Source organism: Pseudomonas sp. BF-B-30 (assembly GCF_019956305.1).
Lineage (GTDB): Bacteria > Pseudomonadota > Gammaproteobacteria > Pseudomonadales > Pseudomonadaceae > Aquipseudomonas > Aquipseudomonas jessenii.
The window spans coordinates 56970-113858 of sequence record NZ_JAHBDG010000009.1; the positions used below are offsets into that span (position 1 = coordinate 56970).

The window sequence follows — 56889 nt, forward strand, 5'->3', positions numbered from 1 at the left end:
GGCATTCGCGAAGCCAGGGATGCAAGCCCGCAGGAGCTGGACATCAACTTCTGCAACGGCGGCGTCATGGGCCTGCGCGCCGATACCTGTCTGTGGCTGCTGGAGCGTATCGGCAACCTGAACGCCCAAGGCGAGTACTACCTCACCGAAGCGGTGGCGGTGGCCAACGAAGCGGGACTGACGGTGACGGCCGTGGAAGTGGATGAAGTCGACGTGCTCGGGGTCAATGACCGCGAGCAATTGCAGGTCGCCGAACAGCTTTACCAGCAGCGTCGGCACCGCAGGATCAAGGAGTGTCCCATGGGTGACTATCAACGGTTGTACATCGGTGGCGAATGGATCGCCCCGGTTCAGCGCGGTGTTTTCGACACGCTCGATCCGAGTGACGAGTCGGTTCTGGCGCGGGTTGCCTCGGCGACCGCAGAGGACATCGATCTGGCCGTGTCGGCGGCGCGCAGGGCGTTTGACGAGGGCGACTGGCCACGCTGGCCCGGTGCCCGACGGGCGCAAGTGTTGAGGAAAATCGCCGAGGGCATCCGCGCTCGCCAGGACGAACTGGCGGCCATCGAAGTGCGTGATAATGGCAAGCCGTTGCCGGAAGCATTGTGGGACATCGCCGATACCGCCGGGTGCTTCGACTTCTATGCGGGACTTGCCGAGCAGTCGGACTCACACAACGAGCAGTCGATTGAGTTGCCGGATGCGCGCTTCACGTCATCGGTGATCAAGGAACCGGTGGGCGTGGTCGCGGCGATCATCCCGTGGAATTTCCCGATGCTGATGGCCGCGTGGAAAGTCGCCCCGGCACTCGCAGCGGGTTGCACCCTGGTGCTCAAGCCTTCCGAACTGACCCCGCTGACTGCCCTCGAACTGGCCGGCATCGCCGACAAGGCCGGGTTGCCGGCCGGGGTGCTGAATGTGGTCACGGGCTTGGGACGCGAGGCGGGCGCGCCGTTGGCCGAACACCCGCAGGTCGACAAGATCGCCTTCACCGGCAGCGTGCCGACCGGACGCAAGATCATGCAGGCCGCCGCCAGCGAGATCAAAAACATCAGCCTGGAACTGGGCGGCAAATCACCCTTCGTGATCTTCGCTGACAGTGACCTCGAAGCGGCGGTGGAGTGGATTCTGTTCGGGATCTTCTGGAACCAGGGGCAGGTCTGTTCAGCCACCTCGCGGGTGCTGGTGGAACGCCGGTTGTACCCGGCGCTGTTGGAGCGCTTGATTGCCGCCACCGAGCAGATTCAGATTGGCCAGGGCTTCGAGGAAGGGGTGAAGCTCGGGCCGCTGGTCAGCCAGGGGCAGCTGGACAAGGTGCTGGCGGCCATTGCGGCCGGCCAGGCCGAGGGCGCCCGACTGGTTTCGGGCGGTGTGCGGCCGGTTAATCTGCAAAAGGGTTATTACCTGACGCCAGCGATTTTCGCCGATGTCCCCGAGGACAGCGCCGTTTGGCGCGAGGAGATTTTCGGCCCGGTGGTGTGCCTGCGCGCCTTCGACACGGAAGCCGAAGCGATCCGTTTGGCCAATGACTCGCCGTTCGGCTTGGCGGCGGCCGTCATGTCCCGGGATATCCCGCGTTGCGAACGGGTCGCTCGCGGTTTTCGCGCGGGCATCGTGTGGGTCAACTGCTCGCAGCCGACCTTCGTCGAGGCACCCTGGGGCGGCTACAAGCAAAGCGGCATCGGTCGCGAACTGGGCGAGTGGGGGTACAACAACTACCTGGAAACCAAGCAGATCACCCGCTACAACGGCGAACCCTGGGGGTGGTATCTGAAGTGACGTGAGCGCCAGAGCGGCCTGCCTCAGAACAGGGGCAGGTGATTTTTTCCGATCTGTGTGCCTATGTGTGTAATCCCGATGACACGCCACTCAACTCAGAGCCAGTACTCCCAAAGGCGCGCCATCTGCTCCTTGGCTTTCACACCGAGCGAGCGGCTCTGCCACTTTTCCATCTTGATTTCGTTCGACTTGGCCAGATCGGCCAGGAATGCCTCCTGCATTTTTTTTCCAAACCCGGCGCCCAGCACAACAACGTTGACTTCATCGTTGTGCAGGAAACTACGCCAGTCGAGGTTGGTGGAGCCGACAGTCGACCACACGCCATCGATTACTGCTGTCTTGACGTGGAGTAGCGCGTCTTTGCGTTCGTAAAGCTTGACGTTGGCTTTCAACAGCTCGCTGTAGTAGGCGCGTCCAGCATGGAACACCAGCCACGAATCGGTGCTGCCGGGCAGCACCAGCTTGACGTCGACGCCACGTGCTGCAGCCTCCTTGAGGGCCGCCAGCAACTGCGGGTCGGGAATAAAGTAGGCGTTAGTCAGCCATATCTCGGATTGCGCGCTACGCAGCGCCGAAATCAGCGTGGCATAGATCAGGCTGAACGGCTCATTTGGCGAGCTTCCGATGGCCCGCACCACCTCGGTGCCTTTGCGCTCAGGCGGCGGAAAGTAGTGGCGAGCCGCGAGTGGTTCGCCTTTCTGGGTAGCCCAGGTTCCGATGAACAGCTTCTGGAGTTCCGCAACCACAGGCCCCTCGATGCGCAAGTCGGTATCGCGCCAGGGCAAATCACCATTTGGGCGAGTCTTCGAGTAAGAATTGAACGAGCTCCCCGAATAGACGCTGCTGATGTTGATCCCGCCGAGAAAGGCAATACGACCGTCCACTATCAGCAGCTTTCGGTGGTCGCGCTGGTTCACGTCCCAGCCCGCTTTGGCCGTCACCGGATTGACTGGGTTGTACTCCAGCACCTTGACGCCCGCGTCGGTCAATTGAGAGAAAAACGCTGATGATGTTTTAAGGGTTCCGACGCTGTCACGGATCAGATTGACCTGTACGCCTTGCCGTTGCCGAGCGATCAGCGCGGTGGCGAAGCGCTGGCCGACTTCATCATCGTCGAGGATGTAGGTCTCCATGTTGATGTGGTCGCGCGCTGCTTCCACGGCTTTGATCATCGACTGGTAGGTGGTGGGGCCGTCCTGCAGCAAGTCGACCTTGTTTCCTTCCGTCAGCGGGCTGCCGACGATGGACTCTTCGATTGCGAGGTGCACGTCGAAGATGTCGGTCTCTGCGCCGGTGGACTCGAGTCGCTCGAGAATGGCCTTGCTGCGCTCGGCTGACAGAGGCCCGTGTACCCCGTCGAGCTGCACAGGCGCAGAGGGCGCGCGAGCCATATCGGGCACTATCCTGGGCAATGTACTGCAGGAAACCACAAATGCCAGGAGCACAGCCATGCACAGAGCCAGAGGAACACACACACCCTTACATGTGGCAAGAAGATTCATCAGGCCCCCTCTTTGTGAGGACGGTGATAGCGAGTGGCGATGCCGTCACTTGCTTTGACTACTGCGTAAGGGCAGGGTTCGTCGTCAGAGAGTGCTTTTGGCCGATTGTCACTCTTCGGGAATGGGCCGATTGCTGCCGAGCAAACAAGACCGCCGGTGCGATCTTGCCAGTTCCTTACATCTCCACCTGTGTGCCCAGTTCTATCACCCGATTCAACGGCAACTTGAAGTACTTAAGGTTGCTGTTGGCGTTCTTGAGCAAAAAGGCGAAAAGGCTTTCTCGCCAACGGGCCATACCGATGCGCTTGGTCGGGATCACCGTTTCCCGGCTCAGGAAATAGGTGGTGCGCATCGGGCTGAAGTCCAGCTCGGCCAAGTGACAGAGACTCAACGCCAAGGGGACATCGGGCTCCTCGATAAAGCCAAAGTGCAGACTGACCCGGAAGAACCCTTCGCCATACGCTTCAACCTCAAACCGTCGATCAGCACTCACACGAGGGCTGTCTTCAGACACCACCGTAAGCAATACCACTTGCTCATGCAAAACCTGGTTATGCAGCAGGTTGTGCAGCAACGCATGCGGAACGGCATCGGACCTGGCTGTCAGAAATACCGCCGTACCTTGTACCCGATGAGGGGGCTGCGTGCGGATGCTACCGATAAACAGTGGTAGCGGCAGCGCGGTTTCGTCCAGCCGTTCAACAATAATCTTGCGCCCACGTTTCCAGGTGGTCATCAAAATGAACAGGCCAATGCCAGCAATCACCGGGAACGCACCGCCCTGGAAGATCTTCGGAGCATTGGCCGCGAAGTACAGGCTGTCTACCAGCAGAAAACCGAGCAGCATGGGAACGGCCAGCCAGCGCGGGGTTTTCCATAGCAGCAGGACGACGGCCGAGGACAGGATGGTGGTGATCAGCATGGTGCCCGTAACAGCGACCCCATAAGCGGCGGCCAAAGCACTGGACGACTCGAAACCAAGTACCAGCAGCACAACACCGACCATCAACGCCCAGTTAACGGTACCGATGTAGATCTGTCCCTGCTCCTGGCTGGAGGTATGCTGGATAAACATGCGAGGGACATACCCAAGCTGGATGGCCTGGTGTGTCAGGGAAAATGCGCCGGAGATCACGGCTTGAGAAGCGATGATGGTTGCCAGTGTAGAGAGTGCGACCATCGGCAGCAGTGCCCAGCCCGGCGCGAGCAAATAAAATGGATTGCGCACCGCCTCAGGGTTTTCCAGGATCAAGGCACCTTGGCCAAAATAATTGAGTACCAGTCCTGGCAATACCAAAATGAACCAGGCGCGGGCAATGGGTTTGCGACCGAAGTGCCCCATGTCTGCATACAGTGCTTCGGCGCCCGTCAGCGCGAGCACCACTGCCCCGAGGATGGCCACACCGATTCCCGGATGAGCGATGAAAAAATGCGCTCCCCAGTATGGATTGAGCGCTTGCAACACTTCCGGCCGCTGTAAAATGCCATAGACCCCCAGCGCACCCAGCACGACAAACCACAGCACCATCACTGGGCCGAACAGAATGCCGATGCGAGCCGTGCCGTGTTTCTGTATCAAGAACAGCGCCACCAGCACGATCACTGACAAAGGCACGACCCAGTGTTCAATTCCGTCAAACGCCAGCTGTAGCCCTTCAACCGCAGAGAGCACCGAAATAGCTGGGGTGATCATGCTGTCCCCGTAAAACAGTGCCGCACCAAACAGGCCAAGCAGAACGAGTATTTTACTCATGCGCGGATAAGGGGCGGCTGCGCGGCGAGCCAAAGCCGTCAATGCCATGATGCCGCCTTCACCCTGGTTGTCGGCACGCAGGATGAACAGCACATATTTGATCGAGACGACCCAGATCAGTGACCAGAAGACCAACGACAGAATACCCAGCACGCCGTCGTGGTTGGCCTGAACTCCGTAGTGGCCAGAAAATACTTCTTTGAGCGTGTAGAGGGGGCTGGTGCCAATGTCCCCGTAAACCACTCCGACCGCGGCGACGAGCAAGCCCACTCCTGACGCTTTGGATTGCGAGTTTTCATGTACTCCGATTGCTGTTTCACTCAAGGGTCGCTTCTCTCGAATTACGGGGAGGAAATGCATGCCATCCTTGGGCAAAACGATGTGCCTGGGCCACTGAAGCCTCAAGGCGCATGGACGATCTAAAAAGTCGCGGCCAGTATCTTTGAGGGCGCAAACAGCAGTCGTAAAGAAAGCGTAAAAAATTTACGGCAGATACTCGAAACATCAGATCCAGTGGCTTGGGCCTGTCCCGCCCCAGCCCTGGCAAGCCGGGACGACGCGTCGTGCGAGCAATCAGACCTGCGCCTCGCCCGGGAACGTCGGCAGCCCGTACGTCAACGCAAGTTCCAAGGCCGGTTACAAGGGGTATAACTATCAGAACAAAAGGCGGGTCACCCAGAATCGGCCCTCCAAAGGCAGCGCCCGGGACGGGCGCCCCAGGCCTGATCGGCGCCAGCGGCGCGGAGCGATGTGATGAGTTCCAGAGCATGGCGATGGGCTCGCAAGAGCTTTCTTGGCTGCATCGAGCTGGCCGTGCTGGTCACTCCACTGTGCGCCAGCGCCATGTTCAAGTGCCAAGCCAGGGACGGAGCCATCAGCTACACCAGCCAAGCCATCGCCAGCGCCCGCTGCACTCGCCTCAATGGCATGGCGGGCGCCGGTGTCGGCGCCAAGGCAATGGCGCTGCCACGGGTTGTGCGGGACGACACCCCAGGCGCGGTGCGGATCCGGGTATGGACTTTCATCCACAAGGGTAATCGTCAATATGTGAGCCGGCGCCCCGTCGGGATCTCCGCACGGGTCGATGTCCTTGAGCTCTATTACATCAAGGGCTGCTATCTGTGCATGGCGCCGAAGGATTTCAAGGTCGCCTCACTGCGCCTGGACACCCATTCCTATCGACGGGAGATCGAAGCCGCTTCGGGTCATTATGGTGTCGACAGGGCGCTGGTCCGCGCAGTGATACATGCCGAATCGGCGTTTCGCCCCAACGTCATTTCCGAAGCCGGCGCCCAGGGGCTGATGCAGTTGATGCCCGCCACCGCCGAGCGCTTCGCCGTGGACGATCCGTTCGACGCACGACAGAACATTCGTGGCGGCGTGCGCTACCTGGCCTGGCTGCTCAAGCGCTTCAACGGCAACCAGATGCTGGCGTTGGCAGGTTACAACGCCGGCGAAGCGTCCGTGGTCCAGTACAACGGGGTGCCTCCCTACGCCGAGACGCAATCCTACGTCACCCTCGTGCAGTCCTTGACCGAACGCTATCGCAACCATAGCGGCCGTCCGTGAGGGGCAGAAACCGGCCAGGAGCGGACCTCGAACACATCACCTGATCGGCTGTTTTTTTAGGACGAAGCGGTCACCCGTGTTCCGCTGCCAACATTGACCTGAACTGCGAAATGATCTCTGAAGATAACCCGGCAGCTTCGAACACTGCGCAGGTAAAGCTAACGGGTGCAGGACCTGGCGCAGTTATGATGCGGTCGGCAACCACCGCTACTTGACTGCTTCGATAAAGCATGGCCCCGTCATAACCTGCGGCATTCTGTTGTAAAAAGTCAGCGCTGTTCGAAGTATGAGGGACCGTGTCGAGAAGCCCGGCCCTCGCAAGTGCCAGCGTCCCCCCACAGATACCGGCAATTGTCGCTCCACTTGAACGACTAGCATGAAGAAAGTCCCGAATGTCCGGTGCATCTGCACGCTCCCAGATCATTCCACCGATGACGACAACAACGTCCGGCTTCCAGTCCAGGCATTGTTGCAAGCTGCTATCCACAGTTACAGCCAATCCACCCTGCGAGCGGAACTGCCCCGTAGTAGAGGTGAAAAACCTGACGTCGATCCCGTAAAACGGAGATGCGGTTCCTGCAATGAAAGCGTATTCCCAGTCCGCAAAACCGGGTGTCAGTATCAAGCCCAAGCGTGCCATCAGTCCGAATCCTCCATGAAAACGAACAACATAAAGCGACAACAAACAGATCTCAACGTCCGCTCAGGTCCATTGTGTTGAAAAAAATCCCAACGCCATCCTGACTATTACTGGACTTGAGAAAAAAACAATGAAGTCGCCGTTGCCTCTGTAGTTCCCTCTTCAACCAGGTACTTGCCGGTTCTTCGCCTGCCCTCAATCCACATCCGCATGATTGATCCTCGTCTGAAGGTGAAATGAGTGGAGCTACCTCCAACAGATACCATAGAGGACAACCACTGACACGCCTCTGGGCGCTTGATACAGGGCAATGGGATGACAGGAAAAACGGTGGGCAAGTCTGTGCAATTGCTCAGCCGGTGGAACTGCAAACCATTCTGGCAATCGAAACCTTAAAGGGCGAGACGGGCGTAGTATGGGTTACGCATTCGCATTGAACGCCCTGTAGGGCTGTAAAGCCGGGAGGGTTGCATGGAAAGGGACGCGATGTTCAGGTTCCTTGCTGGCTACCTGTTGATGTGTGTCCTGCTGGCATGGGGGGTGATCCAGGCGTCGCACTGGATTGCTTCTCGCTTGCTGCTGTATTGGATTATTTAGCGCCGACCCTCGCTGCTTCGCTTCTCCTTGTCGATTCTTCCAGTACCACAATGGTGCGATCCACTGTCTGGCCTTCTCCCTCTGACCCTCAGCCTGCTCGATCAGTCGCTGCAATCACGCGATCAGGCCGGTTCGCTGAACCGGCAACTGGCCCCATTCAAGGATTGAGCCAGTTGCCGGTGCTGCCAGGTTAGTGGAACGGAAAGATGTAATTCATCCATGCCGCCATGCGCAGAAGGATTTTGCGCATCATCGCGATGTGATGGAAATGCTGGCTGTACAACGCCGCCTGGCCGTAGGCGCCGCCGGGCATCTGGTCGGCGTACTGGGCATAGTCGGGATCGGTGATCTCAATGATCACCGGAACCCGGCCGGCCGGTGGTGAACCGGTGAAGCTGATCAGTGTGCCTGACGGTTGGATCTGGCCTTCGGCGATGACCGAAACGACGGTCTTGACCTTGCCTTCGAAAACCTTGCCTGGAATGCCGTCGAAAGCGACCTCGGCCTCGTCGCCCTCGGTCAGGCGCAACAGGCTGTTCTGGCGCATCCACGCAGAGAAGTAATGCCCTTCGGCGGGAATGAAGACCATCGAAGGGCGCAGCGGCAACTTGGTCGCCATCATGCCCGGACGCAGTGAAACATGGGTGACGAAGCCTTTGCTCGGCGCACGGACGGTGGTGTTGTCGAGTTCGTACTGCGCGTTGTCCAGTTGTGCCTTCAGGTCATCACTGCGAGCGACCACCATATCCAGTTCCCGTTGGGTACTGAAGTTACGCTTGATCAGCTCGGTGATCCGGGCGCGATCGGCCTGGGCGGCAATCAGCTGTGCCTTGAGGGATTTCACCCGGTATTCGAAAGGCGCAGGGTCGATGCGAAACAGCACATCGCCTTTTTCCAGGGGCTGGTTGGTCTTCACCGATACATCGATCACCTGGCCGCTGACCACGGGTATCACCGGAACCGATACAAAATAGGAACGCGCCACCTCGGAGTAGGGGTGGTTGTAGTTCATCGTGAAAATCAGCGTGCCGATAATCACGATCCCGCCCAGCACCGCCGTGGGCACCGTCCATTTGTTCAGGGGGATGCGGAAGATCTTGAAGATGGCTACGCAGAGAGCGGCATACGTCAGAATGAGTAAGAGATCCATGGCTCAAATGCCCTCGCCGAGATTGTCCGTTGGCACACGGTTCTGTGCCGTACCCATCGCTGACTCCAGGCGCTCGATCCGGCCTTGCAGCTCGGCGACCTGTTGTTCGAGGTGAACCACATGACTTTTGGGTGAGTGTCCGTCACTGAAACCCCAGCCCCGGTCCTCCCGATAGGCCATCGCCCAGATCCACAGGAACGGCCAGAGTGCGTGCAAGGTGAAGAGGCTGACCCAGCCGGTGGCGTGGATCGCATCCTGGTGAGGGTGGTTGCGGTGGACGGCAATTTCATAGGGGATGTCGTGGAGCAGGATGATCCCGTAGAACAAGAAGAGTCCTACAAATATCAGTACGCCCAGGGCGAAGTATTCAAGCATGAACCAGTCCTCTTGAAGCAGATAGCGTGTGCGCCTGAGTGTAGCCGTTCAATCTACACTTGACGGGGATGCGGATATCCAGCCGGAACAACCGGTGCCTAACCGACGAGGTGAGTTCATGCCAACCAATGCTCAATTCGAGAGGGCGCCTGTACTTGACCCTGTCGAGCGCATTACCGAGGTGATCTTCGGCCTGCTGATGGCCATGACGTTCACCGGCACCATCAGCGTGGCCACGGCAGACCAGGCCGCCGAACGCACGATGATGATTGCCGCGCTCGGCTGCAATCTCGCCTGGGGACTGGCCGATGCGGTCATGTACCTGTTGCGCGCACTGGTCGAGCGCACGCGCAGGATCAAGCTGTACATGGCCTTGCGTAATGGCACGGACGCCGCGGCCGGTCAGGCGCTCGTTGCGCAAGTGTTGCCGTTGCAGTTCGCGACGGCGGCCGGCAGTGAGGGCCTGGAGTTGTTGCGCCGTCGGCTGCTCGAGCAGCCCCCCTTGCCGATCAGGGCCGGCCTCGGCTGGAGCGACTTCAGGGGCGCCCTCGGTGTTTTCCTGTTGGTCGTGTGCTCGACATTTCCGTTGGTGGTGCCGTTCATGCTGCTCGATCAGACGGCGCTCGCCATCCGCCTGTCCAACCTGATCGGACTCGTGGTGCTGTTCATCGCAGGCTGGCTGCTCGCCAGATACGCTGGCGCCACGCAATGGCAGGGTGGGGTGATCATGGCCGCCACGGGGGGCGTGCTGATCCTTGCAATCATTGCGCTGGGTGGATAAAAACCGGGCATCATTCAACACACTAAAGACTCGTTCTCATTTACAATTGCCCTTCCATTTACGTCGGGCAGCCTGGCATGGATGTTTTCGCCGCAATCCATCTTCATTTATCCCAGTGGGTGATCGAGCCGGTCACCCGGCAGTTCCTGGGCATTTTCGACTTCAACGGCAGACTCGGTCTAGCCTTTCTCTGCATGTCTTACAGCGTCGCCTATTGCCTGTTCCGCTACCGCAAATCCCGGGGCTTGACCGACGCGCGCTCATTCGGGCAGTTCATCGGCGGCTGCCGGGTGTACCTGCATCGCTCGGCGCTGCTCGACTACCGCTACTACTTCGTACTCGCCATCCTCAAGGTTGCCCTGGTGCTGCCCATCGTCGGTCTGGTCGATCCGTACGTCTTGCGTTCAGCGGACTACATCGCGTTCTTCACCCAGCTGTGGGGCGCGCGTACGCAAGTGGAAGAGAACCTGGCGCTGACCCTGCTCTATGGGCTGGGCGTATTTCTGGTCAAGGATTTCAGCCATTACTGGGGCCATCGCGCCTTCCATTCGCGGTATCTGTGGGCCTTCCACAAAGTCCATCATTCGGCGCCCGTGCTGGTGCCGGCGACGGCCAGCCGCGTGCACTTTCTGGAAGAGGTGGTCGAAAAGCTCACGGATATCATCTGCGTCGGCGCATTTGCCGGGGTCTTCTGGTACGCCTGCGGCGGGGAGATCAGCCGCTATACCTTGTTTGGCGTGACCTACATGGTGTTCATCTTCAATGGCCTGGCGGCCAACCTGCGTCACAGCCATGTCTGGTTTTCCTTCGGGCCGGTGCTGGAACGGGTGCTGAGCAGCCCGGCGCAACACCAGATTCATCACAGCGATGCACCGCGACACTTCAACAAGAACTTCGGCATCAATCTGTCACTGTGGGACTGGATGTTCGGCACGCTCTACGTAACACAATCCAAACCCGAAACCATCCACTTCGGCACCGGCGAGCACGATCACGAGCGTTACTTGACGCTGCAGGGTTTGATCGTCACGCCGTTTGTGGACATCGCGCGCAAATTCCTTCCTGCAAAACGCCCGAAAGCACAGCCTGAAAGCGGATCTGATCCGTATTTTTCAGCGCAATCTGCCTCTGTAACGGATACAGCCGCCAGCCCACAATAAATCTCCGGTACGGCAGCCCCCGACGCTGCTGTACCGCCAATTCATAGTGTGGGAGGCCCTATGGCCAAGATGACGATTTTTCTCGGCGGTTTTCTGCTGTTGACCATCCTGATCGGTATGCTGGCGACGATTCCGCCGACTTGATTACACCCGTTGCCAATCAGGAACTCTGCCGATCAATATCGCGCCGCAGAACGACAGCGGTGGTGATGTCTTCAACGATTTCGTGACTGGCTACTGCATCTCTGACCCGATTCAGATCATCAATAGTTCGCGATTCGACCTCAATGACCAGATCGAGCTGGCCACTGACCGAGGAGACTCGTCGTACCTGCGAGTTTTGGGCAAGCAGGTCCAGCAAGCTGATTGCGGGTGTGCGTTTCAGGCATACAAGAAGGATTGCGCGAATCACGTTGGCATCGATTTCGCCGATATCAGCTCGGTAGCCTCTGATCACACCATTGCGTTCAAGGTTGATGACTCGCTCGCTGGTAGCACTTCTTGAAAGCCCGATTCTCGCTGCCAGGGCCTTCAGGGCAATTCGAGCCTCTTTGGAAAGAATTTCGAGTATTTCGCGATCTTTCGTGTCCAGGTCGCGCATCAGAACTCCCTAATTTTGCTACCGAAATTGTGCCGGTCGATTCCGACAATATGCAGGCTGAAGCCGACCGTATACCTACTGCCGTCCAAGGCTTTGCGTGCCAAGCTATCTGAAAAAAATGGCTTGGAAAACAATTACCATGACAAATCTTTCCCATCCTGCCCCCCAGTTCTCGACAGGGGATGCCGAAAAATTGAGTGAGCAGCTTTTCAACGTTATCGGTACGGCCACGCCTCTGGATGGCGAGCGCGACCGCAACTACCGGTTGAATACAGGAACCGATGCCGGATGGATTCTGAAAGTTGTCAACTCGACTGAACCTCGAGTTGAAAGCGAGTTTCAGACAGCCATTCTCAGTCACCTCGCCACTCACAGTCCCGAGCTTACCGTGCCTTTTCTCAAGAAAAGCCTTGCCGGTGAATACCTGGCCTCTGCGGTAGCGCCCTCCGGCGAAACCCATGCGGTCCGCCTGGTCAGCTGGTTGCACGGAACGCCGCTTGCCGAGGTCGAGCGCACGTTCGAATTGATGCGCAGCCTTGGCCAATCGTTCGGTGAGATAGATCGTGCACTTCAGGGCTTCATGCATCCAGGCGCGGTACGCGATCTCGACTGGGATTTGCGTCACGCCGCACGTTCGAGTTCACGCCTGCACTTCGTGAAAGATCCTGGCAGAAGGGCCATTCTGGAACGCTTCATAGAACGTTTCGAAAAAACCGTTCAACCGAAGCTTTCGCGACTGCGTGCACAAGTCATTCACAATGACGGCAATGACTGGAATATCCTCGTCGATTCCCGCAATCATCAGAAAGTCTCGGGCATCATCGATTTTGGCGATGCGGTCCATACGATTCTGATTGCCGAAGTCGCCATTACCTGCGCCTATTCCATACTCGACATGGAAGATCCAATCGGCGCGGCCGCCGCCCTCACGGCCGGTTTCCATGAGAAGTACCCTCTGCAGCCGGAGGAGCTTGACGTCCTCTTCAATCTCATTGCGATGCGCCTGGTCACGAGCGTCACCTTGTCGGCATCGCGATCCGACCGAACGCAAGACAATCCCTACCTTGGCATCAGCGAAGCGCCGGCCTGGCGCCTTCTGGAAAGGATGGATCGCATGAACCCTCGTCTTGCGACTGCGATCTTGCGTAAAGCCTGTGGTTTTGACGCGATCGAAGGCGCTGGTGCGGTTCGCCGCTGGGTGGCCGAAAACAGCAAGTCCTTCGCGGATATCGTGCGTCCATCCGCTGCGACGATGAACAAGGTCATTGCTCCGTTCGGAGACGCTTCGCATGTGATGACTATCGCTTCAGCCGAGCAACGTCCAGCGCAGGCAACGAAGTGGTGGAATGATTTTTCTGCCGAACACAAGGTGCCGCTAGGTATCGGGCCATGGGGCGAGGAAAGGACCATCTACACCGACACGGCGTTTGAATCACGATTCATTGAAGGGCAGCGTCGGATCCTTCACGTCGGTGTCGACTTGATCATGCCCGCTGGAACGCCTCTCTATACGCCCGTTGCCGGTGTGGTGCAGAGCGTAGAGGTCGAGCATGAGCCGCTTGGTTATGGTGGTTTGATCATGCTCGAGCACTCGCCAGAAGGTTGCCCGCCATTCCTGACGCTGTGGGGGCATATGGCTCATGAAGCCTTGGCGCGGCTCAAGCCCGGTGACCGCCTGGAGGCTGGCGCGCTTGTGGGATACATGGGAGCGGATACGGAAAATGGCGGATGGATTCCCCATGTGCATTTTCAAATGTCCACGGACACAGCGTTGAAAGCGAGCGAATTCATCGGCGTAGGTGAACGGGCTTATCTTGAGGTATGGGCCGACATTTTTCCCGATGCATCGACTCTCGCGGGGATTCCTCCGGAAACCTACAGCCAGGACGGACGCACCAAGGCAGAGATTGTTGCGAAGCGAAAGGAGTTGTTGCTTCCAAACCTGTCGATTTCCTATTCAGATCCGATCAAGTTCGTTCGCGGTGATGGGGTCTGGTTGATCGATAACTTTGGTAGGGCGTATCTGGACTGCTTCAATAACGTGTGCCATCTCGGCCACTCCCATCCAGATGTGGTGCAAGCGCTTTCGCGGCAGGCATCACGCCTGAACACGAACACGCGTTATCTGCACGATAATATCGTTGAGTATGCAGAGCGGCTCACGGCTACCTTGCCTGAAGGTCTGGCGGTCGCTTCCTTCGGGTGTTCGGGAAGTGAAGCAAACAGCCTCATGCTGCGTATGGCGCGCAATCACACGGGGCGTAACGATGCAATTGTGCTGGATTGGGCTTACCACGGCACTACGCAGGAACTGATCGACCTCAGCCCTTACAAGTACAAGCGTAAAGCCGGTAAAGGGCGTGCAGATCATGTGTTTGAGGCGGCCGTCCCGGATGCCTACCGTGGTGTGGATCACTGGTCGTTCGAGGAACTTGGCAAGCGTTTCGCTGAAAGCGTGGCGGATCAGATTGAACTCATGCGCAAGCAGGGCAGATCCCCGGCGTTCTTTTTGGCTGAGTCCATTCCAAGTGTGGCCGGGCAACTTTTCTTCCCGGAAAACTACTTGAAAGAAGTCTATGCAATGGTTCGTGCAGAGGGCGGTCTTTGCCTGGCTGACGAAGTCCAGGTCGGCTTTGGTCGCGTAGGTAGCCATTGGTGGGCTTTTGAAACCCAGGGTGTCGTTCCCGATGCAGTGTCCATGGGCAAACCCATTGGCAATGGGCATCCCATGTCGGCGGTTGTGACCACGCGAGAAATTGCAGACAGCTTCAACAATGGCATGGAGTACTTCAATACTTTCGCCGGCAGTCCGGTTTCATGTGCTGTAGGGCTCTCGGTGCTCGATGTAATTGAGCGCGATAACCTGAAACTCAACGCACTGACCGTTGGCAACTATCTGCTCGACGGCTTCCGTAAGTTGCAGCAGCGATACGATGCAATAGGCGATGTGCGCGGGTTGGGTCTTTTTCTCGGGATAGAACTTGTCACGGACCGCAAAACGAAAGTTCCAGCCACGGAGCTGGCCAGGAAAGTAGCCGATGGTGCCAGGGAGCGAGGTATTTTGATCGGTACTGAAGGCCCCCATGACAATGTTCTGAAAATGCGCCCATCGATGATTTTCAGTCAGACAAACGCTGATTTTCTGCTTGAGGTCCTGGACGAAAGCTTTAAGGCCGCACTCCGGTAGATCGCAGAGGGCGGGGCGTGCGACAAGAAACCTGATTGGAGGATGTGACTACCCGACATAGTGTCGGCCAACTCCGGCAATGTGTCAGGTTGGCTGACACCTTGCCGGGTGCTTTCCAGAAGTGCCTATGCAAGACTTTTCATGAAGGCCGGGTGAATAACCCCAAGAAAATAATAAACAATTCTTCCAAGGTGCCATCCAATGCTAACTAAAAAGCTCAAGGGTTTGATTGTCGCTTCTACCGTGGCGGCAGCGGCGCTACTTTCCACTTCAGCTGTTCATGCTGATGATTTGAAGTCGATCCAGGATTCCAAAGAGATCCGTATCGCGATGAGCGGTCAATACTCTCCCTTCAGCTTTGCAAACGAGCAGAACCAGATCGTCGGATTCGACGCCTCCATCAGCGAGGCGCTGGCTGAGCGGATGGGGGTAAAGGTGACGATCATCACGACGCCATTCGACGGGATAATTGCAGGACTTCTCGCGAAGAAATATGACGCCATCATCGCTTCGATGACCATTACCCCGGAACGCCAGAAAGCAGTGGATTTTGTTGGGCCTTATTACCACGCTGGCCGAACGATCGTAGTGAAGGACAACTCTTCGATCAAAAGTCTTGATGATCTTAAAGATGTTGTTGTCGGCGTTACCCTTGGGGATGCACACGATAAATGGGCCAGGGCCCGCGGCAACCTGAAGGTGAGAACGTACAAAGGTCTTCCCGAAATGCTTGTCGACCTGGAGGCCGGGCGCATCGATGCGATAGTGATGGACAGTGTCCCGGTGTTGGTCGCCGTCAAAGAAACAGGGCAGAAGGTTCGCATCATTACTCCACCGGATAGAGATGGCGGCATTGAAGGCATGGGCATTGCCCTGCGCAAGAATAACCCTGAGCTCAAGGCGACCATGCAGAAGGCGCTTGAAGACATGCTCGCCGATGGCACCTACGAAAAGATCTCGATGAAGTGGATTGGCAACGATATCCGCTGATTCATGTTCAGCATGGCCCGACTTGTCGTCGGGCCAGCCAATCCGACTTTTCCGAGCGTTCCCATGGATCTGACTCTCATACAACGCACATTCCCGTTTTTCCTGGAGGCGGCCTGGATTACGGTGCAAATCTCTGTACTTGCTCTTCTGCTTGGTTTTCTGGTCGCAATCGTGCTGGTTGCTGCCCGGTTGTCCACTGTTCTCGCATTTCGATACCTTGCAAGACTCTACATAAGCGTTTTTCGCGGCACTCCCTGCCTGGTTCAGCTGTTCATCATTTACTTTGGTGGGCCGCAGATCGGAATTGAACTGGAGCCGTTTGCCGCAGGGGTAATCGGCTTGGGCCTGAACATCGCTGCCTACATGGCGGAATCCATTCGTGGCGCTATCACCAACGTTGACCCAGGCCAGGAAGAAGCTGCACGTTCGATTGGTTTCGGGCGTGGCCAGACCTTATGGTTTATCACGCTGCCACAAGCTGCAAAGTTGATGATCAGGCCGCTGGGAGTGAACGCTGTCGCTCTTATCAAAGGTTCTGCACTGGTGTCGACGATCTCTGTTGTTGAGCTTTCATATACAGCGCAACGCTTTATCAGTTCAACGTACAAACCTTTTGAGATTTTCATGGTGTCGGCACTGCTTTACATCGTGATGGTCTACTCGGTCAGATTTGTTGTTGACTATCTCGATAATCGCTTCGCGGCAAGGTGAGAGCATTCAGATGCAAAGCCTGGATCTTAGTATAGTTACACCCTATTCCGAGCTACTTGCGACCGGTCTTTGGTGGACGGTTGTGATGTTTGTAAGTTCCAGCATATTGAGTTTGATGACAGGGGTAGCCTTTGCACTCATCGTTCTTTATGCGCCCAGGATCCTGGCGCTGCCCGTGCGTTTTATGACGTGGTTGCTCATGGGCACTCCACTGCTTCTTCAGTTGTACTTGATTTATTATGGTCTTGTACAAGTGGGGATTGATATTCCTGCCCTGGTGGCAGGCATCATAGGCCTCAGTTTGCACTTTGCCGTCTACAATGCCGACGTTATTCGTGCCGGTGTGGTATCGGTGGACCCTGGTCAGATTGAAGGTGCCCGCTCCATTGGTCTCAGTCGCGGACAGACTCAGCGTTACATCATCGTACCGCAGGCGCTTCGCAGGACTATTGCGCCGCTGGGAAACAATCTGATTGTCCTGTTGAAGGACACCTCTCTGGTTTCCATAATCGGTATTGCCGAGTTGGTGTACAGCGCACAACTTGCCGTGAGCGAGACCTATAGCCCGTTTGAGTTTTATCTGACTGTCGCGGTTATTTATTATGCAGCCAATCTAGTTCTCGAAGCCGGTCTGCATCTTCTCGAAAACAAGGTAGAGATGTCACGATGATCAGCAAGGCATTCATGGTTGAGGTGAAGGGCGCTCGCAAGGCTTACGGAGCACTTGAAGTACTCAAGGGAATCGATCTTTCCATATCTCGCGGACAAATTGTCGCCATCATCGGCCCAAGTGGATCTGGCAAAAGCACGCTTCTGCGGTCAATCAACCACCTGGAGGTGCTTGACGATGGCGAGATATGGTTAGAGGGTGAGCAAGTCAATCGGCCATTGAAAGGTCGTGCGTTTGAACAGCATATAAATGCTGTGCGTCAGCAGATGGGTATGGTATTTCAACACTTCAATCTATTTCCGCATTTGACCGTGTATGAAAACATCGCTCTTGGTCCGATAAAACTCAAGGGCCTTACAAAAAAAGCATCTCGCGAGTTGGCAATGGAATACTTGTCAAAAGTTGGCTTGGCCAACAAGTTCGATGAGTATCCTTCTCGCCTGTCGGGCGGACAGAAGCAGCGCGTTGCCATAGCAAGGGCACTGGCGATGCAACCAAAAGTCATGCTGTTCGATGAGGCTACATCGGCACTGGACCCCGAGCTTGTCGAAGAGGTCAACCTGGTCATGAAGCAACTCGCTGCGGAGCACATGACGATGTTGATCGTCACTCATGAAATGCGCTTTGCCGGCGAAGTGGCAGACCGGATTGTCTTTATGGACGGCGGGGTTGTAGTAGAGGAGGGGGCGCCGCAAGAGATCCTGCAAAACCCCGTCCACGAACGAACCCGGTCATTCTTGAAAAAGCATCTGCACGACAGATAAGTTGCGCTTTCGCTTCTGAACGCCGAGGGCAGGCGAGATCAAACGCCATGGCGCAGTAGTGAATATCTCAGGCGACTGCGCCGACATCGGCGATACGTTGAGTCAGCGCGGAAAAAAACATAATGGTCACCTTCCGACAAGAGAATGCGACCTCTCTCCTGTCGGTCCCTGCCATACATTTGAGCTTTTCCGCGCTTGGCAAAACGGTGCACGAATGAGCGGGCCCGGTAATTTACGATGGTGGTGGGATTACTTCTCGACCAGTATTTTCGGGTTGGCACTGCCCCAGACGGTGTAGAGGTCGGCCAGAAGCGCACCGTTGATCTCTTCGACTTCAGCCTGGCTGACTTCGTTTGCGCCTTGCTTGCCGAACAGCACTACTTCATCACCTGCCTTGACGTCGGGTGCATCCGAGACATCGACCATCACGGTGTTCATCGAAACCTTGCCCACCACCGGCACGCGATGTCCATTGATCAATACCACACCTTTATTGGTGAACACGCGGCGATACCCATCGGAGTAACCGACCGTGATGTTGGCGAGTTTCGAATCACGTGTCAGGGTGAAGGTGCGGTCGTAACCCACTGTGTTTCCAGCGGGATAGTTATTGACCGAGGCCACATGCGACTTGAATTGCATCACGCGCCGATATTCAGTGCGCGAAATGACGGTATCGCCAAACAACGCGCCGCCCGTGCGCACCATGTCCAGGCGCGATTCGGGTACTTCCAGGGTGGCGAAGGAGTTGGCCGCGTGCAGGGTGATTTTCTTGCGATCGAGCTGGGCCACGTCCATCAGCCAAGCCGCTTGTTCGTTGAAGGTTGCCAGGCCCTTGCGTACGTCGTCCTTATCCTCCACCGCGAAGTGGGTCATGATTGCGACCACTTCCAGATTCGGTACCTTTGTGATTGCCACGGCGTCTTTCTTGCCCTGTTCGGTGGCCATTTCCACGCCGTTACGGCTCATGCCGCTTGAGTTGAGGCCGATGTGCACCTGCAGTTTGCGACCGTGTTTATGTGCAAGATCGGCCGCCTGGCGGGCGAAATCGAGGTTGCCAACCAGTTCCTCGATGTTGTACTGCAGAGCATTTTCCAGCTCCCCTAAGGAAGCGGTGCGAACACGGATTAACTGACCTTTAAAGCCGCTTTCGCGAACCACTCGCGCCTCTTCGTTACTGGCGACCGCCACACACGGTACACCGAGCGCGATCACCGAAGGCATCACCAACCCGATACCATGACCATAAGCGTCGGCTTTTAGTACCGCACAGAGTTTCGACTTGCCGGCCAGCTCCACTTGCAGGGCTCGGATATTGTGCTCTAACGCGGTCTTGTTGATTTCAATCCAGGCATTACTGATTTGCGCAGTCAGCTCGGAGTTGCCGTTAGTAAGCGAAAGCGGCGGCGCCGCCTGGGCCTGGCTCTGCAAAAAAAACAGGCCGAGGGACAACGCTAGAACAGTACGAGTAAAGGGCATTTGAAACTCTCCATGTAATCGGTCTTTTTATTATTCCGATGCCGATTATTGGAAGGCGATGTAAGTTGACGTTGTACGCCGCGTTCGAAGATGTAAAAACATGTAAGGAATTTGTTCGCGCTCACCTTGGCGCTAAGCGATGGCATCAGGAATGAGTGTTACCTGGATGGCTACCCACTAAGCTTATGTCGAGTTACGACGCAGGCAATGGACCGAATCGCTTTTGGAGCTGCTGATCTTCATCGGCGCAAGGCGAGGTTTGGCTCGAGCAAAAAGCTATTGGTGTCAACTTCCTCGACGTTACCCAACGTAAGGGAGCGGTGCCCATTGCGTTACCATCCGGGCTTGGGCTGGAAGGCGCTGGGCGTGTCGCCGTTGTGGATGCCGGTGTCTGCTATGTGCAAGCCGGGGATCGCGTCGCCTATCTGCGTACGCAAGTAGGGGGTTTGTTTGTCCTCGAAGAAAACATCCGGAGACTGGTACGGAGTACCCGCCGGGTTTGCGCCAGCTGTTGATTGCTCCTTGTCTGTCTTCCCATCGAAAATTACGGGCCCTTAACAACGCAAGGTCAGTTGGGCAGACGTTTACGCTGAAGCTAGCGCGACCTGTCGTTTTCCTTTCGCCTGTAGCTACATTAGTCAGATTAGGCGACCCAGCGCATCACCTTCTCAAGGTGGCCAGTGTGCGCGTCCAGTTGTTCATTGAGAACTACAAAGCCCTGGTTCTCATAGAAATGGATGCTAGGCGCATTCGCTGAATACACAGTCAGCTGTAGAGTTGACCTGGATGCCATGGCGTCCGCGAGAAGCTGCGTACCTATACCGTCCCCCTGACGCTCAGGCGATACGAATAGCGCCGCAAGTGTGTCTCCATATACAGAGCAGAATCCTACTACCGTCCCGTCTGCCTCAAACACTCGGGACATGGCGCCGGGTAGGTAGACCTCACGCATAGCAGCAAGCTGGCTACGCCAGAATTCGGCGGCTATGAAGTGATGCGCCTGGATTGACGCTCGTAGCCAAATGTCCAATACGGGCTCTAGGTCAACGTTTCGAAAGTCGCGGATCATGAGGCCTCAGCGATTGAGTTAGGAAGGAAACTTTGTGCCATATACGTTCTCCGCGCAACGGTGCTCCATTTGCAGATCTGCCTGGCACTGATTCTGATCGATCAACAATATTTGGGGCGGGATCTGTGACCGCCAACGCCAGCACCGGTTTGCTCTGGACGCTGACAGTCTATTTGGGCCGCTGGCATGAGTATCGCCCCGTACGGCCTGCCGATTCCGTTGATGGTCATGGTCGCACTGATCGTTTTTTTGCCCAGCACGCCACTATCGACTGATTAAGCCTGGGCCAGGCGTCCTACGCGTAACCAGCCAACGACCACTGCGCCAATCAGCAAAAAGCCCAGGTAGCCAAAGAGTGGATAGACCTGGCCCACCAGGTTGACAAACCCGACCAGACTGCCGACGAAAGCCAGTGCGCCAGCGGCCGCTGAGCCGACGCAGACCAAGCTCGTGCTAATGGACAAACTGGCGGACGTTTTCATCGGCGGTCAGCGACACCGCGGGCGCTCACCTGTACTCATCATGCCGACGCCACCAAGGCCCCGTTTCATTGCGTCCCTTGGGCGCGCGGTCGAGCCATTGGTACATGCTCCACAATCCGTCCAGGCCCCGCGCGTAGGTGGAGTAGGTGTGATAAATCTCGCCGTCCTCCAGCACAAACGTACTCAACCCCGGCCTGTCGCGGGTATAGGTCGGCGCATCGGTGCCACAGGTCGCGGCGAACTGTTTCACCGGTTCCGGGATCTGGCTGGCGTCCATGGCATGGCCGCCGCGCTGGTAGTTGTATTCGACCAAGCCTTCGCGCTGCTGCGCTTCGGTGAAGTAGACATTGAAGTCGGCGGTGAAGTCGCTATCGGCGGCCGAGGCCCACGGGAAGGTCCAGCCCATTCGGCGCTTGTAGGCCTGCAGTTTCGCCAAGGGTGCGCGGGATATCGCCATCAGGGTCACGTCGTGGTTCGCCAGGTGGACGACGACGGGGTCGAAGCCATCGGCGATGGCTGAGCAGGAAGGGCAGCCGGCCGTGTAGTCGGGGCCGAACATGAAGTGGTAGACCAGCAGTTGCGAGCGCCCTTGAAAGAGTTCGGCCAGGGTGGCGCTGCCGTTGTCGGTATCGAAGCGGTACGTCTTGTCGAGGCGAAACCATGGCAATGCCTGGCGTTGCCTGGCCACATCATCGCTGCGTCGGGTCAGTGCCTTTTCCGCTTCAAGCAGTTGCAAACGTGCCGCCAGTCATTGTTCCCGGGTCGCGGTTTTGTGGGTGTTCATCGTTGTACGCTCCTGGTGAAAGCTCGTGATTTAGACTAAACCCGGGTATCGAATGATGGGAGTGACAAGCGTGGCGGGATTTCGATGGACTCGATGATCGCGGCAGCTGCACAGGCGCTGGCGGCGGGCAATCCGCTGGGCGCACTGGACCGCGTGGCCTTGCGCGACGATGCGCCGGCCTTGGCCCTGCGCGGTATCGCCATGGCGCAACTGGGCGATCTGGTGCGGGCCAGGGCGCTGGTCAAGCGGGCGCAACGGGCCTTTGCGCCCAAGGAAGTGCTGGCCCGGGCGCGATGTGTGGTGGCTGAGGCCGAAATCGCCCTGGCTTCGCGGGAGCTTGGGTGGCCGGTCAAGGCGCTCGAAACGGCGCGGGTCACCCTTGAACACCACGGTGACCGGGTCAATGCCGCCCATGCGCGTTATCTGCAAATCCGCCGTCTGCTGTTGATCGGCCAGCTCGACGAGGCGCAGCAGTTATTGGCCGGACTCGACCCCGGCCCATTGCCACCGGCCTTGCGGGCAACCCATGAACTGGTGCTGGCGGGGATTGCCATTCGGCGCCTGCAATCGCACGCGGCGCGGGAGGCGTTGAACAGGGCCGGGCAGGCTGCCGGTCAAGCCGGGATTGCCGCCCTGATGGCTGAGGTCCAACACGCTGTGTATCTGCTCGATGCCCCCGCGGCACGCCTGATTGCCCAGGGTGAAGTACGGCCGCTGTTGCTCGATGATGTTGATGCGTTGTTCTGTTCAACGTCACTGGTGGTGGATGCCTGCCGGTACGTTGTGCGCGGTTGTGGCATGTCGGTGTCGCTCGCGACGCGGCCGATCCTGTTCGTGCTCGCCCGTGCGTTGGCCGAGGCGTGGCCTGCCGACGTTGAGCGGGAAGTGTTGATCGCCCGGGCGTTCCGTCTGAAGCTTTCGGATGAATCCCATCGCGCCCGGCTTCGCGTGGAAATCGGCAGGCTGCGTAAAGCACTCAAGCCGTTGGCCGGCGTTATCGCGACAGCGCGCGGTTATGCCCTGCAATCGCCGGTGTGTACGCAGGTGGTGACGCTGGCGCAACCGGTCGAGGAAAAGTTTGCCGCGGTGTTTGCCTGCCTCGCCGATGGCGAGTCGTGGTCCAGTTCCGCCCTGGCACTGGCGCTGGGTACCAGCCAGCGCACGGTGCAACGGGCGCTCGATAAGCTGGCGGAGCAGGGCAAGGTGCAGTGGTTTGGCCGTGGTCGCGCGCGGCGCTGGATGACGCCGCCCGTGCCGGGATTCGCGACGACCTTGTTACTCCCGGCACCGCTGCCCGGTGGCTAGGATGAACGGCACCAACCCCATCGAGGAATGCCAGATGAAACACGCAACTGCTGAAATCATTCGTGAATATGGCCCGTTTGCCGATGTCGACCACGTGTGCGGCGTCACCTGGGACGGCGAAAAGGTCTGGTTCGCATGCAACAGCAAAATCAACGCCCTGGACCCGGAAAGCGGCAAGGTTCTGAGCTCGATCGATGTCGCTGCCCATGCCGGCACCGCGTTTGACGGGGAGCACCTGTTCCAGATCGCCGAAGACCGCATCCACAAGATCGACCCCCGCACCGGTCGCATCCTTTCGACGATTCCTGCTCCCGGCGCAGGCGCCGATTCGGGGCTGACCTGGGCCGAAGGGACGTTGTGGGTGGGCCAGTACCGCGAACGCAAGATCCACCAGATCGACCCCGAGAACGGCAAGATCCTGCGCACCATCGAATCCAACCGTTTCGTCACCGGCGTGACCTGGGTGGACGGCGCACTGTGGCACGGTACGTGGGAAGGCGATGAAAGCGAGCTGCGCCGGATCGATCCACAAACGGGCGAAGTGCTGCAGAGCCTGAAAATGCCCGAAGGCGTGGGCGTGTCGGGGCTGGAGTCCGATGGTGGCGAGCGGTTGTTCTGCGGTGGCGGCGATAGCGGCAAGGTGAGGGTGGTGCGCCGGCCTGCCTGAGTGTGGCCGGCTTGCCAAGTGCAACCTGTGTGGGAGCGAGCCTGCTCGCGAATGCAGAGTGTCAGGCAACATCAATGTTGACTGATTTGACGCCATCGCGAGCAAGCTCGCTCCCACAGGGTTAGTGGATGTACGCAAAATCTGCGAGCAACCGAAATCACTGTGGGAGCGAGCCTGCTCGCGAATGCAGAGTGTCAGGCAACATCAATGTTGACTGATTTGACGCCATCGCGAGCAAGCTTGCTCCCACAGGGTTAGTGGATGTACGCAAAATCTGCGAGCAACCGAAATTACTGTGGGAGCGAGCCTGCTCGCGAATGCAGAGTGTCAGGCAACATCAATGTTGACTGATTTGACGCCATCGCGAGCAAGCTTGCTCCCACAGAGTTAGTGGATGTACGCAAAATCTGCGAGCAACCGAAATCACTGTGGGAGCGAGCTTGCTCGCGATAGCGGTGGGTCAGTCGATATCAATGTTGAATGTGCTGACCTCATCGCGAGCAAGCTCGCTCCAGCCACTCAGTCCGTTCGTGGATGCTGATCGTTGATGTCGTACCAATCCGCTTTCGAGCTGACAAAAACATGTTTTTGCTTGTTTGGTCGTAACGCCGTATCCAGCGTACCGAGGGCAATCGAAATCCACTCGGAAAACGCTCCTGTCGAGTCAGTCCAGAACAGTGAAGATCCGCAGTGAGAACAGAACTGCCGTGTGACACCCTTGGACGATTCATACGTCTTCAGCGAATCTGCGCCGGTCATGATGCCAAGCGCCGAGGCGGGTGCGCTGGCATAGGTTGCAAATGCAGCCCCATGGCCCTTTCGGCATTGGCTGCAATGGCAATGGGTGACGGCTTTCAGCTCGGTCGACAAGCGATATTTGACGGCGCCGCAGAGGCAACTGCCGTGGTGAAACTCATCCATGTAAAGTCATCCGTGGATCGATAGTATTTTTCCGTCCTGCCATGTTTTCTGCTGGTCGAAATCGGTCTAAAAGCCCGGTTGGCAAATGTGTCTGTTTTGCTATCCTCAAACCTGTAGGTGAAGACGCAGACTGATGCGCAAAAGGATAGCAAGGAGACGTGGGGCGCGTTCCGAAGGGTACACGGTTAGAAAGATCCCCGCGCTGGGATCCAGCCCTTATGCCGTGTGAAGCAGAAGAGTTCCATTACAGTTTCACGACTCTTTTGTGGGAGGCCTGATAAACCTTGTAAGCCGGAGACCAGCACCGGCCACCTACTTGTTACATTCACCCACAAAGCCCGCTCAGTGCGGGCTTTCTAATGCCCGCAAGGTGGGTCCGGTCAGCGGCTCAAGGCGCGCCAAACAGCATCGTCCAGTAAACACCGTTGTCGCTGCGCGCGTTGGCGGCGTAAGCGGCACCGACCTGGGTGAACATCGGGTTCATCAGGTTGGCGCAGTGCCCGGGGCTGGCGAGCCAGCCGGCCATGGCCTTGCTGGGTGAACCTTGCCCGGCGGCGATGTTTTCACCGATCTGCCGGCCACGGTAGCCAGCGGCCCTGGCGCGGTCGGAGGGCATGTCACCGTCGGCGTCCTGGTGGGCGAAATAGTTGCCGTAGGCCATATCCTTGCTGTGGCTTTGCGCTGCGGAGCCCAAGGCAGCACTCCAGGACAGCGGCCGTGCGGCGGCGAAACGCTGGCGACCACACAGTCGCGGTTTGGCCCGGGCTGCGTTGACCTGCGCCAGCAACGCCTGAGCGGCGCTGCGTGGATCGCCGGTTTTCCCGTCGAGCACCGGCCGTGCCAGCACCACTTGCCACTCACTCCCAGCGCGGCTGACGCCGATGTCGGCGTATTGATTGTCGAGCAGTGCAGCGCAGTGCTCGTCCTGGAACATATCGAAGGCTTCTTCGGCATCCCGTGCACCCACCACGCGGATGGACCTCACCATGGTGGCCTGATAGCCGGAAGCCTTTAACCGGTCCCGCAACCCACCGCCATAGCCAACGGGCAGGGCCAGGTTCGACTTGAGCGTCAGGGGTGATAAGCGTTGCGTCGGCCGCCGGTCGCAGCGTTGCGGATGGGCGCGATAGTCATTGATGGCGTCTACCAGTTGCCGTTGCCCATCGGCGTGGGCGGGGCTTGCAAAAACAGGGAGCAGGGAAAACAGGCACAGCGAAGAAAAGCGCAAGGCAACGACAGTTTGGCGCATGGACGGACAACTCGGATGAGATGACGACGATAGGAGAGGGAAAAACGCTGGGGTAGGACCGGCGTCTGGAGACAAGGTTCACGGCGGGAGCGAACCTGTTTATTGCCGGAACCAAATGTCCGACGAAGGGTAGGACTTCTGTGGGAGCGGGCTTGCTCGCGAAGATGGCCTTTCAGGCAACAGAGATGTTGACTGATCTACCGCCATCGCGAGCAAGCTCGCTCCCACAGGTTTTGTGTACACCAATGACCCGCAAGCGGTCCTGAATCGATCAATCCATGCAGGCGTAAACCACCAGTTCCACCAGCATTTCTTCCCGAGCCAGGCCCGCCACGACCATGGCGGCGCGGTTAGGGTAGGGCGCCTGGAAGTACTCGGGGTAGACGGTATTCACGGTTGCCAGGTAGCTGCGGTCAGTGACGTAGACCAGCACCTGGGTGACCGCGTCCAGCGAGCTGCCGGCGGCTTGCAGCGTATGGCGCAGGTTGTCCAGGGTCTGCCGGGTTTGCGCTTCGATGCCGCCGCTCACCACCTGGCCCTGGCGGTCGATGGGGATTTGCGCGGTGTACAGCGTGCCGTTGCCGACAACCGCCCATTCCAATGGCGCGCGCGAGGCAAAGAGGTCGGTCTTGATCGCCTGTTTCATTGATGATTCCTGATGCGGGTTTGAGGGGTGTACCGGGCGTCGCTGCCTTCACCGGCTCCACGGCGACGGGATTCTTCAGTGCTTTCCACCAGCACCCGTTCACCCAGTTTTTTCAATTGGGCCCAGACTTCATCATTGACCTGCAGCCCGCCCGCGGGTGTTGACTGACTGAATTCAAACGTCGGGACCGCGTCTTCGGCACTCAGGCGTGGCAGCAGCGCGAAGTGTCTGGAAATCAGCACGTTGATGCTTTGCTCATCGCCCTGCGCCGGTTGCGGCAGGTCATACACCCGCAAGGCCGGGCTGGTGTTCCCGGCGCTGAAAGTGGCCACCAGTTCCTGCCGGGCATCGCGCCAGTACACACAAAAATTCAGGCCTTGTCCGGCACAGCGCGCCAGGTAACCCAGCAGCAGAATGCGGTTGTGACAATGGCGGACGCGGATCAGCGCACTGCCGCTGCGCAAGGCCTTGCCCACGCCCAGTTCGATTGCCTGGGCGGCGCAGCGCAACACGCTCTGGCCATAGGCATCAAGGGTCAGTTGCGTGGCGTCTTCGTAGCAGGTTTCGATAGGGCGATCGACTTCATCGTGAAGGAAATCCAACGCCTTTTTCAGCGCGCCGATACCGTCGAGGCCTTGTTGTTGCAACCTGGCGATCATCTCGGCGGCGTCGTCGCAATCACCGGGTGCAAAACCGATGCCTTCGAAGGCCTTGCGGCAGATCACCTGGATTTCATTGAGCGATACACGCATTTCAGAGTGCTCCGGCAGCGTTGGTCAGTTCAGGCATGACGGCAAAATTCCAGTCGTCGGGGAACGGCTGGCCGATCTCGCTGACCAGCGGTGCTCCCTGAAACAAGGTGATGCGCACCCAGCGGCTGGACTTGGGGTCGAACTTGCCGGCGCCGAAGAACGCCAGCTTGCAGCGCAGCAAGTGGATCGGCAGCATGCTGCGGTCCATCAGGTTTGCGCGGATCTCCCCGAAGGCGCAGCGGGCCATGCCTTGCAGGCGGCAGACCGTGCCTTTGAATTGCGGCAGCGCTAGCAGAAAGTGCGCGGTCAATTGCCGTGGGTGTTGCTCACGGTAGGCAAGCAGTGCGCGATGACAACGTTGAATGTTGTGCGCGATCCCCAACTGCATTTCTTTCTCGGCACCTGGCTCCATGGCCCGTTCGCCCAGGCGTGGTTCTTCCTTTTCCGCCGAGCGATACCAGAAAAAGTGGTTGGCCTCGGTGCCGCTCAAGTTGTAATCGAGTGCCCAGCGGTACTCGCTCTCGATGAGATCGCACAGCTCACTCAATGGCATCTCGGCGTTCAGGCGAAACCCCTCGTTGACCGACATCTGCTCGGCCAGCGGATCGACCTGTTCGGGGTACAACTCCAGCAGCAGGCTGACCAGCAGTTCCTGGCACCCGGCGCCGACGTTCACTTCGGCCCAGGCTTGCAGGCGCGACCACAACCCCGCGTTGACCGACTGGCCCGTGAACCACTCGGCCAGTTGTTCGAGATCGGCCAGCGTCTGCTGGTCGATGCCGCTTTGCCGTTGGTCCTCGGTGCTGGTTTGCTGCAAGTGCCGACGGGCCCGTAGCAGCAACGACTGAAAGCGTTGGGCATGAGGCAAGTCAGCCGCTTGCGCCACAACCTGTGCCAGTGCGGTTTCCCTGGCCCACAGCCATTGGTTGACCAGTTGCGGGTGATTGATCAGGAACGGCGCCATGCCCAGCCCAGTGGAGTTGCCGACCCCAAGGTAGCGCTGCAGGGCAGGGTCCAGACCTACTGCCCGCTGCGGGTTGCGCGCCCGGGCCATGTGTTCGATCTGCTCGATGCTGAAATGCCGCAGCAGGTACACGGTAAACATCTGGGCGCTGAAGGGTTGCGTAAAGTCCGCAGTGTCTTGCAGGCAACTGAAGTCGGCGATGCCGAACTTGCCGTTGCCGTACACCGCGGTGGTGCGGTACAGGTAGCCGACCTCGGCCAGTTGCCGTGGGTCTGGTTGACAACCTTCGGCCAGCGCTTCGAGGAAGCGTTCGAAGTTGCGCAGGCTGCGGTTGGCCCGTGACAGCACCAGCACTCGGGAATCAAAACGCCCGGCTTCCTGCAACGGCACATTGCGCCGCAGGTCAGCCAATTGCTGCTCATCGACATCACCGGCGAGCAGGACAAAACTGACATCCCACTGATCGGCGATGACCCGGTCGCTACGCTTTTCCGGCGGCAGGTACAGGGAGAAAATCACGCAGTGATAGTGGGCACTGGTGGTGTCGATGCGGTAGATCGCCGTACCGAAGCCCTCGGCATCCAGGTCGAAGCAGGTGCGCTGGATTCGCCACTTTTCGTTCATCATCCGCCGCATGCTGCTGCGCACGAAACTCAAGCGGCTTTGAAAGTGACTGCCCAGCCGCTCCAGGTCCATGACCCGAGCGGCGGGCCGCAAGGCCGAAGAGGTGTCTGTGTCGGTGTGCGACATCGTTGCGATTCCTGAACTGTTCATCATCAGACTGCCTGTTCGCGAGCCATCTGCCGGGCGATGCGCAGTGCATCCCAGAGCGACGGCAGGATCAGCAGTGAAACCGGTACGGCAGTAATTACGATAAAGGACTGCAGCGCCGTGACCCCGCCCGAACCAATGGTGATCAACACCACCGCGGCCAGACCCATGCCGATGGCCCAGAATGCACGCAGCCATGGTTTCGGCTTGTCATTGCTGGACATGGCCATCGCCACGGTGAACGCCATCGCATCGCCGTTGGTGGCCACGGAAATGAAACTCAGGAACAGAAACAGCGCTGAGATCAGTCCACCCAGGGGCAAGTTTTGGGTGACGCCCAACAACAGGTCTTCGGGCCGCGCTCCGTGGGCAGTGACTATGCCTGGCGTCTGCAATTCCATGCCGATGCCAGCGCCACCGACCACGGTGAACCAGAACATGGTCACCAGCGGCGCGATGATCGACAGCGTCATGATCACTTCACGGATGGTCCGGCCACGGGAAATCTTCGCCACATACAGGGCGACCATCGGCGCGTAGCCAATGAACCAGCCCCAGTAGAACACCGTCCACCAGTCAAGCCATTTCGGATCGGCGCGGAACAGGGTCATCGGAATGAACTGCTCCAGGTGCAAGGCGAACGCGGTAGGAAAGCCGCCGAGAATGAAAGCGGTGGGCCCCAGCAGCACCATGAATACCGCCAGACCGATCATCAGCCAGACGTTGATTTCACTGACGAAACGGATGCCCTTGAGTCCGACCAGGCAGGAGGTGGTGTACATCACCGTGACCAGCACGATGGTGATGGACTGCACCACCAGGTCATTGGGAATGCCCCAGACCGAGTGCAATGCACTGCTGATTTGCAGGCCGAGGAAACCGATCGGGCCGATGGTGCCGGCGACCACTGCGATGATTGAGGTGGCGTCTGCCAGTGTGCCGATCGGCCCCTTGAGTGCACGCTCACCGAACAACGGATAGAGCAGGGTGCGTGGTGCCAGTGGCAAGCCTTTGTCGTAGTGCAAATGCATCAGCACGATGGCCAGCAGACTGCCCAACACTGCCCAGGCCAGGAAGCCCCAGTGCACGAAGGATTGCGCCAGTGCCACGTGTGCGGCGGCTTCTGTGTGCGCTTGCATCCCGGCAAACAGCGGCGGCGGGCTGGCGAAGTGCATCATCGGTTCCGCTGCCGCCCAGAAGGCACCGCCGCCGGCGAGCAGGGCGCACATGATCACGGCGATCCAGTTAAAGGTGCTGGAATCGGGCCGCTGATCGACGCCGCCCAACCTGACGCGCCCGCATTTGCTGAAGCAGATGATCAGGCTCATGGCAAAGGTCGCCAGCATAAGGATCTGCCAGTACAACCCGAAGAGCTTCGTCGACCAGGCGAACAGCATGTTCACCAACCGAGATACGCCATCGATGTCGATCAGTGCCGCGATCAGGAAGGCGCCGAGGAAGCCGCCACTGATTAAAAACAGCGGCCAGTCGATGTCTTTTTTCGGCGGTGCAAGGTCCAGTGGCTGGACGTCGGCTTGCAGGGAGTCGGATGTTTTCATGATGCCTCCAAAATACGCGCCTGGAGCTGTGCATCGCCGGTCGGGGAGATGAACGGGAGGCTATTGTTGTTATTTTTCATGCTGTCCTCACGGTGTCGATCAAGAATCAGTTTTGCGCCGTCGTAGCGTTTTCCAGCAGGCGCAACCAGTTGAGTCCCATGATGTTGCGTACCTCGTCCTCGGCGAAGCCACGGTCGCGCAAGCCCTGGGCGATGACCGGGAAATCCCGGCTGTCGCGGAACCATTGCAGCGGTGCCGGCCAGTTAGCGTTGTCCTTTGATCCTTCGCCGTAATCCTTGTCTTTGCTCCAGCGCCCATTGCGCATCCATTCGAGCACTTGCAGGGGTTGTTGCTGGCACAGGTCGGTGCCGATGCCGATGTGTTCGACGCCCATCAGCTCCGCCGTACTGGCGACCATGTCGCAGAACGATTCCAGGGTGCAGCCCGACGCGCCCTTGAGGTGGAACGGGTAAGTGCTGAAACCCAGCAGGCCGCCGGACTCGGCGATACCGCGCAATACCGCGTTGGACTTGTTGCGTTTGGCTGCGTGGAAACTCGACGGATTGGCGTGGGACACGATCACCGGCCGGCTCGACAACTCGATGGCTTCCAGGGTGCTGCGCTCGGCGCTGTGGGACATGTCGATCAGCATGCCGACGCGGTTCATCTCGCGGATCACCTGGCGGCCGAAACGGCTGATGCCGTTGTCTTCGGTCTCGTAGCAACCGCTGGCCAGCAGGCTTTGGTTGTTGTAGGTGAGCTGCATGATCAGCACGCCGAGCTGGCGGAAAACCTCCACCAGGCTGATGTCATCTTCAATCGGCGAGCAGTTCTGGAAACCGAAGAAAATCCCGACGCGGCCTTCCTGATGCGCCAGACGAATGTCCGAAGCCTCGCGCACCGGACGAATCAGCTCCGGGCAGGTTTCGAAGCGGCGGTTCCATTCGCCGATGCGCGACAGGGTTTCCCGGGCGTTCTCGTGGTAGGCGATGGTGGCGTGCACCGCGCTCAGGCCGCCTTCCTGCATCTGGCGAAAGATCTCTTCGTTCCAGTGGGAATATTGCAGGCCGTCGATCATTAATAAATCATGCATGGTGATCTCCCGTTCAAGGACGCACGTAGGTGGTCTTGACCACGGTGTAGAACTCACGGGCGTACTGCCCTTGCTCGCGCGGCCCGAAACTGGAGGCTTTGCGGCCGCCGAACGGCACGTGGTAATCGGTGCCGGCGGTGGGCAGGTTGACCATGACGCAACCGGTGCGGGCACGGCGCTTGAAGTCGCTGGCATAACGCAGGGACTGGGTGATGATCCCGGCGGTGAGGCCGTATTCGGTGTCGTTGAGCACCGACAGGGCTTGTTCGTAATCGTTGACCCGGATCACGCAGGCAATCGGCCCGAAAACCTCTTCGCGATTGATGCGCATCGTGTTGTGGGTGTTGGTGAACAGGGCGGGGCGCATATAGTGCCCGGCCGGTTCCAGATTCAACAATTGACCGCCCTCGACCAGGGTCGCGCCTTCGTCTTCGGCCAGTTGCAGGTAATGAAGATTCTGTTCCAGCTGCCGGGCTTCAGCCACCGGGCCGATCTGCACCCCTTGTCCGAGGGCATGGCCGACTTTCAGTTGACGCATGCGCGTCACCAGTGCCTCGACAAACCGGTCATGGATGCCATTGCAGACGATCAATCGCGAAGAGGCCGTACACTTTTGCCCGGTACCGAAGAAGGCGCCGTTCAATGCGCATTCCACGGCGATTTCGAGGTCGGCGTCATCGAGCACCACCAAGGCGTTCTTGCTGCCCATTTCCAGTTGGCAACGCACCAGATTGCCTGCGGTGGCGACCGCGACACGGCGACCGGTCTGCAGGGAGCCGGTGAAGGTCACCGCATCGATGTCGGCGGACTGGATCAGGCTTTCGCCGACCACAGCGCCGCTGCCCATGACCAGGTTGAAGGTGCCGGCGGGCAAGGCCTGACGGCTGATGATTTCAGTCAGGGCCCAAGCGCTGGCCGGCACCAGGTTTGCCGGTTTGAACACTACGGCGTTGCCAAAGGCCAAGGCCGGGGCAATCTTCCACGCGGCGGTGGCCATGGGGAAATTCCACGGCGTGATGATGCCGATCACGCCGACCGGTTCACGCTGAACTTCGATCTCGATGCCGGGGCGTACCGAGGCGGCCGTCTCGCCCATCTGACGCAGCACTTCGGCCGCGTAGTAGTGGAAGAACTGCGCGCAGCGATTGACTTCGCCTATGCCCTCGGCCAGCGGTTTTCCTTCTTCCCGGGAGAGCAGTTCGCCGAGTTCTTCCTTGCGCGCCATCAACTCGTTGCCGATGGCCATCAATACTTGCTGGCGCTGTTCCAGGCCACTGGCGGCCCATTGCGGCTGGGCTTCGCGGGCGGCGGCGATGGCATCCAGTGTCTGTTCTGCGCTGGCCTGATGGTAATGGCCAATGAGGTCTTGAACATCCGAAGGGCTGTGGTTGGCGATGACGCCCTGACCTTCGCACCAGTTGCCGCCGATGTAGTTTTTGTAGGGTTGCAGTGCCATGGGAACCTCCGATTGCGTTGGCCCCATCTTGAGAGTATTACTCTGCAAATAAAAATTAATAATAAATATGAAACGATAAGGAAAACTTACCGTGCTTCCCGAGCTGAAGATTACCCAACTGCGCTATTTCGTCCTGGTTGCCCAACTGAAAAGCTTCCACGGCGCGGCAAGGCAGGCCTATCGCACGCAACCGGCGTTGTCGCTGGCTGTGCGCGAACTGGAGCAGAAGCTGGGGCAGCCATTGTTCGAAAAGGGCGGCAAAACCGAACTGACACCATTCGGCGAGCACTGCTTGCCGCTGTTCCAGGATTTGCTGGCGCATCACGATCGTATCGCCCGCGAAGTCAGTCTGCTGGCGCGGCATGAAATCGGTCAGGTGAGCATCGCTACGGTGCCGTCGGTGGCCAGTCGGTTGTTGCCGCATCTGCTCGCACGGTTTGTCGGCGAGCATCCGAAAATGCAGATCAGCATGCAGGACGGCAATGCCGACAGCGTGCAGCAGTTGTTGGTCCAGGGGCAGGTGGATTTTGCGATCAGCAGCGTGTGGATGGCGGACGAGAACATTGAGTTCGTGCCGATCCTGAGTGATCGGGTGGGGGTAGTCTGCCGCCACGATCATCCGCTGGTGGCCAAAGGCGAGGCCTTGCATTGGTCGAGCCTGCAAGCCTATCCGTTTGTGCGCAATGGCACCTCGCGCTTACTCGCGGGCACGGAAGCGGCGGGGTTGCTGGACAGCAGTCTGCTATTCGTCTCCAACATGATTTCGCTGATCGCGATGCTTGAAGAGGGCATTGGCATCACGACGCTGCCGTCCCTGGCGTTCCCGCAGGGCAATGAGAAACTGACATTCCTGCCGCTTTCAGAACCGCGGCTGGAACGCCAGATCGGCATTCTGTGTCGCAAGGGGCACAGCCTGTCGCCAGCGGCAGCCGAGTTAATGGGCTTTCTCAAAGCCAACATGCAGATGATCGAACTGTAAGGTCAGTGTTCGAGTGGTGGCTCCGGGGTTTCGCTCGGACGCAGCCTGAAGCGACAGACATGCCCGCCGCGCACCATGCACTCGCTGTGCTCGACTTCACCGCCGCCCAACGCGCCAATCAAGGCCAGGTCCAGTTCGCAGACCACCGGGTGGGCAGCGGCCAGGCGATGGAACACGCAGTTATGCGCGACGATTTCCGGGGTGCCGCCTGAGCGAAAAAACACCTCGGCTTCGTAGCCCGCCTGGTTCATGTGCTGGACGATCCTGGCTTCCTCCACGACCTGCTGTTCACGGTCCGAAGCCAGTTTGCGGCCCATGCTGCGCATCAGCGAGGCCAGGGCTTCAGGGCCGATGATGGCGGCGACTTCATCAATCAATACGCTGGCCAGTAGCTGATAATGGCGAGGGAACTGCTCCCGCGCGTGGTCGGTGAGCTGATACAACTGCTCGGGGCGACGACCCGTCGGCCGGGTGTCGCCGCGCAGCACCAGAGCGTCACGCTCCAGCGCCGCCAGGTGTTGGCGGATCGCCGTGCGCGTGACTGCCAGGTGCTCAGCCAACTCGTCAATGCTCATGCCGCCCCCATGGTGCAGCAGTGCGTTGAGCAGGTCCTGCTGTGTTCGGCCCAGTCCTTCCAGCATGGTGTGCCCTCGCGCGATATCAGAACTTGTCCGGGAATTGCTTGACCAGCGCGCCGGTCAAGGCGTCGGCCAGGGCCAGGATGTGCGTGCGCATCATCGCCCAGGTGCGGGCTTCGCCGGTGTAATCGTGTGCCGAGAATTCATCGATCTGGGCGACGTGGTGACCGCCATGGGCCGACAACATGTTGACCAGCGTGGCTTCAGGCAGATTGGGGTTGGCGGTGGCCAGGAAAGCCGCAATCGCCTTGGCATTGCCGGTCAACTCGGTGACGGCAGCCTGCTTGCCTTTCGCGTCTTTCGCGACGGTGGCATCGCTGTAGTGTTTCACCGCGCCCCAATGACCGGCAAGCAGCTTGAGCAACTGATCGGCTGCCGGTTGGCCGTAGAGCGGGGCGATGCTGTTGGCGATTTTGGTGGCGTTGTCGACCACCTGGTCCGCCGCCACTTTGGCTTGCTTCTGGTCGGCGGATTGATTGGCCAGCGCGTAGTTTCTGATCCAGAAAATGTGTTCGACCCAAAGGTCGCGAAGGGCCAGGCGCGTGGTCAGCGCGGGGCTGTCGGCAGCGGCAGGTGAGGCGGCAGGCGTCTGGCTCCAGACCGGTTGCGCGCAGAAAGCCAGCAGGAGCAAAGCCAGGATCTTGATATTCATGACGGCACCCTCTGAGAGTGGGAATGTTCGACAATATCAATATAGGCATAAAAATATGTTTTTAATCGGCGTGGGTGAACTCTCGGATTAACGGTCGTATTTCGTCATGGGAAAAGGCACCTCGCACTCAGGTTTTACAACCCTTCACGCAGACGTTTGAGGTAGTCGGGGCTGTCACTGATCGAGTTATGGCCCGTCCCCGCAATGACCTGCAATGACGCCACACCACGGGTGAAGTGACTCAACAGGCGCTCGGTGCTTGAGCGCGCAATCACCTCGTCATGCTCGGCCGCGATCAACAATGTCGGCACGGTGATGCGGGCGGCGTACCGCCAGGACTGAAACTTGTCCTTCAACAACCAGCGCACCGGAAACCAGCGGAACTGACGGGCGGCGAGCCCTTCGAGGCTGTTGTAGGGCGTGATCAGCACCAGTCGCGCCGCCGGGCGCTCGCTGGCCAGGCGCACGGCCACCCCGGAACCCAGGCTGCGTCCGACCACTGCCACATGCGGATGGCTGGCATGTACCTGGTCGAACAAGGTGATGGCATCGCGGGCAATGGCCTCTTCGGAAGGTGAGCCGGAACTCCCGCCATAACCACGGTAATGCAGCAGATACAGGGCGTAGTCAGGGAACGCTTGGGAGAACCCGGGCAGGTTGCGCGAGACGTCTTCGGCATTGCCGCCAAAATAAATCAGCGCGTTGGGCCCCTCGTGCGGCCGGATGGACACCAGCACCTGTGCGTCGGTAGTCGGCAGGGTGAGCAGCGTCGCGGCAGTCCCGACGGCGCGCGGTTGCGGGTAGTAAATCAGCGCTCGCTGGAAAACGAACAGCGCCACGCACAGCGCCAGGTACAACGCAGCGACGATGACGACGAGTAACAACAGGGTGCGCGACATTCGACTAACGTTAGTGGGCGGCATTGGCTGCTCGGGGTTTGAAAATGGCTGGCGCCACAAGGCTTTCTGAGTGTAGTCAATCGACCCTTGGCGCGGGTTATCCGTATTGTCGGCGCAACAGGCCGGACCCTGGCGACTGGTGAGAAGCGTTTTATGAGCCATCCTGTGGGGTACACCCGTAGAGCAATACTCACGCTGGCTGCCGGTGCTTCGGCGGTCTTCACGTTCGGTCAGGCGGTGGCACAACCCGTGCCGTCGACGGGAACAGGAGGCAAGACCATGCAGACCCGCGCCATTCCTTCCAGCAACGAGTCCTTGCCGATCGTAGGGTTGGGCACTTATCGCGGATTCGATGTCGAGCCTTCGCAACCGGCCTACAAGGACTTGCCCGCGGTGCTGGACGCGTTGTTCGAGAAGGGTGGCAAGCTGATCGACAGCTCGCCGATGTACGGTCGCGCCGAACAGACCACCGGCGAACTGCTGTCGATCCATGAGCCGCGCTCGCCGGCCTTTCTGGCCACCAAGGTGTGGACCCGGGGCCGCGAAGAAGGCATCGCGCAGATGGAACAATCCTTCGCCCTGTTGCAGACCGACCGGATCGACCTGATGCAGATCCACAACCTGTTGGACTGGCGGACGCACCTGCCGACCCTGCGCCACTGGAAGGAAGCTGGGCGCATCCGCTACATCGGCATCACCCATTACACGGCGTCGGCCTATGAAGAAGTGGAAGCGGTACTCAAGGCCGAGCCAGTGGATTTCTTGCAGATCAACTACGCCCTGGATGATCGCGGCGTAGAGAAACGCTTGCTGCCGTTGTGCCGCGAGCGGGGAGTGGCGGTGATCTGCAACCGGCCGTTTGGCGGTGGCGGCTTGCTGGCCAAACTGAAAGATAAGCCGCTGCCAGGCTGGGCGGCGCAAGTCGGAGTCAAGAGCTGGCCGCAACTGGCACTGAAGTACCTGCTGTCACATTCGGCGGTGACCTGCGTGATTCCCGGCACCGGCAACCCGCGCTACATGGCGGAAAATGTCCGGGCCGGTTTCGGCCCGATGCTCACCGATGCCCAGCGTCAGCAACTGATTGCGCTGGTGGGCTAGCGACGTGTTCAACCCGTTGCGGCGAGTCGCCGAACCTCTCCTATACTGAGTCGCGTCCATGCCGTTGAAAGCGCATTCGCTGCCCTGACGGCGTCCCTGTCCATCACTGCAAGGAGATCGAACATGGCTATCCGCATTGGCGACGAAGCACCGGATTTCACCGCCGACACCACCGAAGGCACCCTCAACTTTCACCAATGGATCGGCGATGGCTGGGCCATCCTGTTTTCCCATCCCAAGGATTTCACCCCGGTGTGCACCACCGAACTGGGTTACCTGGCCAAACTCAAACCGGAATTCGACAAGCGCAACACCAAGGTCCTGGGCCTCAGCGTCGACCCTGTCAGTGACCACAACCGTTGGGTCGGTGACATCGCCGAGACCCAGGGCACGGCGGTGAACTACCCGCTGATCGGCGACGAAAATCTGGTGGTGGCCAAGCTCTACGACATGATCCACCCCAATGCCAGCGGCGGCGCGCGCACGGCAGTGGACAACGCCACGGTGCGTTCGGTGTTCATCGTCGGCCCGGACAAGAAGGTCAAGGCCATGCTGATCTACCCAATGAGCGCAGGGCGCAATTTCGATGAAGTGTTGCGTCTGCTTGATTCCCTGCAACTCAATGCCAAACACACCGTCGCCACGCCAGTGAACTGGCGGCCGGGTGAAGACGTCATCATCCCGACCTCGGTGTCCGATGAAGACGCGAAGAAGAAATACCCGGATGGCTTCAAGACCCTGAAGCCGTATCTGCGGACCGTGGCTCAACCGAAGTAGTCACCAACAGTCATACCGCCATCGCGAGCAAGCTCGCTCCCACACTGGATCTCCAGTGAACACAAGATCTGTGTGCGACAGAGATCCATGTGGGAGCGGGCTTGCTCGCGAAGGGGCCAGCCCCGGACTTCCAGTCAAACCAGATACTTGCGAAACCACCCCAACGTCCGCTCCCACGCCAGCTTGGCCGCCGCCTCGTCAAAGCGCGGCGTCGAATCATTGTGAAAGCCATGATTGCAGCCCGGATAAATGTAGGCCTCATAGGTCTTGCCCCCGGCCTTCAACGCTTGCTCATAGGCGGGCCAGCCTTCGTTGATCCGCGTGTCCAGTTCGCCGTAGTGCAACATCACCGGGGCCTTGATCCGGGGCACTTCCTCGGCCGTTGGCTGACGGCCATAAAACGACACGGCGGCCCCCAGTTCCTGATAGGCCACGGCAGCGGCGTTGGTCACGCCACCGCCGTAGCAGAATCCGGTGATGCCGACTTTTCCGCTGGCGGCAGGGTTTTTCATCATCCATTCGACGGCGGCGAAAAAGTCGTTCATCAGCTTTTCCGGGTCGACCTTGGCCTGAAGCTCGCGGCCCTTGTCGTCATTGCCCGGATAACCGCCGACCGAACTCAGGCCGTCCGGGGCGAGGGCGATGAAGCCGGACTTGGCCAGCCGCCGGGCCACATCTTCGATGTACGGGTTGAGCCCGCGGTTTTCGTGCACGACCACCACTGCTGGTACTTTGCCGGTGGCTTTGGCCGGACGCACCAGATAACCGCGAACCTGGCCGTGGCCCTTGGGCGACGGGTAGGTGATGTACTCGGCAATAATCTCCGGATCGGTGAAGGAAACCTGCTCGGCCAGCGCATAGTTGGGGCTTAGCGCTGCGAGCAGGGCTCCAGCGGTCAAACCGCCGAAGGTAAACAGCGCCGCACGGTCGAGAAACTCCCGGCGGTTGATCTTGCCGTGGGCGTAGTAGTCGTACAGTTCCAGCAGTTCGGGGGCGAAGTCTTTTGCGGTTAGACGGGTCATGGATTCAGCTCCTCTCGTCTGGTTTAACGCGGCCCCTGTGGGAGCGGGCTTGCTCGCGAAAGCGGTCTGTCAGACAGCAATGTCTTCGACTGACACTCTCTCTTCGCGAGCAAGCCCGCTCCCACAGGGGAAAAGGGTGAAGCCAACATCTCATTTCAGGCTCTGCGCCCCGGCCTTAGCTACCTGCGCATCCTGTTCGGGCTTGACGCCCGACACCCCGACAGCACCAATCACCTGTCCATCAAAAACAATCGGCACGCCACCCTCAAGCGAAGTCAGCAAGGGTGCCGAGAGGAAAGCGTAGCGCCCAGCGTTGACCATGTCCTCATAGCTTTTCGATTCGCGCCGCCCGAGGGCTGAGGTGCGTGCCTTTTCGGTAGCGATATACACGCTGGCAGGTGCACAGCCGTCGAGGCGTTCGAGGGCCAGCGGGTGGCCGCCGTCATCGACCACCACTATGGTCACGGCCCATTGATTGGCCTGTGCTTCGGCGCGGGCGGCGGTGAGGATCTGGCCGACTTCGGCCTGGCTCAGGACAGCTTTGCGGTTCATGGGCATCTCCAGGGTTCGGTTAAGGCAAGTTGGCTTCGACCAGTTCGATCCAGTGCCGCACCGGGGTTCGCCCTGCGCCGTCGAGGTGCGACTGGCAGCCGATGTTGGCCGTGACAATGACTTCGGGATGGCCGCTTTCCAGGGCGTCGAGCTTGTTGTCGCGCAGTTGTCGCGACAGTTCGGGCTGGGTGAGCGAATAGGTGCCCGCCGAACCGCAGCACAGGTGCCCGTCGGGGACGGAGGTCAGGTTGAAACCGAGGCCGGTCAGCAGCGCTTCCACGGCACCGCCGAGTTTCTGCCCGTGCTGCAAGGTGCAGGGGCAATGGAAGGCCAGACGTTGCGAGGCGTGAATGCCGAGTTGCTCCAGCGGTTCGTCGCGCAACACTTCCACCAGATCCCGGGCCAGCGCACTGACCTTTTTTGCCTTGTCGGCATAGGCCGGGTCGCTGGCGAGCAGGTGGCCGTAATCCTTGATGAAGGCGCCGCAACCGCTGGCGGTCTGCACAATCGCCTCGGCGCCTTTTTCCAGGCTCGGCCACCACGCGTCGATGTTGCGCCGGGCACGATCGAGGCCGGCAGCCTGGGCGTCCAGGTGGTAGTCCACGGCGCCGCAGCAACCGGCTTCGCGGCTCGCGATGACGCTGATCCCCAACCGGTCCAGCACCCGCGCCGCCGCGGCATTGGTGTTGGGGGACAGGCTGGGCTGCACGCAACCTTCGAGCATCAGCACCTGACGCTCGCGCAGGGTCATGGGTCGCGGCTTGGCCGGGTAGACATTGCGCGGCAACTTGCTTTGCAGGTTGCCGGGCAGCAGCGCGCGGAACACCTGACCGCTATTGACCAGGCTCTTGAACAGCTCTGGATGCGGCACAGTCTGCCGCAAACCCTCGCGCAACAGGCGCTGACCGAGGGGGCGTGGCACCGCCGCATCGACCACAGCCCGCCCGATGTCCAGCAGGTTGTGGTAGTCGACGCCCGACGGACAGGTGGTTTCGCAGTTGCGGCACGACAGGCAGCGGTCCAGGTGCTGCTGGGTCTTTTGCGTGACGTCGTTGCCTTCCAGCACCTGCTTGATCAGGTAAATGCGACCCCGTGGTCCGTCCAGTTCATCGCCGAGCAATTGATAGGTCGGGCACGTGGCATTGCAGAACCCGCAGTGCACGCAGGTGCGCAGGATGCTTTCGGCTTCTGCGGCGCGGGGCAATTGGCTGGCGCGTTCACTCAAGGTCGTCTGCATGGTTCAAAGCTCCGCGTACAGGCGTCCGGGGTTGAAGATACCCCGTGGATCGAGCTGTTGTTTCAGGTTGCGGTGATAGCGCATCAGGGCCGGGGGCAGAGGCTGGAATGGAGTGTCGGTCAGGCCGTGGCTGAAGCAGGTGGCATGGCCACCGACCTCGTCGACGACCTGGCGGATGTACGCCGCTTCGGCATCGGATTTCAGCCAGCGCTGGGCGCCCCCCCAGTCGATCAACTGGCGCCCCGGCAACGACAGAAGTGGCGTGTTGTGCGGCAGTGACAGGCGCCAAAGCGGTTGGTCTTCATCGAAGAAACTCAAGCGCTGTTCGTTGAGATCGTCCCACCAGCAAGACTCCAGCCGTTCGCCTCCGAGGCGCTCATGGGCCGCCGATACCGAACCTTCACCGCCCTCAAGCCGCAGGTGCAGGCGTGAACCGTCGTGACAAGCCGCGCTGATCGGCAACGGCTGCTGGCCCCATTCCGCCAGGCGCAACAAGGCCCGTTCGGCGTCCATTTCCAGGCTGATACTGAGGCACTGCCGGGGTTTGGGCAGCACTTTGAGGGAAACTTCGGTAATCAGCCCGAGGCTGCCGTAACTGCCGGCCATCAGGCGCGACAGGTCGTAGCCGGCGACGTTTTTCATCACCTCGCCACCGAAGCGCAACAGCTTGCCTTGCCCTGTGATGACCCGCGTGCCGAGCACGAAATCGCGCACCGAACCGGACCACGGGCGCCGTGGCCCGGACAGCCCGCAGGCGATCATGCCGCCGACGGTGGCGCCGTCGCCGAAGGATGGTGGCTCGCAGGGCAGCATCTGTTGCGCGGCGTCCAGTACCTGCGTCAGTTGCGACAACGGTGTGCCGCAACGGGCGGTGATCACCAGTTCAGTCGGGTCGTAACTGACGATACCCCGGTGCGAGCGGGTGTCGAGAATCTCCCCGGCCGTGGTGCGGCCGAGAAAGGCTTTGCTGTTGGAACCCTGGATGCGCAAGGGCGTGGCGTTTTCCAGCGCCTGATTGACCTGTTCCAGCAGTGACTGGCTGTCATCGAAATCTTCAGGGCCGTGCATCAGAAGCGCTCCAGCTCGGGGAAGGGCAATTGACCGCCATGTATGTGCATGGCACCGAATTCGGCGCAGCGGTGCAGGGTCGGAATGTTCTTGCCGGGGTTGAGCAGGCCGCTGGGGTCGAAGGCGGCCTTGATGGCATGGAACAGGGTCAGCTCATCGCTGTTGAACTGCGCGCACATCTGGTTGATCTTCTCGCGGCCCACGCCGTGTTCACCGGTGATGCTGCCGCCGACCTTCACGCACAACTCCAGAATCTTGCCACCCAGGGCTTCGGCTCGATCAAGTTCACCGGGTTGATTGGCATCGAACAGGATCAGCGGGTGCATGTTGCCGTCGCCGGCATGGAACACGTTGGCCACCCGCAGGCCGTATTCGTTCGAAAGCTCGGCGATGGCGTGCAGTACGCCGGGCAGTTCGCGACGGGGAATGGTGCCGTCCATGCAGTAGTAGTCCGGCGAGAGGCGACCCACCGCCGGGAAGGCATTCTTGCGCCCGGCCCAGAACAGCACGCGCTCGGCTTCGTCCTTGGCCTGGCGTAACTCGGTGGCGCCGGCCTGTTGCAGTACCTGGCGCACCCGGTCGCAGTCATCTGAGACATCGGCTTCGACACCATCGAGCTCGCACAGCAGAATGGCCTGGGCATCCACCGGATAACCGGCGTGGATGAAGTCCTCGGCGGCGCGGATGGCCAGGTTGTCCATCATTTCCAGGCCACCGGGGATGATGCCGGCGGCAATGATGTCGCCGACGGCGCGCCCGGCTTTTTCCACGGAATCGAACGCCGCCAGCAGCACTTTGGCGGTCTGCGGTTTGGGCAGCAGCTTGACCGTGACCTCGGTGATCACCCCGAGCAGGCCTTCGGATCCGGTGAACAGCGCCAGCAGGTCGAAACCGGGGGCGTCGAGGGCGTTGGAGCCCAGGCTCAGGTGCTCGCCATCGACAGTGAGGATGTCGACCTTGAGCACGTTGTGCACGGTCAGGCCGTACTTCAGGCAGTGCACGCCACCGGCATTTTCCGCGACGTTGCCGCCGATGGAACAGGCGATTTGCGAGGAAGGATCCGGCGCGTAATACAGGCCGAAGGGTGCCGCTGCCTGGGAAATCGCCAGATTGCGTACGCCGGGCTGAACCCGAGCGGTACGGGCGGCTGGATCGATGTGCAGGATGTTGTTGAAGCGCGCCATCACCAGCAGCACGCCTTTCTCCAGGGGCAGCGCGCCGCCGGACAACCCGGTGCCCGCGCCACGGGCCACGACGGGGACGCGCAGTTCATGGCAGACCCGCAGCACCCCCTGGACTTCGTCGATGGATCGGGGCAGCACCACCAGCATCGGCGTGGTGCGATAGGCCGACAGCCCGTCGCATTCGTAGGGCTTGGTTTCCTCGCGCTGATGCAGGATCTCAAGAGCTGGCAAGCGGGTTTGCAGGGCGTGCAACAGCGCCTGTTTGTCGACGTCGGGCAAGGCGCCGTCAACGCGTTCATCGTAGAGAATGTTCATCGGCGCTCGACACTCGTTTTGTTGATGCGTGAGGTCTGTTTTCGCGGTCCACTGTCTTAATCATTGGCCCGTCAGGCTCAGCTGTCCATGGGATCGTTGTCTGCTCGACAGACGATTCATTCAATAAAAAAGCACCATCCACTGTGGGAGCGAGCTTGCTCGCGATAGCGGCAGACCATTCGACATCTATGTTGAATGACACTCCGCCATCGCGAGCAAGCTCGCTCCCACAGGGATCAGGTTTCCCACAAGGATCAGGCTCAAGCAGAATTACGCTTGTATTCGACTCAATGCCCGCCCACCACCATATGGCTGAACGGCGCGACGTAGGCCTGCAGCGTCACCAGGCCACCGACCAGGATCGCCAGCACAATCGAGTGGAAGAATACGTAGCGCAGGATTTCCCCTTCATGGCCGTACCAGCGGGTGGCGGTGGAGGCAACCACGATCGACTGGGCGTCGACCATCTTGCCCATGACCCCCCCGGAACTGTTGGCGGCAGCCATCAACACCGGGCTGATGCCCAACTGCTCGGATGTCACCCGTTGCAGGCCACCGAACAGCACGTTTGACGCGGTGTCTGAACCTGTCAACGCCACGCCGAGCCAGCCGAGCAGGGTGCCGAACATCGGGTAGAAAATGCCCGTCGCGGCGAAAGCCAGGCCCATGGTCGCATCCAGGCCCGAGTAGCGCGTGAGGAAGCCCAGCGCGAGCATCGCCGCAATGGTGATCAGCGAATAACGCACCACCCACAAAGTGCGCAGGTACTGGTGAATCAGTTGCGGGATCGAGTACCCCATCAGCAAACCGCCGACAATCGCCGCCAGCAGAATGCCGCTGCCGGTAGCGGTGAACCAGGTGAACTTGTACACCGCTTCTTCGGTTTTCGGCGCGGCCACCACGGGCGGGACTTTCTCGACCTGCAAGTGCAGGGTGGTGAAGGTCACGACCGGCGCAAACAGCGGGTTCGCCTCGCGCATCGGCTTGCCCTGGGGATCGAGCTTGGCGGCACTGGTTTGCGGGTCGATGGCGGGGCGGGTGTCGAAGGTGTTCTTGAAGCCCTGGGTGCCCCAGATGAACACGAAGACCGTGAGGATGAGCCACGGCATCCACGCCCGCATCACTGCCGGTTTTGCTTCATTGGCAAAGGTTGCAGTGGGTACAGGCTTTTCGTCGTGCTCGGCGTCGATCTTCGAGTTGTCGACCCGGCCGGACAGGGCGGCGGAGGTATGCACGGTGGCCGGTTTCCACACCTTGAGGAAACCGGTCAGGCAGGCCATGGAAATCAGTGCGGCGATCACGTCCACCAGCATCGGCCCGTGATAGTTGGACACCAGGAACTGCGGCACGGCAAAACTGACCCCGGCCACCAGGATCGCCGGCCAGATTTCCACCATCTTGCGCCAGCCGGCAAAGGCCCAGATCAACCAGAACGGCACCAGCACCGAGAAGAACGGCAACTGTCGGCCGACCATCATCGACAGCTCCATTTCATCCAGTCCGGTGACCTTGGCCAGGGTGATGATCGGTGTGCCGAGGGCGCCGAACGCCACGGGGGCGGTGTTGGCGATCAGCGCCAGCCCTGAAGCGGCGAGCGGCGAAAACCCCAGCCCGATCAGAATCGCCCCGGTCACCGCCACCGGCGTACCGAAACCGGCCGCGCCCTCGAAAAACGCCCCGAAGCAGAAGGCGATCAGCAGCAATTGCAGGCGCCGGTCATCGGTGATGCGCGCCAGGGAGTCTTGCAGCACCTTGAACGAACCGTTCTCGGTGGTCAGGCGATGCAGGAAGATGATGTTCAACACGATCCAGCCAATCGGCAGCAGGCCGTTGGCCGCACCGAACAGCGCCGCGGAACCGGCCATGTTCGCCGGCATGCCGAAGGCGAAGATCGAGATCAGCAAGGCCGAGGCCAGGGCGAGCAACGCCGCCAGGTGCGCCTTGATATGAAAAAACGCGAGGGACGCCAGCATCACCACCACCGGCACAGCCGCCATGAGCGTTGAAAGCACCGGGTTACCGAACGGATCGTAGACTTGCTGCCAGACCATGTTCCACCTCTGCTTTTTATTGTTGGACGTGCAGATCCCCAGGGGGGAGGTGGCCTTGAGTATAGGTGGCATTGCGCCGCTGTCAGGGCCGGCCTCCGGTCCTGCCAATCGGCGCATTCCGGAGGGCTGAGCTAGCATGGCCAGTAGGGTTTGAATTCAGTCAGGGGAGCGATGCAGTCATGACCGAGCGCCATATGGAGCACAAGGAAACGCTATCGAACGGATGCAACATCAAAGTCAAGGCAGAGATATTGAAGGACGGTTCGTTGGGTATGTTCATCGGTGTCTATCGGCCGGACGGCTCGGCCATCGATGAGAACCACGACCCGCGGCCGCACATGCTGGACATGGAAGCGGCGATGGATTGGGGGATTGATATTGCCAAGGGGATCGGCAATAGCCAGCGAACGTTGTGAGCGGTTGCCGTCCGTGCCCGGGCGACCGGCGGTCGCTGTCAGAACCCGAACGAACGGGCCGAGCTTTTTGCCAGTTCGACATCCAGCAGATGCTCGACCAGCACATCATTCAAAAAACGGAACTGATCATTGAGCCCGACCACTTCGTTGCTGAAGTGATGATCGGCTGCCGGGATCAGCAACGCCTCGAACTTCTCGTCGAATAGAAGAGTCAACTCTTTACGTGACTCGAATTCCTGCGCGTAGAAATTGTTGCCGAACACCGGAAAACGTACGGCGAGGGTGACAGTGTGAATCATGATGTTTGTTCCTCGCTCAGGACGTACCAGGCAAACACACTCAATGTGAACGCCGTCAGGGCCAGGCAGGTCAGCAGATGGATCAGCATGAGGTTCCCCTCCGATTCGGGGTTTCGTGTTGGCTTGGAATTGATCCTACGCTGACGGCGTTCAAGCGGAAGGCAATCGCGGCGATGGTGAATATCGACGCCAGTGATGGTGGTTTTTGTGTTGTTGATGCGGACCCCTTCGCGAGCAAGCCCGCTCCCACAGGTTCACCGCCAACCAAGGTGGGAGCGGGCTTGCTCGCGAAGGCGGCCTCAAGGGCACAGCCACCTATACTTAAACCGATGGTTTCGAGTATCGGGCATTTCGTCCGGTGCACACTGCGGGAAGTCGCAATCTTGAGCCTGCGTTCGCTGATCGTCGCCGTGCTGGTGGTGTTGGCGGGGTGCGCCACACCGCCGCGTGCGCCGGTGGAAGTGGCGCCAGTCATCGTTCCCGCCAGCACCTGGCAGCAAGTGGACCGGGAGATCGTCGCTGCGTCGCAGTCAGCCACCGAGCAGACCAGAATCTATGCCCGCGGCGCCATGGAGTACTGGCGTACACGGGTCTATGAGTTGACCGAACAGAATTTCATTCCGTGGTTCAGCAGCTACTGGACCCAGGAATGGCTGTCGGTGAAGGTCAGCTGGTACACCCTCAGCGCCAGGGGTGAGCAGGACGCATCGGAAAAACGCCTGGCGGCGTACCTGCTCGAAGCCTATCAGGAAAAGGTCCTGGCCCCGGCGGCATTGGAAGTCGATCCCGATGCGATTCTCGGTCTGGCAGCGGCGTTCTACGTCGACATCCTCAAGGAAGAGCTGCAGAAAATCTCCACCCGCCACGGCGTGCCGATGGCCCAGCTCAACGGGCGCATCCAGAAAATCCCGGCCATCGCCCTCGGGCCGCCGCCGGCGCGGGACGCTTCGTTGTACCAGATCGTGCACACCGAATCGCTGAACACCTTGCCGGCCTTCGCCGCGCTGGTCGACAAAATCCACAAGGCCGGTGGCGACAAGGGGGTGGGCTCGACCGACACCGCGATGGCGCCGGTGGCCAGGCGCGCCAGCCGGCGGATGGAAGCCGAGATGGCCCCGCGCGGGGCCGCCAGCGCCGTGGCCGCGGCAGCCGGGAGACTCGCCGGTGGCTTGATCACGATAGGGGTGGCGGGCATTCGCGCACTGATTCAGGCCAATGACCGGCCCGACAGCGAGGCGCTGATCCGCAGCAGCCTGGGCAATACCTTCGACAAGGCCTGGCTCAAACTGGTGCAGAACCCGACCACCGGCGTCATGGCTGGCACGCTTTACATGGCGGGGCAGATCGAAGGCAGCCTGGCGGTGAGTACTGAACCACCGGTCGGTTTGAGTACCGGCGCTGTCGATTGGACGCCAGCGCAATCGACTACCCAGCAGAACACCCCATGACCCAAGGAGAGATACTCATGTCATATGTCGATGGTTTTATTGCTGCCGTACCTACCGCCAACCGTGAGCAATACATCAAACACGCCGAAATCGCCGCCTCGATTTTCAAGGAAAACGGTGCCTTGAGCGTGGTCGAATGCTGGGGCGAGGATGTCCCGGAAGGCAAGGTCACCTCGTTTCCAATGTCGGTGAAGCTCAAGGAAGGCGAAACCGTTGCCTTTGGCTGGATCGTCTGGCCGGACAAGGCCAGGCGCAATGCCGGAATGGACAAGATGATGCAGGACCCGCGCATGAAGCCGGACGTCAATCCGATGCCCTTCGATGGCCAGCGCATGGTGTACGGCGGGTTCGAATTGCTCTTCCAGGCCTGACGCCGCACGCGGGATCACTCCGGCGTCGGGGTGATCCTGCAACTCTTTCGATGGCGGATCTCGTCGTCCGTCGGCCGCTCGCGGATGAACTCGAAGCGCGGCTCGCCTTCGCTGTAGTGCACCAGCCAGCCCCATTCCAGCTTGAGTTCATCCTGGCCGGGCTCGGGCGGTCTGGCCCACCATGGTTCCTTGCTGATGATCTGTCGCATGGCCCCCTCCGGTTTTTCGGGATGCTAAAACTATAACGCGCCTGCCCCACGATGCCAGAAATGCGCTGGTCGGTACGCGAGTGTTGGGTACACTCAGGCAGTCTTCCCACGAGGTGCCCGGCATGAACGACGAATCCCGCGAGCCGTTCAAGCGTCTGTTCTTTGCGCTGAACTGCGCCCCGGCCCAGCGCCGGGAGATAGCGCAGTGGCGCAGTGCGCTGCAACTGCGCAACGGACGGCCGGTGCCGGCGGAAAACTTTCACCTGACGCTGAAGTTTTTGGGGGCGGTGGGCGCGGCGCAGATTGCCGATATCTGTACCGCTGCGGCGGCGATCCGTACACCGGGCGAGCGTTTGACGGTGGTGCTGGATCGGCTGGACGTGTGGCGCAGGGCAGGGGCGCTGGTGCTCGCACCGGAGCAGGCGCCCCCGGCATTGTTACGCCTGGTGTACGCCCTGGAACAGGCGATGTTGCCGTTCGGGCTGGAGGAAGCGCCAAGGGAATACCGTCCGCATCTGACCCTGGCACGGCAGTATCGGGCACCGGTGCCGGAGTCCGCAACGGCGCCGGAATTCCTCCTGCGTGCCGACCGGTTCACCCTGTTCGAATCCCACAAGGGCCGCTATCGGGCGCTGGCCGAATGGCCTTTGATCGATCCCCAATAAAAAAGGCGCCCGAGGGCGCCAAAATTCACCTGAACCGAGGGAGCCAGGTGAGGCCGTTCTACTTGCAGGAGAGGCAGCGGTGGTAAGGCGCTGCGTGAACGGAAAATGTTGAACCCCACCGATCAACTGTGGGAGCGGGCTTGCTCGCGAAGAGGCCGGCACATTCAAGAGAGATGTCGACTGACCTGACGCCTTCGCGAGCAAGCCCGCTCCCACATTAGGTAGGTGGTGTTCTGGATTACTGGCCCAACTTCACCTTGGTCCAGCCACGGGTCATGATCCGCTGGACGGCAATCGGCTGGTCCGGCACGGCATAGAGCGTGGCCATCACCGCTTCCGGCGGGTAGGAGCCCGGATCGTTGCGGATCGCTTCATCGACCAGTGGCGTGGCCGCAGCGTTCGCGTTGCTGTAGCCGATGTTGTTGGTGATGTCGGCAATCACGTCGGGGCGCATCAGGAAGTTCATGAACAGGTACGCGTTCTCGACGTTGGCGGCATCGCGCGGGATGGCGAGCATGTCGTAGAAACTGGCGGCGCCTTCTTTCGGGATGCTGTAGTCGATCTTCACCTTGTCCCCGGCTTCCTGGGCGCGGGCCTTGGCCTGCAGCACGTCGCCGGAGTAACCGACGGCCACGCAGATGTTGCCGTTGGCCAGGTCCGAGATGTATTTCGACGAATGGAAGTACGCCACGTTCGGGCGAATCTTCATGAACAGCGCCTCGGCTTCGGCGATGTGCTGTTTGTCCTGATCGTTCACCGGGTAGCCCAGGTAGTGCAGGGCGGTCGGGATCATTTCAGTCGGCGAGTCGAGGAAACTGATGCCGCAGGCTTTCAGCTTCTCGGCGTTTTCCGGTTTGAACAGCAGGTCCCAGGAGTTGGTCGGGGCGTTGGCGCCGAGCACTTCCTTGACCTTCTGCGGGTTGAAGCCGATGCCGATCGAGCCCCACATGTACGGGATGGCGTGGGCGTTGTCGGGATCGCTCGCGGAGGCGTTTTTCAGCAGCACCGGGTTGAGGTTTTTCCAGTTCGACAGCTTCGACTTGTCCAGTTCCTGATAGACACCGGCCTTGATCTGCTTGGCCAGGAAGCTGTTGGACGGCACGACGATGTCGTAGCCGGATTTGCCCGCCAGCAGGCGTGCCTCAAGGGTTTCGTTGCTGTCGAAGACATCGTAGGTCACCTGGATGCCAGTCTCGTCCTCGAACTTCTTGACGGTATCCGGGCCAATGTAATCCGACCAGTTATAGACGCGCAGAACCTTGTCATTGGCCTGGGCGCCGGTGGCGATTGCGCCCAATAAGGACAGTGTCAGCAGAGTCCTGCCAAACATTTTCATCGGTACAACTCCATTTTTTTCAAGATCACACGGCAAACATTTGTGGCTGGAACGCTTGCGCGCTCCCTTGTAGGAGCGAGCCTGCTCGCGAAAAACTCAAGGACGCCGCGTTAATTCAGGTAGCCCGCGTCATCGTTGACGTCCATCGCGAGCGAGCTCGCTCCTACAGGGGCGGCCTCAGGCCGTCGCTTCTGCCATTTGCTTTTTCGGTTGCTGCCAGGATTCGCTGGCGGTCTGGTCCATGGCTTCCTGGATCGCGCGCTTGCGGGTGGCTTCGGCACGGCGGCTGAAGTACCAGACCATGAAGGTCACGATTGACACTGCCAACAGGATCAGGCTGGCCACGGCGTTGATCTCGGGCTTGACGCCCAGACGCACCGCCGAGAACACCTCCATCGGCAGGGTCGTGGAACCCGGGCCGGACACGAAGCTCGCCAGCACCAGGTCATCCAGCGACAGGGCGAACGACATCATGCCGCCGGCCGCCAGTGACGGCGCGATCATCGGAATGGTGATCAGGAAAAACACCTTGAACGGCTTCGCACCCAGGTCCATGGCCGCTTCTTCGATGGACAGGTCCAGCTCGCGAAGGCGGGCGGAGACTACCACCGCCACATAGGCGGCACAAAACGTGGTGTGGGCGATCCAGATCGTGACGATGCCACGCTCCATCGGCCAGCCGATCAACTGCGCCATGGCCACGAACAGCAGCAACAGCGACAGGCCGGTGATCACTTCAGGCATCACCAGCGGCGCGGTGACCAGGCCGCCGAACAGCGTGCGGCCCTTGAAGCGTGTGACGCGGGTCAGGACGAACGCCGCCAATGTCCCCAGTGCGACTGCCGCAATCGCGGTGTAGCAGGCGATTTCCAGCGAGCGCAGCACCGAACCCATCAACTGGCTGTTGTCGAGCAAACCGGCGTACCACTTGATCGACCAGCCACCCCACACCGTCACCAGCTTTGAGGCGTTGAACGAGTAGATCACCAGAATCAGCATCGGCAGGTAGATAAACGACAGGCCGAAAATCAGCATGAACTTTGAAAATCCGAAGCGTTTCATCCCCGTGCCTCCATCTCTTTGGCCTGGCTGCGGTTGAACAGCAGAATCGGCACAATCAGGATCAACAGCATTACCACCGCCAGGGCGGACGCCACTGGCCAGTCGCGGTTGTTGAAGAACTCTTGCCACAACACACGGCCGATCATCAGGGTTTCCGGGCCGCCCAGCAGTTCCGGAATCACGAACTCACCGACCACCGGAATGAACACCAGCATGCAACCGGCGATGATGCCGTTCTTGGCCAAAGGCACGGTGATTTTCCAGAAGCTGTTGAAGGTGCTCGAACCCAGGTCCGATGCGGCCTCCAGCAGGCTCTGGTCATGTTTGACCAGGTTGGCGTACAGCGGCAGCACCATGAACGGCAGGTATGCATAGACGACGCCAATGTAGACGGCGATGTTGGTGTTGAGGATCTCGATCGGGTGCGACGTCAGCCCGGTCCACATCAGGAACCCGTTGAGCAGGCCGTTGTTGCTGAGGATGCCCATCCACGCATAAACGCGGATCAGGATCGCGGTCCAGGTCGGCATCATGATCAGCAGCATCAGCACGTTCTGCGCTTCCTTGCTGGCCTTGGTGATGGCGTAGGCCATCGGGAAACCGATCACCAGGCACATCACGGTGCTGAAAAACGCCACCTTCAACGAACCCAGGTAGGCGGACAGGTACAGCTCATCCTCGCCCAGCAGGGTGTAGTTGCCGATGTTGAGCAACAGCTGGAATTTCTGCTCGGCGAAGGTGTAGATCTCCGAGTAGGGCGGAATGGCCAGGGCTGCTTCCGAGAAGCTGATCTTCATCACCAGGAAGAATGGCAACATGAAGAACAGGAACAGCCAGATGAACGGAATCCCGATGACGAACTTGCGCCCGCTGGGGACCCACCTCAGGAATTGCTGATTGAAGGTTTTCATGCGCGCAGTACCACGCCGCTGTCGTCTTCCCACCACACGTAGACCTGATCGTCCCAGGTCGGACGCGCACCACGGCGTTCGGCGTTGGCCATGAACGACTGGACGATCTTGCCCCCAGGCAGTTCGACGTAGAACACCGAGTGCCCGCCCAGGTAGGCGATGTCATGCACTTTGCCCGCGGACCAGTTGTAGCGGTTATCCGGCTTGACGGTGCTGACCAGCAGTTTTTCCGGGCGGATCGCGTAGGTGATCGACTTGTCCTGCACCGAAGTGCTGACGCCGTGACCGACGTAGATCTTCTGCTCCAGATCCGGGCTGTGGATGATCGCGTGACCTTCCAGGTCCTCGACCACGGTGCCGTCGAAGGCGTTCACGTTGCCGATGAATTCGCAGACCATGCGGCTGACCGGTGCTTCATAAATGTCCACCGGGCTGCCGATCTGGGCGATCCAGCCCAGGTGCATGATCGCGATACGCTGGGCCATGGTCATGGCCTCTTCCTGGTCGTGGGTCACCATCACGCAGGTCACGCCCACGCGCTCGATGATCTCCACCAGCTCCAATTGCATCTGCGAACGCAGCTTTTTATCCAGTGCGCCCATAGGTTCGTCGAGCAGCAGCAGCTTCGGACGCTTGGCCAGGGAACGGGCCAGGGCCACGCGCTGACGCTGGCCGCCGGACAGTTGGTGCGGCTTGCGCTTGGCGTACTGGGTCATGTGCACCAGGCGCAGCATCTCCTGCACCCGGGCGTCGATTTCGGCCGCTGGCAAACGGTCCTGCTTGAGGCCGAAGGCGATGTTCTGCGCTACCGTCATGTGCGGGAACAGCGCGTAGGACTGGAACATCATGTTGATCGGTCGTTCGTACGGCGGCATGTCGGTGATGTCGACACCGTCGAGCAGAATCCGGCCTTCGGTCGGGCGCTCGAAACCGGCGAGCATGCGCAGCAGGGTCGATTTGCCGGAACCGGAACCACCGAGCAGGGCGAAGATTTCACCCTGGTGGATCTCCAGGGACACATCGTCCACAGCGATGGTTTCGTCGAACTTCTTGGTGACGCGATCGATTTTCACCAACACCTTTTTCGGTGCCTGGTGACCCTCAAGAGCCTTCCTGTAGATGCTGGAGGCGTTTGCCATGTGAAACTCCCAACAGGTTTCAGTCGCCCGGCCAACACGGCCCGGCTTAATAGTGGATTGCAAACCCTTATCAGATGATGTCCGTCAGTCCAACGCAGGACCCTGTGGGAGCGGGCTTGCTCGCGAAAGCGGTGTGTCAGGCGACAGCTGTGTTGATTGTGTCGCCGCCTTCGCGAGCAAGCCCGCTCCCACATGGGGTTGCATCAGGTTGACCGGCATTGCACTGCGGTCGGGTTTATTCGGCGCCGCCATCCTGGCTGCCTGGTCGTACTTGTTGTTATTGCAGTGTGTTGTTTTCGCGAGCGGGGCACGCACAAGCGCCTGCCCGCTCGCGTTGGGCAGTCAATCGTTGAATGTGGATATCAGGTCGTCAGCTCGAGTGACGCAGTGCCGCCCGTTGCCGGCAGGCTTCGCCGAACGCCTGGAAAATACTCAAATAAGGAGGGTTGTTCAGCACTTGCCATTCCGGGTGCCATTGCACGCCGAGGGCAAAGGCCTTGCTGTGCTCGACGGAGATCGCTTCGATCAGGCCATCGGGCGCGACGGCTTCGGCGCGCAGGCCGGGCGCGAGGCGGTCGATGCCCTGGCTGTGAATCGAGTTCACCTGGAACACCGCAGGCAGCTCCAGCGCTTCGAACACACCGCCGGGTTGCACATTCACCCCATGGGCGGGGGCGTATTGCACGGCCAGGTCCGGATGGTCGGCCTCGCGATGGTCGAGCAAGCCAGGCAGCTCATGGACCTTCTGATGCAGGCTGCCACCGAACGCCACGTTCATTTCCTGGAAACCACGGCAGATGCCGAGCACCGGCACGCCCGCTGCAATAGCGGCGCGGATCAGGGGAAGGGTGGTGGCATCCCGCGCCGGATCATGATCCGTGCCGGGGGCGCTGTCGGGGCCTTGATAGTGGAAGGGTTCCACGTTCGACGGCGAGCCGGTCAGCAACAGACCGTCGAGCTGCGGCAGCAGGTCATCGATTTCGGTCAGGTCGCCTAAGGAAGGAATAACGACAGGCAGCCCCAGCGCCGCAACGCTGACAGCACGCAAGTACTTGTCACCGCTGATGTGGTAGGGGTGCAGGCCAATCTGTTTGACGCACGCAGTAACGCCGATCAATGGCTTGAGTGCCATTTTTATCACCTCGAAGTTTCACACTTGAACGAGCTTTTCCGGAGCTTAGCCTTGTTGATTTTAATTAACAACTCTCATGTAAAAAATTCTAAACGCCGCACGTCCGATCTTCAGGGTTTACGCGTGTTTGAGGGCGTATCTGGCACTCTCGTCCCCCTGAGAGGCCCGAAAATAAACGTTGAAAGGCCAGGTGTTCGCTATTGACTTCACTTTGCCTTTCGGATTGACTGGGCTCGTGAAAGGGCGGTGAACATAATAATTAACAGTAAAAAAATAGGTGCATCATGTCGGTCCCTCTGCGTGCCGTTCAACTCAACGAAGCAAACGCATTCCTTAAGAAACATCCTGAGGTTTTGTACGTCGACCTTCTGATTGCGGATATGAACGGTGTGGTGCGCGGCAAGCGCATCGAGCGCACCAGTCTTCATAAGGTTTACGAGAAAGGCATCAACCTGCCGGCCTCTCTGTTTGCTCTGGACATCAATGGTTCCACGGTGGAAAGCACCGGCCTGGGTCTGGACATCGGCGATGCCGACCGGATCTGCTACCCGATCCCCGGCACCCTCAGCATCGAGCCATGGCAGAAGCGCCCGACCGCGCAACTGTTGATGACCATGCACGAAATCGAAGGCGAGCCATTCTTCGCCGACCCGCGTGAAGTGTTGGCCAATATCGTGCGCAAGTTCGACGACATGGGCCTGACCATCTGCGCCGCGTTCGAACTGGAGTTCTACCTGATCGACCAGGACAACGTGAACGGTCGTCCGCAATCGCCACGTTCGCCGGTGTCCGGCAAGCGTCCGATGTCGACCCAGGTGTACCTGATCGACGACCTCGACGAATACGTCGATTGCCTGCAAGACATCCTCGAAGGCGCGAAAGAGCAGGGCATCCCGGCTGACGCCATCGTCAAGGAAAGCGCCCCGGCGCAATTCGAAGTCAACCTGCATCACGTGGCTGACCCGATCAAGGCGTGCGACTACGCGGTCCTGCTCAAGCGTCTGGTGAAGAACATCGCCTACGACCACGAGATGGACACCACCTTCATGGCCAAGCCGTATCCGGGCCAGGCAGGTAACGGTCTGCACGTGCACATTTCGATTCTCGACAAAGAAGGCAACAACATCTTTGCCAGCGAGGATCCCGAGCAGAACGCCGCGCTGCGACATGCGATCGGCGGTGTGCTCGAGACCCTGCCGGCGCAGATGGCGTTCCTTTGCCCGAACGTCAACTCGTACCGTCGTTTCGGCGCACAGTTCTATGTACCGAACTCGCCGAGCTGGGGCATCGATAACCGCACCGTGGCCGTGCGTGTACCGACCGGCTCCAAGGACGCCGTGCGCATCGAGCATCGTGTGGCCGGTGCCGACGCCAATCCGTACCTGCTGATGGCATCGGTATTGGCCGGTGTTCACCACGGCCTGACCAACCAGATCGAACCGGGCGCCCCGGTGGAAGGCAACAGCTACGAGCAGAACGAGCAGAGCCTGCCGAACAACCTGCGCGACGCACTGCGCGAGCTGGACGACAGCGAAGTCATGGCGCGCTACATCGACCCGATGTACATCGACGTGTTCGTGGCGTGCAAGGAAAGCGAGCTGGCCGAGTTCGAGAACTCCATCTCGGACCTTGAGTACAACTGGTACCTGCATACCGTTTAAGACGGATCACACCGATCAACTGTGGGAGCGGGCTTGCTCGCGAAGAGGGCGGCACAGTCAACACTGATGTCGACTGACACATCGCCTTCGCGAGCAAGCCCGCTCCCACAGGGGATCGTATTTCCAAGGTCGTAATTGGTTGGCGTTCAATCCGGCGACCACCTATTCCCCTGCGTCGAGTCACAACCATGACAAACACTCGCAGCGATTGGGAGCAGCGCTTCCAGTCCCTAACCATCGAAGGTCGCGCATTCATTGACGGCCAATACTGCGCGGCCGCCAGCGGCGCGACGTTCGAATGCATCAGCCCCGTGGACGGTCGTTTCCTGGCGAACGTCGCCA

At 59.7% G+C, this 56889-nt stretch carries 54 protein-coding genes and 1 pseudogene (1 of these 55 cut by a window edge); 21 read left to right on the forward strand and 34 right to left on the reverse strand.

Annotation, left to right across the window (positions count from 1 at the left end):
- Positions 1–300 precede the first annotated feature (300 nt).
- The gene (locus tag KGB29_RS05715) at positions 301–1779 is read left to right on the forward strand and encodes an aldehyde dehydrogenase family protein (protein WP_223507723.1); all 1479 of its coding nucleotides are present in this window, start codon (positions 301–303) and stop codon (positions 1777–1779) included.
- A 95-nt stretch (positions 1780–1874) separates the two neighbouring features.
- Here the strand turns inward: KGB29_RS05715 and cls are convergent, their stop codons facing one another.
- Both cls and KGB29_RS05725 read right to left on the reverse strand, forming a co-directional pair.
- Positions 1875–3170, reverse strand: a complete 1296-nt coding sequence (gene cls / locus KGB29_RS05720; RefSeq protein ID WP_223507720.1) for a cardiolipin synthase — start codon at positions 3168–3170, stop codon at positions 1875–1877.
- Between the two features lie 286 nt (positions 3171–3456).
- Positions 3457–5358, reverse strand: coding sequence for a potassium transporter Kup (locus KGB29_RS05725; RefSeq protein ID WP_150814618.1), 1902 nt, complete (start codon positions 5356–5358; stop codon positions 3457–3459).
- Positions 5359–5787: 429 nt separating this feature from the next.
- Between KGB29_RS05725 and KGB29_RS05730 the strand changes: the two genes are divergently transcribed.
- Positions 5788–6603: a lytic transglycosylase domain-containing protein gene (locus tag KGB29_RS05730; RefSeq protein WP_090456229.1), complete on the forward strand. Its 816-nt coding sequence runs from the start codon at positions 5788–5790 to the stop codon at positions 6601–6603.
- Positions 6604–6673: 70 nt separating this feature from the next.
- On the opposite strand, the gene KGB29_RS05735 is transcribed toward KGB29_RS05730, so the two are convergent.
- From KGB29_RS05735 to KGB29_RS05745, 3 genes are all read right to left on the reverse strand, one after another.
- Positions 6674–7243 carry a DJ-1/PfpI family protein gene (locus tag KGB29_RS05735; protein WP_150814617.1) on the reverse strand — a complete coding sequence of 190 codons (570 nt, stop codon included), beginning with the start codon at positions 7241–7243 and terminating at the stop codon, positions 6674–6676.
- 787 nt (positions 7244–8030) lie between these two features.
- Complete coding sequence (locus KGB29_RS05740) at positions 8031–8990, reverse strand: HlyD family secretion protein (protein WP_150814616.1); 960 nt, start codon at positions 8988–8990, stop codon at positions 8031–8033.
- Positions 8991–8993: 3 nt separating this feature from the next.
- A complete protein-coding gene (locus KGB29_RS05745; protein WP_090456221.1) occupies positions 8994–9365 on the reverse strand; it encodes a DUF3302 domain-containing protein in 372 nt (123 codons plus the stop codon).
- A gap of 118 nt (positions 9366–9483) precedes the next feature.
- Here KGB29_RS05745 and KGB29_RS05750 point away from each other — a divergent pair, with 118 nt between their 5' ends.
- Both KGB29_RS05750 and KGB29_RS05755 read left to right on the forward strand, forming a co-directional pair.
- Positions 9484–10146 (forward strand): hypothetical protein, encoded by a 663-nt coding sequence (locus tag KGB29_RS05750; protein WP_150814615.1) that lies wholly within the window; start codon positions 9484–9486, stop codon positions 10144–10146.
- 77 nt (positions 10147–10223) lie between these two features.
- Positions 10224–11306 carry a sterol desaturase family protein gene (locus KGB29_RS05755; RefSeq protein WP_150814614.1) on the forward strand — a complete coding sequence of 361 codons (1083 nt, stop codon included), beginning with the start codon at positions 10224–10226 and terminating at the stop codon, positions 11304–11306.
- Positions 11307–11466: 160 nt separating this feature from the next.
- Here the strand turns inward: KGB29_RS05755 and KGB29_RS05760 are convergent, their stop codons facing one another.
- Positions 11467–11907, reverse strand: coding sequence for an Lrp/AsnC family transcriptional regulator (locus KGB29_RS05760; protein WP_102671896.1), 441 nt, complete (start codon positions 11905–11907; stop codon positions 11467–11469).
- Between the two features lie 139 nt (positions 11908–12046).
- Here KGB29_RS05760 and KGB29_RS05765 point away from each other — a divergent pair, with 139 nt between their 5' ends.
- The 5 genes from KGB29_RS05765 to KGB29_RS05785 all read left to right on the forward strand — a co-directional run bounded on the left by KGB29_RS05765 (position 12047) and on the right by KGB29_RS05785 (position 18229).
- Positions 12047–15094, forward strand: a complete 3048-nt coding sequence (locus tag KGB29_RS05765) for an aminotransferase class III-fold pyridoxal phosphate-dependent enzyme (protein ID WP_150814625.1) — start codon at positions 12047–12049, stop codon at positions 15092–15094.
- A gap of 201 nt (positions 15095–15295) precedes the next feature.
- A complete protein-coding gene (locus KGB29_RS05770) occupies positions 15296–16084 on the forward strand; it encodes an ABC transporter substrate-binding protein (protein ID WP_150814613.1) in 789 nt (262 codons plus the stop codon).
- A 63-nt stretch (positions 16085–16147) separates the two neighbouring features.
- Positions 16148–16795: an amino acid ABC transporter permease gene (locus KGB29_RS05775; protein ID WP_102671893.1), complete on the forward strand. Its 648-nt coding sequence runs from the start codon at positions 16148–16150 to the stop codon at positions 16793–16795.
- Between the two features lie 10 nt (positions 16796–16805).
- Positions 16806–17465 (forward strand): amino acid ABC transporter permease, encoded by a 660-nt coding sequence (locus KGB29_RS05780; RefSeq protein ID WP_150814612.1) that lies wholly within the window; start codon positions 16806–16808, stop codon positions 17463–17465.
- A complete protein-coding gene (locus KGB29_RS05785) occupies positions 17462–18229 on the forward strand; it encodes an amino acid ABC transporter ATP-binding protein (protein ID WP_150814611.1) in 768 nt (255 codons plus the stop codon). The genes KGB29_RS05780 and KGB29_RS05785 overlap by 4 nt, the downstream gene beginning before the upstream one ends.
- Positions 18230–18478: 249 nt before the next feature.
- On the opposite strand, the gene alr is transcribed toward KGB29_RS05785, so the two are convergent.
- A complete protein-coding gene (alr, locus tag KGB29_RS05790; protein ID WP_150814610.1) occupies positions 18479–19708 on the reverse strand; it encodes an alanine racemase in 1230 nt (409 codons plus the stop codon).
- A gap of 251 nt (positions 19709–19959) precedes the next feature.
- Here alr and KGB29_RS05795 point away from each other — a divergent pair.
- A pseudogene (locus KGB29_RS05795) lies at positions 19960–20151 on the forward strand (alcohol dehydrogenase catalytic domain-containing protein); the annotation flags it as partial.
- 200 nt (positions 20152–20351) lie between these two features.
- Here KGB29_RS05795 and KGB29_RS05800 read toward each other — a convergent pair.
- The 3 genes from KGB29_RS05800 to KGB29_RS05810 form a co-directional block, all read right to left on the reverse strand.
- Positions 20352–20777 (reverse strand): N-acetyltransferase, encoded by a 426-nt coding sequence (locus KGB29_RS05800; RefSeq protein ID WP_150814609.1) that lies wholly within the window; start codon positions 20775–20777, stop codon positions 20352–20354.
- A 275-nt stretch (positions 20778–21052) separates the two neighbouring features.
- Positions 21053–21259, reverse strand: coding sequence for a hypothetical protein (locus KGB29_RS05805; protein ID WP_150814608.1), 207 nt, complete (start codon positions 21257–21259; stop codon positions 21053–21055).
- Between the two features lie 25 nt (positions 21260–21284).
- The gene (locus KGB29_RS05810; protein WP_371319472.1) at positions 21285–22007 is read right to left on the reverse strand and encodes a DUF899 domain-containing protein; all 723 of its coding nucleotides are present in this window, start codon (positions 22005–22007) and stop codon (positions 21285–21287) included.
- A gap of 120 nt (positions 22008–22127) precedes the next feature.
- Here KGB29_RS05810 and KGB29_RS05815 point away from each other — a divergent pair, with 120 nt between their 5' ends.
- Together KGB29_RS05815 and KGB29_RS05820 are read left to right on the forward strand one after the other, a co-directional pair.
- The gene (locus KGB29_RS05815) at positions 22128–23348 is read left to right on the forward strand and encodes a helix-turn-helix domain-containing protein (RefSeq protein ID WP_150814607.1); all 1221 of its coding nucleotides are present in this window, start codon (positions 22128–22130) and stop codon (positions 23346–23348) included.
- Between the two features lie 34 nt (positions 23349–23382).
- The gene (locus KGB29_RS05820; RefSeq protein WP_150814606.1) at positions 23383–24015 is read left to right on the forward strand and encodes a glutaminyl-peptide cyclotransferase; all 633 of its coding nucleotides are present in this window, start codon (positions 23383–23385) and stop codon (positions 24013–24015) included.
- A 519-nt stretch (positions 24016–24534) separates the two neighbouring features.
- On the opposite strand, the gene KGB29_RS05825 is transcribed toward KGB29_RS05820, so the two are convergent.
- The 8 genes from KGB29_RS05825 to KGB29_RS05860 form a co-directional block, all read right to left on the reverse strand.
- Positions 24535–24936 carry a GFA family protein gene (locus KGB29_RS05825; protein WP_150814605.1) on the reverse strand — a complete coding sequence of 134 codons (402 nt, stop codon included), beginning with the start codon at positions 24934–24936 and terminating at the stop codon, positions 24535–24537.
- 388 nt (positions 24937–25324) lie between these two features.
- On the reverse strand, positions 25325–26185 hold the full coding sequence (locus tag KGB29_RS05830) for a CAP domain-containing protein (RefSeq protein ID WP_150814604.1): 861 nt from the start codon (positions 26183–26185) through the stop codon (positions 25325–25327).
- Positions 26186–26456: 271 nt separating this feature from the next.
- Positions 26457–26831 (reverse strand): RidA family protein, encoded by a 375-nt coding sequence (locus KGB29_RS05835; protein WP_150814603.1) that lies wholly within the window; start codon positions 26829–26831, stop codon positions 26457–26459.
- Positions 26828–27583, reverse strand: a complete 756-nt coding sequence (locus KGB29_RS05840) for a DUF3726 domain-containing protein (RefSeq protein ID WP_150814602.1) — start codon at positions 27581–27583, stop codon at positions 26828–26830. The genes KGB29_RS05835 and KGB29_RS05840 overlap by 4 nt, the downstream gene beginning before the upstream one ends.
- A 1-nt stretch (position 27584) precedes the next feature.
- Positions 27585–29297 carry a hypothetical protein gene (locus KGB29_RS05845; RefSeq protein WP_150814601.1) on the reverse strand — a complete coding sequence of 571 codons (1713 nt, stop codon included), beginning with the start codon at positions 29295–29297 and terminating at the stop codon, positions 27585–27587.
- 26 nt (positions 29298–29323) lie between these two features.
- Positions 29324–30877: a BCCT family transporter gene (locus tag KGB29_RS05850; RefSeq protein ID WP_150814600.1), complete on the reverse strand. Its 1554-nt coding sequence runs from the start codon at positions 30875–30877 to the stop codon at positions 29324–29326.
- 106 nt (positions 30878–30983) lie between these two features.
- Positions 30984–31970 carry a dipeptidase gene (locus KGB29_RS05855; protein ID WP_150814599.1) on the reverse strand — a complete coding sequence of 329 codons (987 nt, stop codon included), beginning with the start codon at positions 31968–31970 and terminating at the stop codon, positions 30984–30986.
- 13 nt (positions 31971–31983) lie between these two features.
- Positions 31984–33426, reverse strand: coding sequence for an aldehyde dehydrogenase family protein (locus tag KGB29_RS05860; protein ID WP_150814598.1), 1443 nt, complete (start codon positions 33424–33426; stop codon positions 31984–31986).
- 91 nt (positions 33427–33517) lie between these two features.
- Between KGB29_RS05860 and KGB29_RS05865 the strand changes: the two genes are divergently transcribed.
- Positions 33518–34405, forward strand: coding sequence for a LysR family transcriptional regulator (locus tag KGB29_RS05865; protein WP_150814597.1), 888 nt, complete (start codon positions 33518–33520; stop codon positions 34403–34405).
- Positions 34406–34407: 2 nt separating this feature from the next.
- On the opposite strand, the gene KGB29_RS05870 is transcribed toward KGB29_RS05865, so the two are convergent.
- The 3 genes from KGB29_RS05870 to KGB29_RS05880 form a co-directional block, all read right to left on the reverse strand.
- A complete protein-coding gene (locus tag KGB29_RS05870; RefSeq protein WP_150814596.1) occupies positions 34408–35046 on the reverse strand; it encodes a helix-turn-helix transcriptional regulator in 639 nt (212 codons plus the stop codon).
- A 19-nt stretch (positions 35047–35065) separates the two neighbouring features.
- Positions 35066–35695: a hypothetical protein gene (locus KGB29_RS05875; RefSeq protein ID WP_150814595.1), complete on the reverse strand. Its 630-nt coding sequence runs from the start codon at positions 35693–35695 to the stop codon at positions 35066–35068.
- Between the two features lie 134 nt (positions 35696–35829).
- Positions 35830–36618 carry an alpha/beta hydrolase gene (locus KGB29_RS05880; RefSeq protein WP_150814594.1) on the reverse strand — a complete coding sequence of 263 codons (789 nt, stop codon included), beginning with the start codon at positions 36616–36618 and terminating at the stop codon, positions 35830–35832.
- Between the two features lie 129 nt (positions 36619–36747).
- Here KGB29_RS05880 and KGB29_RS05885 point away from each other — a divergent pair, with 129 nt between their 5' ends.
- Together KGB29_RS05885 and KGB29_RS05890 are read left to right on the forward strand one after the other, a co-directional pair.
- Positions 36748–37692: an aldo/keto reductase gene (locus tag KGB29_RS05885; RefSeq protein ID WP_191626130.1), complete on the forward strand. Its 945-nt coding sequence runs from the start codon at positions 36748–36750 to the stop codon at positions 37690–37692.
- Positions 37693–37815: 123 nt separating this feature from the next.
- Positions 37816–38469 carry a peroxiredoxin gene (locus tag KGB29_RS05890; RefSeq protein ID WP_056727305.1) on the forward strand — a complete coding sequence of 218 codons (654 nt, stop codon included), beginning with the start codon at positions 37816–37818 and terminating at the stop codon, positions 38467–38469.
- A gap of 134 nt (positions 38470–38603) precedes the next feature.
- Here the strand turns inward: KGB29_RS05890 and yghX are convergent, their stop codons facing one another.
- From yghX to KGB29_RS05925, 6 genes are all read right to left on the reverse strand, one after another.
- Entirely contained in the window at positions 38604–39491 is an 888-nt protein-coding gene (gene yghX, locus KGB29_RS05895) for a YghX family hydrolase (RefSeq protein WP_150814593.1), read from the reverse strand.
- Positions 39492–39641: 150 nt separating this feature from the next.
- On the reverse strand, positions 39642–40043 hold the full coding sequence (locus tag KGB29_RS05900; protein ID WP_150814592.1) for a heme-binding protein: 402 nt from the start codon (positions 40041–40043) through the stop codon (positions 39642–39644).
- Between the two features lie 19 nt (positions 40044–40062).
- Positions 40063–41280: a glycolate oxidase subunit GlcF gene (gene glcF, locus KGB29_RS05905; RefSeq protein ID WP_150814591.1), complete on the reverse strand. Its 1218-nt coding sequence runs from the start codon at positions 41278–41280 to the stop codon at positions 40063–40065.
- Between the two features lie 3 nt (positions 41281–41283).
- Positions 41284–42348, reverse strand: a complete 1065-nt coding sequence (gene glcE, locus KGB29_RS05910; protein ID WP_150814590.1) for a glycolate oxidase subunit GlcE — start codon at positions 42346–42348, stop codon at positions 41284–41286.
- A complete protein-coding gene (glcD, locus tag KGB29_RS05915) occupies positions 42348–43847 on the reverse strand; it encodes a glycolate oxidase subunit GlcD (protein ID WP_102671877.1) in 1500 nt (499 codons plus the stop codon). The genes glcE and glcD overlap by 1 nt, the downstream gene beginning before the upstream one ends.
- A 287-nt stretch (positions 43848–44134) precedes the next feature.
- Positions 44135–45898, reverse strand: a complete 1764-nt coding sequence (locus tag KGB29_RS05925) for an L-lactate permease (protein WP_150814589.1) — start codon at positions 45896–45898, stop codon at positions 44135–44137.
- Positions 45899–46077: 179 nt separating this feature from the next.
- Here KGB29_RS05925 and KGB29_RS05930 point away from each other — a divergent pair, with 179 nt between their 5' ends.
- On the forward strand, positions 46078–46314 hold the full coding sequence (locus KGB29_RS05930; RefSeq protein WP_090456183.1) for a hypothetical protein: 237 nt from the start codon (positions 46078–46080) through the stop codon (positions 46312–46314).
- 38 nt (positions 46315–46352) lie between these two features.
- Here KGB29_RS05930 and KGB29_RS05935 read toward each other — a convergent pair whose 3' ends face one another.
- The gene (locus KGB29_RS05935; protein ID WP_150814588.1) at positions 46353–46613 is read right to left on the reverse strand and encodes a hypothetical protein; all 261 of its coding nucleotides are present in this window, start codon (positions 46611–46613) and stop codon (positions 46353–46355) included.
- A gap of 383 nt (positions 46614–46996) precedes the next feature.
- On the opposite strand from KGB29_RS05935, the gene KGB29_RS05940 reads away from it, so the two are divergent.
- Both KGB29_RS05940 and KGB29_RS05945 read left to right on the forward strand, forming a co-directional pair.
- The gene (locus KGB29_RS05940) at positions 46997–48061 is read left to right on the forward strand and encodes a hypothetical protein (RefSeq protein ID WP_154947727.1); all 1065 of its coding nucleotides are present in this window, start codon (positions 46997–46999) and stop codon (positions 48059–48061) included.
- Positions 48062–48078: 17 nt separating this feature from the next.
- Entirely contained in the window at positions 48079–48432 is a 354-nt protein-coding gene (locus KGB29_RS05945; protein WP_102671872.1) for a DUF1428 domain-containing protein, read from the forward strand.
- 14 nt (positions 48433–48446) lie between these two features.
- On the opposite strand, the gene KGB29_RS05950 is transcribed toward KGB29_RS05945, so the two are convergent.
- The gene (locus KGB29_RS05950) at positions 48447–48641 is read right to left on the reverse strand and encodes a hypothetical protein (RefSeq protein WP_150814393.1); all 195 of its coding nucleotides are present in this window, start codon (positions 48639–48641) and stop codon (positions 48447–48449) included.
- 122 nt (positions 48642–48763) lie between these two features.
- On the opposite strand from KGB29_RS05950, the gene thpR reads away from it, so the two are divergent.
- Complete coding sequence (thpR, locus tag KGB29_RS05955) at positions 48764–49306, forward strand: RNA 2',3'-cyclic phosphodiesterase (protein ID WP_150814394.1); 543 nt, start codon at positions 48764–48766, stop codon at positions 49304–49306.
- Between the two features lie 238 nt (positions 49307–49544).
- Here thpR and KGB29_RS05965 read toward each other — a convergent pair whose 3' ends face one another.
- From KGB29_RS05965 to KGB29_RS05990, 5 genes are all read right to left on the reverse strand, one after another.
- Positions 49545–50642 carry a polyamine ABC transporter substrate-binding protein gene (locus tag KGB29_RS05965; RefSeq protein ID WP_150814395.1) on the reverse strand — a complete coding sequence of 366 codons (1098 nt, stop codon included), beginning with the start codon at positions 50640–50642 and terminating at the stop codon, positions 49545–49547.
- Between the two features lie 177 nt (positions 50643–50819).
- Entirely contained in the window at positions 50820–51704 is an 885-nt protein-coding gene (locus KGB29_RS05970) for an ABC transporter permease subunit (RefSeq protein ID WP_090456174.1), read from the reverse strand.
- Positions 51701–52615: an ABC transporter permease subunit gene (locus KGB29_RS05975; RefSeq protein ID WP_150814396.1), complete on the reverse strand. Its 915-nt coding sequence runs from the start codon at positions 52613–52615 to the stop codon at positions 51701–51703. The genes KGB29_RS05970 and KGB29_RS05975 overlap by 4 nt, the downstream gene beginning before the upstream one ends.
- Positions 52612–53754 carry a polyamine ABC transporter ATP-binding protein gene (potA, locus tag KGB29_RS05980; protein ID WP_102672777.1) on the reverse strand — a complete coding sequence of 381 codons (1143 nt, stop codon included), beginning with the start codon at positions 53752–53754 and terminating at the stop codon, positions 52612–52614. Before potA ends, KGB29_RS05975 begins: the two co-directional genes overlap by 4 nt.
- A gap of 370 nt (positions 53755–54124) precedes the next feature.
- Positions 54125–54886 (reverse strand): gamma-glutamyl-gamma-aminobutyrate hydrolase family protein, encoded by a 762-nt coding sequence (locus KGB29_RS05990; RefSeq protein WP_150814398.1) that lies wholly within the window; start codon positions 54884–54886, stop codon positions 54125–54127.
- A gap of 284 nt (positions 54887–55170) precedes the next feature.
- Here KGB29_RS05990 and KGB29_RS05995 point away from each other — a divergent pair, with 284 nt between their 5' ends.
- Positions 55171–56547: a glutamine synthetase family protein gene (locus tag KGB29_RS05995; protein WP_090456168.1), complete on the forward strand. Its 1377-nt coding sequence runs from the start codon at positions 55171–55173 to the stop codon at positions 56545–56547.
- 188 nt (positions 56548–56735) lie between these two features.
- A protein-coding gene (locus tag KGB29_RS06000; RefSeq protein WP_150814399.1) for an aldehyde dehydrogenase crosses the window boundary here: on the forward strand, positions 56736–56889 show its 5' portion. It continues 1337 nt past the right edge of the window; 154 of the gene's 1491 nt are visible here — the first part of the coding sequence; it begins with the start codon at positions 56736–56738; its stop codon lies beyond the right edge, outside the window.

Coding starts and splice junctions, on each gene's coding strand:
- KGB29_RS05935 (WP_150814588.1), bottom strand. CDS start 46,613: ATGATTCACACTGTCACCCTCGCCGTACGTTTTCCGGTGTTCGGCAAC.
- KGB29_RS05755 (WP_150814614.1), top strand. CDS start 10,224: ATGGATGTTTTCGCCGCAATCCATCTTCATTTATCCCAGTGGGTGATC.
- cls (WP_223507720.1), bottom strand. CDS start 3,170: ATGGCTCGCGCGCCCTCTGCGCCTGTGCAGCTCGACGGGGTACACGGG.
- KGB29_RS05890 (WP_056727305.1), top strand. CDS start 37,816: ATGGCTATCCGCATTGGCGACGAAGCACCGGATTTCACCGCCGACACC.
- KGB29_RS05995 (WP_090456168.1), top strand. CDS start 55,171: ATGTCGGTCCCTCTGCGTGCCGTTCAACTCAACGAAGCAAACGCATTC.
- KGB29_RS05830 (WP_150814604.1), bottom strand. CDS start 26,185: ATGCGCCAAACTGTCGTTGCCTTGCGCTTTTCTTCGCTGTGCCTGTTT.
- KGB29_RS05930 (WP_090456183.1), top strand. CDS start 46,078: ATGACCGAGCGCCATATGGAGCACAAGGAAACGCTATCGAACGGATGC.
- KGB29_RS05880 (WP_150814594.1), bottom strand. CDS start 36,618: ATGCCGCCCACTAACGTTAGTCGAATGTCGCGCACCCTGTTGTTACTC.
- KGB29_RS05900 (WP_150814592.1), bottom strand. CDS start 40,043: ATGAACCGCAAAGCTGTCCTGAGCCAGGCCGAAGTCGGCCAGATCCTC.
- KGB29_RS05970 (WP_090456174.1), bottom strand. CDS start 51,704: ATGAAACGCTTCGGATTTTCAAAGTTCATGCTGATTTTCGGCCTGTCG.
- KGB29_RS05860 (WP_150814598.1), bottom strand. CDS start 33,426: ATGGCACTGCAACCCTACAAAAACTACATCGGCGGCAACTGGTGCGAA.
- KGB29_RS05775 (WP_102671893.1), top strand. CDS start 16,148: ATGGATCTGACTCTCATACAACGCACATTCCCGTTTTTCCTGGAGGCG.
- glcF (WP_150814591.1), bottom strand. CDS start 41,280: ATGCAGACGACCTTGAGTGAACGCGCCAGCCAATTGCCCCGCGCCGCA.
- KGB29_RS05780 (WP_150814612.1), top strand. CDS start 16,806: ATGCAAAGCCTGGATCTTAGTATAGTTACACCCTATTCCGAGCTACTT.
- KGB29_RS05760 (WP_102671896.1), bottom strand. CDS start 11,907: ATGCGCGACCTGGACACGAAAGATCGCGAAATACTCGAAATTCTTTCC.
- glcE (WP_150814590.1), bottom strand. CDS start 42,348: ATGCACGGCCCTGAAGATTTCGATGACAGCCAGTCACTGCTGGAACAG.
- KGB29_RS05840 (WP_150814602.1), bottom strand. CDS start 27,583: ATGCGTGTATCGCTCAATGAAATCCAGGTGATCTGCCGCAAGGCCTTC.
- KGB29_RS05965 (WP_150814395.1), bottom strand. CDS start 50,642: ATGAAAATGTTTGGCAGGACTCTGCTGACACTGTCCTTATTGGGCGCA.
- KGB29_RS05815 (WP_150814607.1), top strand. CDS start 22,128: ATGGACTCGATGATCGCGGCAGCTGCACAGGCGCTGGCGGCGGGCAAT.
- KGB29_RS05885 (WP_191626130.1), top strand. CDS start 36,748: ATGAGCCATCCTGTGGGGTACACCCGTAGAGCAATACTCACGCTGGCT.
- KGB29_RS05945 (WP_102671872.1), top strand. CDS start 48,079: ATGTCATATGTCGATGGTTTTATTGCTGCCGTACCTACCGCCAACCGT.
- KGB29_RS05870 (WP_150814596.1), bottom strand. CDS start 35,046: ATGCTGGAAGGACTGGGCCGAACACAGCAGGACCTGCTCAACGCACTG.
- KGB29_RS05735 (WP_150814617.1), bottom strand. CDS start 7,243: ATGGCACGCTTGGGCTTGATACTGACACCCGGTTTTGCGGACTGGGAA.
- KGB29_RS05770 (WP_150814613.1), top strand. CDS start 15,296: ATGCTAACTAAAAAGCTCAAGGGTTTGATTGTCGCTTCTACCGTGGCG.
- KGB29_RS05750 (WP_150814615.1), top strand. CDS start 9,484: ATGCCAACCAATGCTCAATTCGAGAGGGCGCCTGTACTTGACCCTGTC.
- KGB29_RS05730 (WP_090456229.1), top strand. CDS start 5,788: ATGAGTTCCAGAGCATGGCGATGGGCTCGCAAGAGCTTTCTTGGCTGC.
- KGB29_RS05835 (WP_150814603.1), bottom strand. CDS start 26,831: ATGAAACAGGCGATCAAGACCGACCTCTTTGCCTCGCGCGCGCCATTG.
- thpR (WP_150814394.1), top strand. CDS start 48,764: ATGAACGACGAATCCCGCGAGCCGTTCAAGCGTCTGTTCTTTGCGCTG.
- KGB29_RS05785 (WP_150814611.1), top strand. CDS start 17,462: ATGATCAGCAAGGCATTCATGGTTGAGGTGAAGGGCGCTCGCAAGGCT.
- KGB29_RS05765 (WP_150814625.1), top strand. CDS start 12,047: ATGACAAATCTTTCCCATCCTGCCCCCCAGTTCTCGACAGGGGATGCC.
- alr (WP_150814610.1), bottom strand. CDS start 19,708: ATGCCCTTTACTCGTACTGTTCTAGCGTTGTCCCTCGGCCTGTTTTTT.
- KGB29_RS05825 (WP_150814605.1), bottom strand. CDS start 24,936: ATGGATGAGTTTCACCACGGCAGTTGCCTCTGCGGCGCCGTCAAATAT.
- KGB29_RS05850 (WP_150814600.1), bottom strand. CDS start 30,877: ATGAAAACATCCGACTCCCTGCAAGCCGACGTCCAGCCACTGGACCTT.
- KGB29_RS05950 (WP_150814393.1), bottom strand. CDS start 48,641: ATGCGACAGATCATCAGCAAGGAACCATGGTGGGCCAGACCGCCCGAG.
- KGB29_RS05990 (WP_150814398.1), bottom strand. CDS start 54,886: ATGGCACTCAAGCCATTGATCGGCGTTACTGCGTGCGTCAAACAGATT.
- KGB29_RS05820 (WP_150814606.1), top strand. CDS start 23,383: ATGAAACACGCAACTGCTGAAATCATTCGTGAATATGGCCCGTTTGCC.
- KGB29_RS05745 (WP_090456221.1), bottom strand. CDS start 9,365: ATGCTTGAATACTTCGCCCTGGGCGTACTGATATTTGTAGGACTCTTC.
- KGB29_RS05740 (WP_150814616.1), bottom strand. CDS start 8,990: ATGGATCTCTTACTCATTCTGACGTATGCCGCTCTCTGCGTAGCCATC.
- KGB29_RS05805 (WP_150814608.1), bottom strand. CDS start 21,259: ATGAAAACGTCCGCCAGTTTGTCCATTAGCACGAGCTTGGTCTGCGTC.
- KGB29_RS05925 (WP_150814589.1), bottom strand. CDS start 45,898: ATGGTCTGGCAGCAAGTCTACGATCCGTTCGGTAACCCGGTGCTTTCA.
- KGB29_RS05800 (WP_150814609.1), bottom strand. CDS start 20,777: ATGATCCGCGACTTTCGAAACGTTGACCTAGAGCCCGTATTGGACATT.
- KGB29_RS05715 (WP_223507723.1), top strand. CDS start 301: ATGGGTGACTATCAACGGTTGTACATCGGTGGCGAATGGATCGCCCCG.
- KGB29_RS05975 (WP_150814396.1), bottom strand. CDS start 52,615: ATGAAAACCTTCAATCAGCAATTCCTGAGGTGGGTCCCCAGCGGGCGC.
- KGB29_RS05875 (WP_150814595.1), bottom strand. CDS start 35,695: ATGAATATCAAGATCCTGGCTTTGCTCCTGCTGGCTTTCTGCGCGCAA.
- KGB29_RS05845 (WP_150814601.1), bottom strand. CDS start 29,297: ATGTCGCACACCGACACAGACACCTCTTCGGCCTTGCGGCCCGCCGCT.
- potA (WP_102672777.1), bottom strand. CDS start 53,754: ATGGCAAACGCCTCCAGCATCTACAGGAAGGCTCTTGAGGGTCACCAG.
- KGB29_RS05855 (WP_150814599.1), bottom strand. CDS start 31,970: ATGCATGATTTATTAATGATCGACGGCCTGCAATATTCCCACTGGAAC.
- yghX (WP_150814593.1), bottom strand. CDS start 39,491: ATGACCCGTCTAACCGCAAAAGACTTCGCCCCCGAACTGCTGGAACTG.
- glcD (WP_102671877.1), bottom strand. CDS start 43,847: ATGAACATTCTCTACGATGAACGCGTTGACGGCGCCTTGCCCGACGTC.